The following is a 56,675-nucleotide window of genomic DNA, read 5'->3' on the forward strand; positions in this document are numbered from 1 at the left end:
CGTGGACGACCGGGTGGATGCGCTGCTGGACTCGATGGGCTGATACCCAGCTTCGCACGTTATTCTGGGGTAGGGCCGCCCTGCGGCCGCCGCTTTCTTTGCCACGGGAAACCGAACGGCACTGAGTCCACCCTGCCTCGACGAAAGTTTCCAATTGCGCCGACTACTAGCAATTCTTCTTCCCGGACTGCTGCTGCTGACCGCCTGCGGCGGCAACGAAGCGCCTCCGGCTCCGGAACCCACCAGCCAGTCCGCCGGTGAGACCGCCAAGCTGGACTCGGTCAAATTGACTGAGAACGGTGACAAGAAGGCCCCCGGTGTCGACTTCACCAAGCCGCTCGACGTCAAGGAACCCACTGTCAAGGTGGTCACCGAGGGCAGTGGCGACCGGGTCAAGGCCAACCAGATCGCCGACATTTCGATCGTGGCGTTCAACGGCAAGGACGGCTCCACCCTCGAGGACACGTTCCCTAACGATCCCGAGCCGCTGGAACTGAACGACGAGCTCAAGCGCAGCAGCCCCGTCATCTACAACGCGTTCGTGGGCGCCAAGATCGGCTCGCACCTCGCCCTGGCCGTTCCCGGCCAGGCCGCAGCCGAGGGTGCCGAGGCCAAGCCGACGCAGCTCCTGATCGTCAAGGTGCTCTCAGCCAAGGACGCACCGCCGGTCCTGGACAAGCCCGAAGGCGACGCCGTCACCCCGCCGGCCGGACTGCCGACCGTCAAGGAAAACGACAAGGGCGTTCCGGAGATCTCCGTCGCCGGCGTCAAGGCGCCGACCGCGCTGGTCTCCCAGGACCTCATCACCGGCAAGGGCCAGGCCCTCAAGGAGACCGACACAATCACCGTCAACTACGTCGGCGTCGCCCTCGCCACCGGCAAGGTCTTCGACTCCAGCTTCGAGAGTGGCAAGAAGGCCACCTTCCCGCTGACCGGCGTCATCAAGGGCTGGACCCAGGGCCTGACCGGCAAGACGGTCGGCTCCCGCGTCCTCCTGGTCGTCCCGAAGGACCTCGCCTACGGAGATCAGGGCCAGGGCGACGCGAAGGGCGACCTCGTCTTCGTCGTCGATATCCTCGGCGTCAAGTAATCCACCGCTACAACTGCCACCACTACACGTCACCTCAAAGGAGTAACCATGTCATTTGGACAGCGCAACCTCGACCGCGAGAAGCCGGAAATTGACTTCCCCGTAGGAGACGTCCCCACCGAACTGGTCATCACCGACCTGATCGAAGGGGACGGCGCCGAGGCCAAAGCCGGCGACACCGTATCCACCCACTACGTGGGCGTCGCCTGGTCCACCGGTGAAGAATTCGACGCCTCCTGGGGCCGCGGCGCGCCGCTGGACTTCAGGGTCGGCGTCGGCCAGGTCATCCAGGGCTGGGACCAGGGCCTGCTGGGCATGAAGGTCGGCGGCCGCCGCCGGCTCGAGATCCCGTCCGAGCTTGCCTACGGTTCCCGTGGCGCCGGCGGGGCGATCGGCCCCAACGAGGCCCTGATCTTCGTCGTGGACCTCGTCGCCGTCCGCTAGTCCCCACCCGCCCCCCGGGGAACGAAGCGCGGTAACAATCGGAAAAGTTCTTCCGGCTGTTGCCGCGCTTTCGTCATTTTCCGCGACCGGCTTTAGTACCCTTGCGGGGTGTCCGCCTCACGTACAGAACGCCTCCTGAACCTGCTCATCGCCCTGCTCAACACCAAGTACGGCCTGCGCCGCAGCGAGCTGCGCGAAAAGGTCTACCACGACACCACGAGCAGTGACGTCGCCTTCGGCCGCATGTTCGAACGCGACAAGGGCGAGCTGCGCCAGTTTGGCTTCGACGTCGAGGCCGTGACGGACACGGGCTGGGGCTCCGACGACCCGGCAACCACCCGCTACCGGATCGGCAAGGAATCGAACCGGCTGCCCGACGTCAGCCTCACCCCCGAAGAGTGCACGGTCCTGATTCTCGCGGCCCAGCTCTGGGAGCACGCCGCCCTCGGCTCCGCCGCCGTCGACGCGGTCCGAAAGCTGCAGGCCGCCGGCGGCCTGGTCGACGCCGAACTCCCCACCGGCGTCCAGCCGCGCATCCGCCCCGCCGGCCAGGCCTTCGAGGACCTGGTCGCCGCGACACACGCCCAGCACCCGGTCCGGTTCAGCTACCTCGCCGGCAGCACCGGCCAGGAGCAGGAACGCCTGGTGGAGCCCTGGGGCCTGGGCAGCCGCTTCGGCCAGTGGTACCTCGTGGGCCACGACCGGGGCCGAGGGGACAAACGGTTCTTCCGCCTGTCCCGCCTGACGTCCGCAGTGACCGTCCTGGAGAAGGAGAGCTTCACGCCGCCGGCCGGGTTCAACGTCCGCGCCGAGCTGGCCGGCCTGGCCGAGCTGCCGGTGCAGAGCGCCGTGGTCGACGTCGAACACGGGCGGCTCCTGGGCCTCCGCAAACGCGCCCAGCCGCTTCCGGACGCAGCGCCGGAAGCCACAGCGCCGGAAGCCCGAACGCTGGGGCATTCGGCCGGGACGGACCGCCTCGCGGTGCCCTTCCGCGATGCCGAGACCCTGGGCGAGGAGCTGGCCTCCTACGGTCCCCGCGTCACCGTGATTTCACCCCCCGAACTCGCCGGCGCCGTCCACCGCCGACTCACGGCAGCCGCCAAGTTCGCCGACAGGCCCCTGCCGGATGTGGCCTTCCCGGCGGCGGGCCGCGCCGGCCGTACCCGGAAACGAACCTCGGAGGACCAGCTCAAGCGGATGCTGCAACTCGTCCCGTTCCTTGTCCACAACCAGGGACTGCACATCAGCGAGGTCGCCGCCAGGTTTGGCATCACCCGCAAGGCACTCGAGGACGACCTGCGGATCCTGATCTGCTCGGGCCTGCCGGAGGGGTACCCCGACGATCTGCTGGACATCCAGTGGGACGATGACCACGTATTCATCACCCAGGCCCTGGACCTGACCCGCCCCGTACGGTTCACCGTGGACGAGGCCTGTGCGCTCCTGACCGGCCTGGAGACCCTCAACAGCCTGCCCGAACTCGCCGAAGGCGGCGCCCTGGAATCGGTGACGCTGAAACTCATGGCCGCGGCGGGGGAGGAAGGCGTCAAAGCGGCGGCGCTCTCCGGCCCCGAGGTGGCCCCCGGCAATTCCGCCGTCCTCGACACCGCCCGCGCCGCCCTCGAATCCGGCGCGCAGCTGCACCTGAAGTACTTCTCGGCGCAGCGCGACGCCGTGTCCGAACGCGACGTGGACCCCCTGCGGCTCTATTCGCTGGACAACACGTGGTACCTCGAGGCGTACTGCCACTCCGCCCAGGGCCTCCGCAACTTCCGGCTGGACAGGATCGAAGCCCTTGAGCCCAACGGACGGCGGGCGGCCGCGACGGCAAAGCCGGCGGACAGCTTTCCGGTGAAACTGTTCACCCCGAACGACGACGACACGGTGGTCGTGGTGGAACTCGCACCCCGCGGCACTGGCCTCGCTGACGACTATTACGCCGAGCGGACCGCGGCCCTGCCTGGCGGCGGAATGCTCGCCGAAATCCGGTTTGGCAGCACGGACTGGCTGCCGATGTTCGTGGCCCAGCACGGCGGGATGGTCCGGATCCTACAGCCAGAGGCCCTCGCGGCCGCGTCGCGGGAGTGGCTCGCCGCGGCCCTGACGCAATACGAAGCCTTCCCGGATCGCCCGATAGACTGATCAGCATGCCTTGGTGGTCCTGGATCGTTATTTGGATAGCGCTTGTCGCGTTGTCGCTGTTGTTCTTCGGCGTGCTCGGCTTCCGGCTGTTCCGGCAGGCCACGACGACGCTCACCGAATTGGGTGAAGCCGCGGACCGCTTTTCCACCCTGCCTTCACCAGCGGGCACCGGCACCGTTTCAGCGGCCGGTTCGACAGCGGCCGGCGTTGGTGACCCGGTCAGCGCGGACGAGTCCCTTCGGCCGGCGCCCGGCGACGCCATTTTTGCCTCGCCCGCGCGGATGCGACATGATTACCACGCATCCAAGCTCGCCCGGCAAAACGCCCGCCGGCTGCGCCGCATCCAACGCAAGAAGGACCGCGGGCAACCCCAGGCACTGCGCGACATCGAAACGCGTTAGACATAGGATGTATTCAAACGAAAGGACCTCTTGACATGAGGCTTGAAGGCTGGCATCTCATCATCATCATCGTTCTGGCACTGGTGCTGTTCGCTGCGCCGAAGCTGCCGGGCATGGCCCGCAGCCTGGGCCAGTCGATGCGCATTTTCAAGTCGGAAGTCCGGGAAATGAAGAAGGACGGCACCACCGATGCCAAGGATGGCTCCGAGCCGGTTGAAGGACGGGTCATCAACCACCCGCAGGCCGGCGCACCGGAAAGCCGCACGGGCGACGGAACCGACGTTCCGCCGTCGACCCGCGCCTAAGACCGCATGGCAGTAACCATGAGCCGTCGATCGAACCCCGAGGGGAGGATGGCGCTCCTCGACCACCTCAAAGAGCTGCGCAACCGGCTCTTCAAGGCGGCAATCGCCGTCGTCCTTGGGACGGTAGTGGGTTTCCTTGTCTACCAGCCAATGCTGGCGGCGCTGATCAAGCCGATCCGCGACCTGAATGAACACGAAGGCCGCCAGGCGACCCTGAATTTCGACGGCGTCGCGAGCTCGTTCGACCTCATGATTCAGGTCTCCGTGTTCCTGGGCCTGATTATCGCCAGCCCCGTCTGGCTCTACCAGCTCTGGGCCTTCATCGTGCCGGGGCTGCACAAGAAGGAACGCCGCCTGGCCCTGTCCTTCGTGGCGGCGGCCGTGCCGCTCTTCGTCGGCGGCGTCCTGCTGGCCTGGCTCGTGCTGCCCAACGCGGTCCGTGTCCTGACCGACTTCACGCCGTCGGGCGGCTCCAACTTCATCAGCGCCCAGGTGTACCTGTCCTTCGTGCTGCGGCTGCTGCTCGCCTTCGGCATCGCCTTCCTCCTCCCGGTGGTTCTGTTCGGGCTGAACCTGGCCGGGCTCATCAAGGGCCAGCAGCTGCTCAAGAGCTGGCGGATCACAGTCTTCCTGGTGTGCCTGTTCGCCGCGATGGCCGCTCCCGGCGCCGACGCCATGAGCATGTTCTACCTGGCCGGCCCCATGCTGGCGCTGTTCTTCGCCGCGATCGGGCTGTGCCTGCTCAACGACCGCCGGCGCGAGCGGCGCGCCGTCAAACGCGACGCCGAGACCGAAGCCACCGCCGACCACGCCACCCCCAGCTCCGAGCTGGAGAATCTCTAGCCTTTCGCGCACTAGGCTGGAAACATGTCCTCACACCCCGGGCCGGAATCACCGTCCGAACGTTACCGCGCCAGCGTCGAGCGGGCTGCTGAAGCCAAGACCTATCTGGGCGGGTTCATCCGCTCGCTCGAATTTGAACTCGATGACTTCCAGCGCGAAGCATGCCTGTCCCTGCAGGCCGGCCGGGGCGTGCTGGTGGCCGCCCCCACCGGCGCCGGGAAGACGATTGTGGGGGAGTTCGCCATCTATCTGGCCCTCCAGCGTGGGCTCAAGGCGTTTTACACCACCCCCATCAAAGCCCTGAGCAACCAGAAGTACTCCGAACTGGCCGCCAAGTACGGCGCCGCCCAGGTGGGCCTGCTCACCGGAGATACCAGCATCAACGGCGACGCCCCGGTGGTGGTGATGACCACCGAAGTGCTCCGCAACATGCTCTACGCGGATTCGGACACCCTGGATGATCTCGGCTTCGTGGTCATGGACGAAGTCCACTACCTCGCCGACCGCTTCCGCGGCGCTGTGTGGGAGGAAGTCATTATCCATCTGCCCAGCGAGGTCCAGGTGGCGTCACTGAGTGCCACGGTCTCCAACGCCGAGGAGTTCGGTGCGTGGCTCGACACCGTCCGCGGGCAGACCGATGTGATCGTCTCCGAGCACCGCCCGGTGCCGCTGTGGCAGCACGTCATGGTGGGCCGGAAGATCGTGGACCTGTTTGCCGGTGACACGAGCTTTGACGAGATCGCCCTGCCTGGTGGGGCAACTGCCAGTGGGACAAGTGCCAGGGGGGCAACTGCCAGTGAGACAACTGCCAGTGAGGCGTCCGCCGACGCCGTAGCCGAGGCTGTTGTCGGGGGCCCGGCGGCCGCCGTCACCTCGGAAGCGCCCGGGCGGGCCGGCTTCGAGGTCAACCCGGAACTGCTGTCCATGGCCCGGGCCGAGAGCCAGATGAATTTCCGTGGCCGCTTCGGCCACGGCGGCCGGAACCAGCGCCGGCAGCAACGCAGCCAGCGGGACGAACCGCAGGGCGCACAGCGCAGCCCGGTGCGGAAGGCCAGCCGGCCGCAGGTCATCGCCAGCCTGGACCGGCAGGACCTCCTGCCTGCCATCACCTTCATCTTCTCGCGCGCCGGCTGCGATGCCGCCGTGGCCCAGTGTGTCGCGGCCGGACTCTGGCTGACCAGCGAAGCCGAACAGCAGATCATCGCCCGGCGCGTCGACGAGGCGGCCCAGGACATCCCCTCGGATGACCTCGATGTGCTCGGCTTCTGGAGCTGGCGGGACGGCCTGCTCCGCGGGCTCGCCGCGCACCACGCCGGCATGCTGCCGACCTTCAAGGAGGTTGTGGAGAAGCTGTTCGTCGACGGGCTGGTCAAGGCCGTCTTCGCCACCGAAACACTGGCCCTGGGCGTGAATATGCCGGCCCGCTGCGTCGTGCTCGAAAAGCTGGACAAGTTCAATGGCGAGGCCCATGTCAACATCACGGCGGGGGAGTACACCCAGCTGACGGGCCGCGCCGGCCGCCGCGGCATCGACGTCGAGGGCCACGCCGTCGTGCTGTGGCAGCCCGGAACGGATCCGGCCGCCGTCGCCGGCCTGGCCTCACGGCGGACCTACCCGCTGAACTCCAGCTTCCGGCCCACGTACAACATGTCGATCAACCTTTTGGCGCAGTTCGGCCGGCCGCGCGCCCGGGAGATCCTCGAATCATCCTTTGCCCAGTTCCAGGCGGACCGTTCCGTGGTGGGACTGGCCCGGCAGGTCAGGAGCCGGGAAGAATCCATTGCCGGGTTCAGCAAGGCCATGACCTGCCACCTGGGCGACTTCACCGAATACGCGCGGTTGCGGCGGGCCCTGGGCGATGCCGAAACCATGGCTTCCCGGAGCACGTCCCGGGCCAGGAAGTCCTTGACCGAGGACTCCCTGAGCAGGCTGCTTCCGGGCGACGTGGTGGATGTTCCGGCCGGGAAATCGCCCGGGCTCGCGGTGGTGCTCAGCTCCGACCACGAATCCCGCGAGCCCCGCCCCGCCGTCATGACGCTGGACAACCAGCTCCGCCGGATTGGCCTGCACGACGTCGAGGGTCCGTTGTCGCCGATCACGCGGATCAGGATTCCCAAGACCTTCAACGCCAAGGTTCCCAAATCCCGCCGCGACTTGGCCTCCTCGGTGCGCAACGCCATCCGCGAGCACCGGCCGCCGGCGCCGCCGCGCCGCGACGACGACTTCGGCCGGGCCTCCGCTGCGCCCAACCAGGAGAAGCGGATCGCCGAGCTGCGCCGGGAACTGCGCGCCCACCCCTGCCACGGCTGCAGCGAACGCGAGGACCATGCCCGGTGGTCCGAACGCTGGTGGAAACTCCGCCAGGAAACGGACGGGCTCATCCGCCAGATCCAGGGCCGGACCAACACCATCGCCAAGACGTTCGACCGTGTGTGCGGCGTCCTGACGGGCTACGGCTACCTGGAAACCTCGGACACCGGCGCGCTGTCCATCAGCCCGGACGGGCAACGCCTGCGGCGGATCTACGGCGAAAAGGACCTGCTGATTTCGCAGTCGCTGCGGATGGGGGCCTTCAACGACCTCGACGCCGCCGAGATCGCCGCGCTAGCCAGTGTGCTCGTCTACCAGGCCAAGCGTGAGGACCGCGGCCTGCGGCCCAAGATGCCGAGCGTGTCCCTGGAATCCGCGGTAGACACCGTGGTCCGCGAATGGTCCGCGCTGGAGGACGTCGAGGAAGCCAACAAGCTGCCCCTCACTGGCGAGCCCGAGCTCGGCCTCGTCTGGCCGATCTTCAAATGGGCCAAGGGCCGGCACCTCCAGGACGTGCTGAGCGGCACCGACCTGGCCGCGGGCGACTTTGTCCGCTGGGTCAAACAGGTGATCGACCTCCTGGACCAGCTCGCCGACATCCCGAACCTCGACCCCCGGATTGCGCGGCTGTGCGCGGAGGCCATCAAACTCGTCAAACGCGGCGTCGTCGCCTATTCCTCCGTGGCCTAGGGCGCGGGCCGGACCGGCCCGCTCCCTGCACCACTCGCTGGGCCGCTGCCGCGGCCTCCCAGATTTTCGAACCCGTCGGCGCTCGGCCGGCCCCAGCAACAAGGAGTTCCCGCCCCATGACCGATTCGCCGGCCGCCCCAGCCCCCCGCAACGTCACGCTGTACCGCAACGGCTCGGTCTACACAGCTGCCGATCCCTTTGCGACTGCGATGCTGGTTGACGGCGACACCGTCGCCTGGGTCGGTTCCGAGCAGGCCGCCACGTCCATCGCCGATTCCTCCATGGAGGTGATCGATCTGCAGGGCGCGCTCCTGGCACCCGGCTTCGTCGACTCCCACATCCACCTGACGGAAACCGGAATCGCGCTGGAGGGCCTCCAGCTGGCCGGGGTGCGCTCCTCCGCTGAACTGCTCGACGCCGTCGCCGCCGCCTCCGCCTCCGCCTCCAGCGCGGACGGTCCCGTCCTCGGCCACGGCTGGGACGAGACCACCTGGGCCGATCCCGCCCTGCCCTCCCGGGACGAAATCGAACGCGCGGCCGGCGGCCGCCAGGTCTACCTGTCCCGCGTGGATGTCCACTCGGCCCTGGTATCGAACTCCCTGGCCGCATCGGCCGGACTGGACGGGCTCGACGGCGGCGGCGCCGGAAGCCAGGTCAAACGCGACGCCCACACAGCGGCCCGTCTGGCGGCCCGCCGGCTGCCGGCGGACGCCCTGCGCGCGTACCAGCAGCGCGCCCTCGCCGAGGCTGCGGCCAACGGCTACGTGGCCCTCGCCGAGATGGCCGCGCCGCATATCGGAAGCATCGAGGACCTGCGGCTCGCGGTGGCCTGGAACAGCACCTCCGGCGGAGGACCGACCGGGGTGGACGGCGTGGCAGCGCCGGAGATCCTGCCGTACTGGGGCGAGCTCGCCGGATCCGCCGAACATGCCCAGTCCATCCTGGACGAATTGGGCCTGCCTGTACTGGGCCTGGCCGGTGACCTGAACATCGACGGCTCGATCGGCTCACGGACCGCCGCACTGCGGGAGGATTACACCGACGCGCCCGGAGAGCGCGGCAACCTGTACCTCTCCGTGGCCGAGGCAGCCGCCCACCTCGCGGCGTGCTCCCTCCTGGGGATCCAGGCGGGTTTTCACGTGATCGGCGACGCCGGCCTGGACGCGGCCCTCGACGCCCTCGACCTCGCCGCGGCTGAGGTGGGGGAGCAGCGCGTCCGTGCCGCGGGACACCGGTTCGAGCACGTCGAACTCGCCGATGCCGCGGCCATCAGCCGGCTGGCCCGCTATTCGGTCAGCGTCAGCGCGCAGCCGGTCTTCGACGCCCTGTGGGGTGGCGGGGACCGCCTGTACCAGCAGCGCCTCGGCTCCCGCCGGCTTGGAATGAATGCCTTTGGCAGCCTCTACGCGGCCGGTGTGCCGATCTGCTTCGGCAGCGACAGCCCAGTGACGCCGCTCCGGCCGTGGTCCAGCGTGCGAGCGTGCCTGCAGCACACCAATCCCGCCGAACAGATCTCCGCCCGCGCCGCGTTCCTCGGCCACACGCGGGCCGGCTGGCGGGCAGCCCGCTACCCCAACCCCATGGCCGGGCAACTGGTGCCGGGCGCTCCGGCCAGCTTTGCGGTCTGGGAGGTCGAGGAGCTCATGGTCCAGGTGGCCGACGGGCGCGTGCAGTCGTGGAGCACCGACCCGCGCGCCCGCACCCCGCTGCTGCCGGCGCTGGACACCGGCAGCGATCCTGCCTGCCTCCTGACGGTACGGGACGGCCAGGAACTCTATGCCAGCGGCGCCCTTCACGCCTGACCACCTGGCGCCTGATCCGTCCCGTCATCCAGCGCACGGAGCGGAAACATTTCCACCCGCGACCCCGCCCTGACCTGCACCGACAGACGAAACGGCAGGTCACGGCTCGGTTGACAGATCGGCCCGCCCCCGTAGCATTGAGGGTCAACGGAGGGTTGCGTACCGCGCAGACTCCGGTAGTCCCCGGTCCTTCCCAGGTTGCCGCACCCGCGGGAGCTTTACTTGGTCATGACCACGGGCACCCCCAGGGGGCGGGTCTACTTCGCAGCAGAAAACGGTTCCGGCGCCGCAATTCGTGGCCTGCCGGAACTGGCCCGAAGCGGGTGGACCTGCCCGGGCGGCCGCACGGCCGCCTCGCGGGCGCCCCACGGGCGCGCAACTCCCTATAATGGGAAGTTGCGCCTGAATATCCGGAACCATTGACTTTCGGCGCACCGACCGCTCCCTTCAAGGAAAGGCCTCGCTGTGCGTGTCCTCACCATCATCCCGACCTATAACGAGCTGGAATCGTTGCCCAAGACCCTCGGTCGCCTGCGCACAGCCGTGCCCGCCTCCGACGTGCTGGTTGTCGACGACAACAGCCCTGACGGCACGGGGCAGCTGGCGGACCGCATGGCCGCAGAAGACGGACAGGTCCACGTCCTGCACCGCGCCGGAAAGGCCGGCCTGGGAGCGGCGTACATCGCGGGCTTCAAGTGGGGCCTGGACGCCGGCTACGACATCCTCGTGGAGATGGACGCTGACGGCTCGCACCAGCCCGAGCAGCTGCCGCAGCTGATTGAGGCCGTGGAGCAGGGCGCGGACCTCGCCATGGGCTCCCGCTGGGTTCCCGGCGGCCGTGTGGTCAACTGGCCGCTCTACCGCCAGGCCATCAGCCGCGTCGGCAGCACGTACGCGCGGATCATGCTCGGAGTGAAGATCAAGGACGTCACCGGCGGCTTCCGCGCCTTCCGGCGGACCACCCTGGAGAAGCTGAACCTGGATGCGGTCGACTCGGTAGGCTATGGCTTCCAGGTGGATCTGGCCTGGCGCGTGGCCAAGCTCGGCCTGACCATCGTGGAACGGCCCATTACCTTCGTGGAGCGCGAGCTCGGCGCTTCGAAGATGAGCGGCAACATCGTCGTCGAAGCCATGATCAACGTCACCAAATGGGGACTCACGGCCCGCTGGAACAAGCTCCGGGGCAAGCAGGACAGCAGGCAGAACGCCTGAGGCGTGTCTCCCGGTCCGGGCATCGCCTGGGTATAGGGTCGGGCGGTATGGCGCTGCGACTTGTTCAGGTGAATTTCAAGGCTCGGGATGACTCAACGCTCGGCCGGTTTTGGGCGGAGGCACTCGGCTGGGGCGTGTCCAGCGAGGGACCCGGTGTGACCAATGTTGAACCCCTGGGTTTCGTCTGGCCGGACCCCGCCGCCGTCTGCATCGATGTCGTCACCGTCCCGGACCCCGAGACGGTGAGGTACCGGACGCGCCTCGATCTCGCCACCACCTCTGCGGCCCACAAGGCGGAGCTCGTGGCGCACCTCTTGGGGCTCGGCGCGACGCCCGCCGACGTCGGCCAGGATGCTGTGCCGTCGACGGTTCTGGCCGACCCGGAGGGCAACCTGTTCCGCGTGCTGGAGCCCCGCCCGATCTACCAGGACACCGGGCCGATCGCCGCGGTGGTGGTCAGCTGTGCAGACCCGCGGGCCATGGCCGGGTTCTGGGGCGGGGCGGCGGACTGGACCCTGCACGAGGTGGGCGATGATTATGCGAGACTGCGTTCGGCCAAGGGTGTCGGGCCGTACCTTGAGTTCCTTCGCACGCCCGGCGTACAGGCCGTGTGGGGCCGTGTCCATCTCGACCTGATGCCGTACCCGGGTGATGATCAAGCGGCGGAGGTGGCCCGGCTGCGGGCTCTGGGCGCCACTGACGCCGACGTCGGCCAAGGCGATGTGCCCTGGGTCTGCCTCGCCGATTCGGAGGGCAACGAGTTCTGCGTCCTCACCCCCGGCTGACGCAGAATCCCGGCTCCTGTGCGCGTCCAGACGGTGCAGCCGCAGGAGGCGCAGGGGACGCGCAGAGCATGGAGGCGCAGGAACAGAAAAAGGGCCGGGCCCGCATCATTCGATGCGGGCCCGGCCCTTGCCGTAGCCGGTGCGCTGGGGGACTAGGCCGAGCGGCGTTCGCCGCGGCGTTCGCGCAGGATGGTGAGGCGATCTTCGAGGATCTGCTCAAGCTCGGGAAGCGAGCGGCGCTCCAGCAGCATGTCCCAGTGCGTGCGCACTGCCTTCTCGTTACTGTTGACGGGGCGTTCGCCGTCCACCAGCAACGCCTCCTTGCCCGTTTTCGAAACCCAAACCGGGGGGATCTCGGCTTCCGAGGAGAATGTCACGAACACCTGCTCGCCATCCTCGCAACGGTATTCAACCCGCTGGCGCGGAGCCGGTTCGACGCCGGATTCGGTCTCCATGCTCTGTGCGCCAAGGCGCATACCCCGCAGGCTGCGATCGCTCATCTTTTCTCCCTCTATTCGGTTCGCAGGGTCAAGCCCTGCGTTGTCCGGGGACCGTCAGGCGCCGGACTTCTGGTTGCACCGCGCTGTACCGTACCTGGCCCGGTGTGGCCGGGCCAGATGACAGTCACCAGTGGACAAAACTCTTTGGAACGTCATTGGAATCAACGCTGTGCGGAGCGTTTTTGTTCCGGACGGCTGAACTGACCGGACAAATATTCAAGTATACGGGAGTGGTGCGGGCGCGGTAAAGCGAGTAGCCCCGCGGCGTGAACTGCGTATCCTGTACCCGACCGGGCCGGCCTTAAGCTGGCTGGCCCCCGCAGCCGGGCCGAAACGGCCGGTCTGCGGGGGCCAGGACGGAACTATCCGATCCGAGAGACCCAGTGCGGGAGCAGGCTCAGGTCCGGTTCCCTTGGCCGTCGGCTGCGGCGGGCGGTGAGTACGGTGCCACGTCCGGCGTTGAGGCCGTCTGCTCCTGCACCGCGCCTGCACCCAGTACGCTGCCGATCCCTTTGAGCGCCTCGCCAACCTCGCTGGGAATGATCCACAGCTTGTTCGAGGATCCCTCGGCAATCTTCGGGAGGGTCTGGAGGTACTGGTAAGCCAGCAGTTTCTGGTCCGGGTTGCCCTTGTGGATCGCGTCGAAGACCTTCTGGATGGCCTGCGCCTCGCCGTCGGCCCGCAGGATGGCCGCCTTCGCGTCGCCTTCGGCCTTCAGGATGGAGGACTGGCGCTGGCCTTCCGCGGTGAGGATCGCGGACTGCTTGGTGCCCTCGGCCGTCAGGATGGCGGCGCGGCGGTCACGTTCGGCCCGCATCTGCTTTTCCATCGAGTCCTGGATCGAGTGGGGCGGATCGATCGCCTTGAGCTCGACCCGGGAGACCCGGATGCCCCAGCGACCGGTCGCCTCGTCCAGGACGCCGCGGAGCTGGCCGTTGATCTGGTCGCGCGAGGTCAGCGCTTCCTCCAGGTTGAGGCCGCCAACCACGTTGCGCAGAGTGGTGGTGGTCAGCTGTTCCACTGCCTGGATGTAGTTGGCGATTTCGTAGGTGGCGGCCCGGGCGTCCGTGACCTGGAAATAGACCACAGTGTCGATCGAGACCACCAGGTTGTCCTCGGTGATGACCGGCTGCGGCGGGAAGGACACCACCTGCTCCCGCAGGTCGAGCAATGGCAGCAGGCGGTCCACAAACGGGATCAGCAGGGTAAGTCCGGGATTCAGGGTGCGTTGGTATTTACCCAGCCGTTCAACGACGCCGGCACGGGCCTGTGGAATGATCCGGACCGACCGGACCAGCACAATAATTACAAACACAATTAGTACCAGCAGCACAATTGCGACTGCGATATTCATACATCACCTATTCCCCAGTTGTTTTGTTTTAGTCTCGCGCCGGCAGCGCCGCACCGGCCGGACAGCAGTGCCCGCCGGACAGCGCCCCTTATTGGACGGCGGATTCCGGTTGCGGAGCCACGATCGCGGTGGCCCCTTCGATGGCACTGACCACAGCCTGCTGTCCGGGCGCCAGCACTCCCGATTCGGACCGCGCACTCCAGACGTCCCCGCCAATCTTGACGAGCCCGCCGTTTTCGCTCACAGCCTCCATGACGACGGCGGATTCGCCGATGAGGCGTTCAATGTTGGTGCGCTGATCCGCCGGTCCCCGGTGGAGATGCTTGAGGGCCACCGGCCGGACGAAGCCGATCATGAGCAGGGACACGACGCAGAAGGCGATGATCTGCAGCCACGGATCGGCGCCGGCGAAGTCCGCCACAAGCCCGGCGAGGGCGCCGCCGCCGAGCATGATGAAGAACAGATCGAGTGTGATCATCTCGACCACGGCAAACAGGAGAAAGAGCGTGAGCCACAACGCCCACCAATTCTCGATCAGCCATTCAGACATCAATTCCCCCTAGAGTTCCGGGAGCTGCAGGCACAGGTCCCCAGTAACTGTGATTCCATCCTAAGCGGAAAGGCAATAGCTGGGACCGGCGGTAGGGAATTGATGGCCAAAGTGGCCAAGTCGTTATTTCGCGGGTCGATTCCCCGGCCTGGCTTTCCGCCCCCGTCCCCTCCTGGGGGTGGTTTCAGGGCGTACCTGACGGCGCCTGCGAAGCGGCGGGAGCGGGAATGGTCAGCGGATGGGTTGAAAGACGCTGATCCGGAAGCGGGCCGAGACGGAGGTCCGCTCCGGAAGCGCGGCCTCGAGGGCTACCAGTGCGGCGCGGTCCAGGTGGTGGCCGGCCGGTCCCATGTAGGCCAGGTTGGCGACGTCGCGCGGGCCAAGGTTCAATGCCAGGTCCAGATCAGATGCTGCGACGGGCGCGAAGTGCTGGCCCAGGGACGCGGCGAGCCGCTCGTCTTTGGCCGGCTCGATCCCCAGCATCCCGGCCGGCCCGGCAACCTCCGCCAGGTGGCCGGGCCGCGGTGTGACCACGACAAGGCGGCCGCCGGGGCGGAGGACCCGGGCGAACTCGGGCGCGTTGCGCGGCGCAAAGACCACGGTGACGACGTCGACGGCCTTCTCCGCGACCGGCAACGGCTGCCAGACGTCCCCGACGACGTTCAAAGCCTCGGGGTTCAGCCTGGCTGCGCGACGCAGGGCGAACTTGGAAATGTCCAGGCCGATTGCCGCGGCCGGACAACTGTCCGCGGCCCGGTCCAGCACGGCCCTGAGGTAGTGGCCGGTGCCCGTTCCGGCGTCGAGCACGAGGGGCCGGCCGGCGGGGGCCTCCCGGAGCGCCGGTGTGGCGAGCCCGGCCACGGCATCGGCCAGCGGCTGGTAATGCCCCGCGGAGAGGAAGTCGAAGCGGGCCGCCACCATTTCTGCGCTGTCGGCTTCAAAAACCGTCCCCTTGCCGACCAGGAAGTTGAAGTAGCCCTGTCTGGCCGCGTCAAAGCTGTGGCCGGCCCCGCACACCAGGGTGCGGGCGCCGCCAGTGAAACGGAGGCCCTGGCGGCACACCGGGCACAGGAGGGGGAGATCGGCGGCGGGCATAGCTTTCATCCTATGCGCGGACCCCGGCCCGCCGCGCGGACGGGACATTGGCTACAGGGGCGCCGGGCACCGGGCAGGCCGCGGCGTGCCTCGCCGCACCGGCGCAACGTGAGGTGTTTCACAGCGGGCACGCCACGGGCTAGGCTCGCAATCGTGAAATCTGAACATCTTCCGCTGCTCAATTCCGTGTCCGCCCCTGCCGTGCACCCCGACGGTTCCCGCGCCGTGGTCTCCGTGCTCCGCCCGGACTTCGATGCCGATGCCTACGTGGGCCAGCTGTGGACCGTGCCCCTGGGCCAGGACCCGACCCACCCGGACTTCAACGACCCGGACCAGAGGCCACGCCGGCTGACCCGGGGCTTCCGTGACACAGCACCGGACTTTTCACCTGACGGCCGTGCCCTTGGGTTCCTGCGTGCGGCAGCGGACGGAAAGCTGCAGCTGTTCGTGGTGGAAGCCGCCGGCGGCGAACCCCAGCTGTTGACGGCGGCCCCACTGGGGGTCAGCTCCTTCACGTGGTCGCCTGATTCCCGCAGCATTCTCTTCAGCGCCAGGACGCCTGACGAGGGCCGGTATGGCAGCGTCGACGGCGTGAGTGCGGGCAGCGAGGACGCCCGGCTGATCACGGATTTCCAGTACCGGATGAACGGTGTTGGCTACATCGCTGACAAGCCGCTTCAGCTGTTCATCCTCGAGGTGCCGCAGCTTGACGCCGAACCGAAGGTGGCGCCGGCCGGACGCGCCCTGAAGGCCCTCGGCACCGCGGCCGATCCCGCGGAGAATGCTGCCGGGCTGCTGCCGGCCGCCAAACAACTCACCACCGCACCAGCGGACCACAACGGCGCCGGCTTCAGCGCCGACGGCGGCACCATCTTCTTCACCGCCGCCCTGCACGATGGGCGGGACACTGACCTCGTCAGTGGAATCTACGCGCTGCCTGTTGCCGGAGGGCAGCCGCAGGCTGTGGTGCCGGCCAACGCCGGACGGCAGAGCATCAGCGCCGTGCGCCAATCCGCCGATGGGCTGTGGCTCTTCTTCCTGGCCCAGGATCTGGGCGCATCCGGGCTGGACTTCGTGGCCAGGAACACCGTCCTCTATGCGATGCCTGCCGACGGCGGACACGCCACGGCGCTCAGCGATGCCGAGGCGCTGGACCTGTCCGGCGGCAGCCGGCTGGAGCTGCGCGGCGGCGCGGGCGCCCTGGTGCTGAACAATGCGCGGGGAACCGTCGAGCTGCACGAATTCGTTGCGACGGGCGGCCACACCGTCCTCCTGGAAGGCAACCGGGTGGTGACCGGCGCCGCGGAGGGTGGCGGAACGCTCGTGGTGAGTTTCAGCCATTCGACGACGGCCGGTGATGTTGCCGTGCTCGAGCGCGGGCAGGTGCGCCGCCTGACGGACTTTTCCGCCCAGCTGCGGAGCGTGGCGGGGATCAGCGAGCCGCAGGAACTGACATTGGCCTCGGCCGACGGGTACCCGGTCCATGGCTGGCTCGTGAAGCCGGCGGGCCCGGGACCGCACCCGGTGCTGCTGAACATCCATGGCGGCCCGTTTGCCCAGTTCGGGGTGGCGTTGTTCGACGAAGCGCAGGTCTATGCAGGGGCCGGTTACGCCGTGCTGATGTGCAATCCGCGGGGTTCGGCCGGTTACGGCCAGGCACATGGCCGGTCCATCAAGGAGCGGATGGGAACCGTGGACATGCAGGACGTCCTGGCGTTCCTGGACGGGGCAGTGGGGAAGTTCGAGGATCTGGACGCCGCCAATGTCGGCATCATGGGCGGATCCTACGGCGGCTACCTGACGGCTTGGACCATCAGCCACGACCACCGTTTCCGGGCCGCCATAGTCGAGCGTGGTTTCCTGGACCCCGTGAGCTTCACCGGTTCTTCCGACATCGGCTGGTTCTTCGGTGGCGAATACACCGGCCCGGCGGCGGAGCAAATGGCGGCCCAGAGTCCCATGGCGCGCGTGCAGCACGTACGGACGCCGTCGCTGGTGATCCACAGCGAGGAGGACCTCCGGTGTCCCGTGGAGCAGGGCCAGCGGTACTTCACCGCCCTCAAGCAACAGGGCGTCGAGACCGGATTCCTGGTCTTCCCCGGCGAGAACCATGAGCTGTCCCGCTCCGGCACGCCGCACCACCGGAAGCAGCGGTTCGATGAAATCCTGAAGTGGTGGGCCCGCTACCTGCCGTCCGCATCGAATCCGGCGCCGCAGCCCTAGCCCTGGCCCGCAGGCTTAGTCCGCGGCCGGGTCCGGCAGGAACCCGAGTTCCTGCCGGGCGCGGCTGATGTCCGGCTGGGCCCAGCGGGCGGAGTATTCGGCATTGTTGCTGATGGAGCGCAGCTCGGCCCGGTCCAGGAAGAGGATCCCTTGGAGGTGGTCGGTTTCATGCTGGACAATCCGGGCCTGCCAGCCGGAGAAAGTCTGCTGGAGTTTCGTGCCGTCCGGCGCCGTGAAATCGAGCTGGACTGATTCCGGCCGCACGACCGCCGCCTGCAGGCCGCCAATGGAGAGGCAGCCTTCGTAGAACGCCGCGGACTTCGCACCCAGGGGACGATAGCCCGGGTTCAGCATGGCAAAGAACGGCAGCGCCTCCCGCCCGCGGACGGCAGCGACGTCGGGATCGACGTCGAACTGGTCCTCCAGGACAGCGATCTGCAGCGGAATCCCCAGCTGCGGGGCCGCCAGGCCCACGCCTGGGGCCTTGTGCATCACGCTGCGCATGAGGTCGATGAGGTGGCCGAGGTCGGCATCAGTCAACTGGCCATCGTACGGCGCCGCCACGTGCCGGAGCACCGGGTGTCCGGCCTGGACAATCGGCGGGAGGATGCCGGCGCTCAGGATCTCCTGGACGGTCTCGCTTATCCGGGCGGCGCTGTAGTCAGTGGGCCTGGCGTCATAGGGCATGCCCCCACACTACTGGCGCCCGCACGCCTTTGTAACAAAGTCGTAGATGCGGGCGCGAAGTTGGCTGCCGGCGTCGATCTTCACAATTCCCTCGCGGCCCGCCACCCTGACCTGCAGGGGCAGGAGTGTGCCCACCTTGTCTTCGGCCACTGCATGGGGATCGCAGCGGGAGGGCCTGATGCCGAGGCGCACTTGGGCCGGGGCACCGCCGGCGCGGACCGTCACCGACCGGGGCCACGGGGCTTGTGAGGCCTCCGCCAGCAGCGTGGTTTCCTCGATCCGGTCTATCACCAGTTCACCGGCGCCGGCGGCGGCGCGCGGTTGCAGCAGCAGACGCACGACGGCGGTCCGACCGTCCGCGCCCACCTCAAGCTCGGGATCCAGCGTGATCGTGGCGACGGCCGAGGCTTCCCGGGCAAGGCACAGCTCCGAATTGTTCCGCGCCAGGACGCCGAACGGGTCTGTTGCCGGGGCCATGGCCGGGACCGGCACGGCACCTTCCGGCGTGGCCAGCCGCAGGGATACACGGGCGTCGCCCGCAGCCCCGGAGGTGGCTCCCGGTCCGGCCGGGCCGCCGCAATCCGGGGCGGGCAACGGTGCCGGCAGGCTCTTGGGCTGTCCGGGCGGAAGCTCGATCCCGCCGGTGCGGGCGGACCAGATGATCGGGGCCGCGAAGAGAGGGCTGGTCAGTTCCGCGCCGAGGACCGTCAGGGCATGGCCGGTGGTGTTCGTGAGCTGGATTTCGATGATCTGCTTGCTGTAGTTGTCGCGGAACTGGCTGATTTCCGCGGTCACGGGGCCTGCGGGGATCGGGGTCGCCGACGCCGTCGCGCTTGCCGGGGAGGCGGTGCCGCCGGCCGTTCCGGAGCTGCATGACGCCGCCGCGCCGAGCAGCACCGTGGCGGCCGCTGCCCGCAACACCCAATACGATGCGGCGCCGCGCATCCCGGGAAGTCCGTCCATGCGGACAGTCTATTCCGGGGCAAACCCGTGCCAATGCGCTGCCTAGTGCATCGTGAAACGGCGGGCGATCAGGGAATTCACCGGCGGAACTGCGGCGACGCCTGAGATGCCACGGTTCCGCAGCGCCAGGAGACGGTCCGTGAGGGGCCGGCCCAGGGCCATGTTTATTTCCGCCTGGCGTGCGGCCCTCGCCGCCGCCCGCAACCGGGTCCGCTCAAAGGTCCGGAGGCGATCCGAGACATCCCGGCCGCGCACGGCCGCCGAGACGATCGGTGCCAGCTCCGCCGCATCCAGCCAGCCGAGGTTCATGCCCTGCCCGCCGATGGGGCTCACCTCGTGGGCCGCATCCCCGATCATCACCACCCGGCCGGCCACCATCCGGGGGACCAGGCGCGTGCGGACGCCGAAGCGGCTGAGCATGCTGTTGGTCCCGGCGTCGATGTCGAGTCCCGTCCGTTCGCGCACGCAGCTCATGAGCCATCGGGCGTCCGCGCCGGGTCCGCCGGCACCAGGTCCGCCGGCACCAGGTCCACCGGGCGGGGAGCCGCCGGCCGGGGAGTCGCCGGTGCCGAGCCGGACCACCCAGCGGCGGAGCTGGCCGGGCAAGGGGAACGACTCCACGATGCCGGCGCCGGAGAGGAACAGTGCCGCGTCCGGACCGAACCCCGTCCCGTCCGCGAAGTCACCCATCAGGTAACTGTCCGGGTACTCTTTCACGCGCACGTCGACGCCCTGCAGCGCCCGCACCGTGGAACGCACACCGTCGGCAGCAATGACCAGCGGCGCCGAATAGCGCAGGGCGCCACTCCCGGAGTCGGCTTCAACGCTGACCCGGCCGCCGTCGTCGGACAGCCCGGTGAGGCGGACGCCGCGGTGCAGGGCGCCGTCGCCGAGCTCGTTGACCCGCCGTTCCAGGTGCGCCTCAGTACGGGCCTGGGGCAGGGACAGGACGAACGGAAAGCGGTCCGAGACGCCGGCAAAAGACATCCGGGCGAGGCATTTTCCGCCGGCCAGTGCCATGCCTCGGCGGATCTGGACCCCCTCGGCAATCATGGCCTCGGCAACTCCGGTTCCCGCGAGCGCGGCCAGCGCCGGCGGATGGATGCCGATGGCGCGCGACTGCGGCTCCGGTGCGCCCCGCTGTTCCAGCACCTGCACATCCACGCCGTCCTGCAGCAGCAGCGCGGCCATGAACAGCCCCACCGGACCGGCACCGATGATCAGAACCTCAGCCACTGGCGCCGGGCCCTGACTGGTTGGCGCCGCCGGGAGTGCCGTGCAGCAGCAGGTTCCGGAAGGGGGCGTGGCGGGCGACGGTCCAGCCCGGGGGAGCGGCGGCGGCCAGCTCCGCGGCGGTGTAGCTTCGGCGGATCGAGGTCAGCCCGTCCTGCCGGATGTAGGAGCCGGTGAGCACCCAGGAGCCGGCAGAGAACAGCGCGTAGGCGGCGGGGCTGCGGCGGATGTCGTTGTGGACCACTGTGCCGCGGGACAACCGGGCCGACTCGGCGAGAAACGCTTCCAGCCCGTCAAGGTGGTGCAGGACATGGTTGGATACCACGAGGTCGTACCGGTGGCCCTCTTCGAGCAGCTCCGCGCTGGCCGCCTGGCGGAACGTCACGTCCGCCGTCGAGTGGCGGGCGCGGGCGAACAGGATCGCCCGCGGATCCGGGTCAATGGCGGTGACCTCGAGACGCAGTCCGTCCCGGGCCGCCCACCGGGCCAACAGCACGGAAACGTCGCCCCCGCCGCACCCGATATCCAGCAGGGACGTGACGGAAGCAGTGGACAGCCGGGGCCTGATCCGGGACCGGTAGATGCCGCGCCAGCCGGCGACGGCACGGTTGACAAGCGCAAACTGGGCATACGTGCGCTCCAGGCGGCCGGGGTCGCAGCCCGGCAGGTCCATTTCCTCGACGGCGTCGGATGCGCGGTCCCGCAGGAGGGCCGCCCGAAGGTGTTCCGTGCCCCGCTTCGCGCTGAACGGTTTCAGCGTGGCCGCTTTCAGACCCGCACCGCTACGGACTGTGCAGGTTCCGCCGGTTCGGCCGCCGGCTCCTGCCGCGGAGCTGCGGCGGGCCGCGCGGCCGCCACCCGGGTGAAGAGCGCCGTCTCGACCGTCAGGCCCGGACCGAAGGCCATGGAGCAGATCCGTTCCGCACCCGGGCCGGCCCCGGCGTCGTCTGCGGCATCGTCCGCTGCCGGCAGTTCGAGGATGTGCTTGAGGACGAACAGGACGGTGGCGCTGCTCATGTTGCCGAAGTTCCGGAGGGTTTCGCGGGCCGGGACCAGCTGCTCGTCGCTGAGCTCCAGCCTGGACTGGACCTTGTCCAGAATGCTCCGGCCGCCCGGGTGGATGCCCCAGTGCTCGATCTCCCGGTAGGGGAGCCCCTTCAGCGAGCCGTCGCGGGACAGGAGCGGTTCCAGCGCGCCAATGATGTGATCATCGATGATGTGCGGGACATAGTTGCCCAGCACCATCTCGAAGCCCTCGTCACCGATGTTCCAGGCCATCGAGTCCTCCCCGACGGGCGTCAGGACGGTTTCGAAGTGGTCCAGCCGCAGCAGGGGCGTTTCCCCGGGGATGTCCCGCGCTGTGATGATGGCCGCGGCAGCGCCGTCGGCGAACAACGCCGACCCCATGATGGTGTCCGGATCATTGGAGGTCCGGACGTGAAGGGAACAGAGTTCGGCGCAGACCACCAGCACCGTCGCCTCCGGATCCGCCTCGCAAAAGGACTTCGCCGCCCGCATCGCCGGGAAGGCTGCATAGCAGCCCATAAAGCCGAGGTGGTACCGCTGGACAGCCGGATTCAGGCCGAGGGCCCGGACAATCTTGTAGTCCGGGCCGGGATTGAAGAATCCGGTGCAGGAAACCGTGATCAGGTGGGTGATGTCCCGCTCCTCGACGCCCGGGCAGGCATCGAGGGCTTTTTGGGCTGCTTCAATGAAAAGCTTGGTCGCTTCCGTGGCGAAAATGCCGTTCCGGGTCTTGGTGCTGGGGCTGAGCACCAGGCCGGTGGCGGGGTCGAAGAACTGGGGGTTTTCCGCCTGGCTGTCCGCGGTGAGTTCCTCCACCGCCGTGTGCCGGGTGTCGATGGCTGCGGAGTCAAAGCACGTGTTGACGAGCCGGGATCCGAGCCGGGTGAGGCCCGGCTGGGCGGCGAACACGGCCCTGGCCTCGGGCTGGACCAGGATGGTTGGCGGGACTGCAGTTTCCAGAGACCTCAGGTAGACCGTCATGGTTCATTCTCAGCGAGCCTGCCGCCAAAGACAATGGAACGGCCGGAGATTCAGGAACACCTCCGGGCTGGACAACTCCGGCACGACGTAGCACGATCGCACTTGTGACCAGCAAACCCGACCGGGCGCAGCGCTTGCGCGACCTCGCGCTGTTACGCCGCGTCCGCGACCGAATGGACCGGGAATACGCACAGCCGCTGGATGTCGAGGCCCTCGCCCGCGGCGCCCACATGTCCGCGGGGCACCTCAGCCGCGAGTTCCGCCTGGCGTACGGCGAGTCGCCGTACAGCTATCTCATGACACGGCGCATTGAACGCGCGATGGCCCTGCTGCGCCGCGGCGACCTGAGCGTCACCGAGGTCTGTTTTACGGTCGGCTGCTCGTCGCTGGGCACCTTCAGCACCCGCTTCACCGAACTGGTTGGCGTGCCGCCCAGCGTCTACCGGCGCGAGGCTGCCAGGGCAACCGCAGGGATGCCCTCATGCGTCGCGAAACAGGTCACCAGACCGGTCAGGAATCGAGAAGTCCCGGCCCCCGAACCGCAACTAGCATGAAGTCCATGGACATTAACATTCACGCGAGTTTCCTCCCACACAACGATCCCGACGCCGCCCTGGCCTTCTACCGGGACACCCTCGGCTTCGAGGTCCGCAACGACGTCGGCTACGGCGGGATGCGCTGGATCACGGTCGGCCCGGCCGGCCAGCCGGACACATCCATCGTCCTGGAACCGCCGGCCGCCGATCCCGGCGTCACCGACGAAGAGCGCGGCACCATCGACGAGATGATGGCCAAGGGCACCTATGCGCGCATCCTCCTGGCCACCAAGGACGTCGACGCCACCTTCGAGCGGCTGCAGGCCAGCGGCGCCGAGGTGGTCCAGGAACCGACAGAGCAGGCCTATGGGGTGCGCGACTGCGCCTTCCGCGATCCCGCGGGCAACCTGATCCGCATCCAGCAGCCGATCTAAGGTGGCCGCCGGCCACCGCCGGGCCGGCCACCAGCTGGTTAGATAGAGCCAGTCGACGACGACGGGGACGCTTGGGGCTGCCCCGCCCAACAGATGGAGACACGATGAGCATTGCCACGAGCACGGACACGCAGCCGCCCGCGCTGCATGAAGCGGACAGCCACGACCTGATCCGCGTGCAGGGCGCACGGGAGAACAACCTCAAGGACATCAGCGTCGAGATCCCGAAGCGCCGCTTGACGGTGTTCACCGGCGTGTCCGGCTCGGGCAAGAGCTCGCTGGTTTTCGCCACCATCGCCGCCGAGTCGCAGCGGATGATCAACGAGACCTATAGCGCGTTTGTGCAGGGCTTCATGCCCAACCTGGCGCGGCCCGAGGTGGACCACCTCGAGGGGCTGACGACGGCGATCATCGTTGACCAGGAGCGGATGGGCGCCAACCCCCGATCCACCGTCGGCACCGCCACCGACGCGAACGCCATGCTCCGGATCCTCTTCAGCCGCCTGGGCATGCCCCGCATCGGGCCACCCACTGCCTTCTCCTTCAACGTCCCGACGCGCAAGGCGAGCGGGGTGATGAGTACCGAGAAAGCCGGCGGCCGGGTCGAGCGGAGCGTGGTGCGCGATGTGGTCTACCTGGGCGGCATGTGCGCACGCTGCGAGGGGATGGGCTCGGTTTCGGACTTCGACCTCACCGCGTTGTACGACGACAGCAAATCGCTCAGCGAGGGTGCCCTGACGATCCCCGGCTACAGCATGGACGGCTGGTACGGCCGGATCTTCAGCGGCGCCGGCTTCGACATGGACAAGCCGATCGCGAAGTTCACCAAGAAGGAAATGCACGACCTCCTCTACAAGGAGCCCACCAAGATCAAGGTCGAGGGCATCAATCTGACCTACGAGGGCGTGATCCCGAAGATCCAGAAGTCGATGCTCTCCAAGGACGTCGACGCCATGCAGCCGCACATCCGGGCCTTCGTGGAACGCGCCATCACGTTCCAGGCCTGCCCCGAGTGCGACGGCACCCGGCTGAGCCCGGAGGCCAGGTCCGCGAAGATCCAGGGCAAGAACATCGCGGACCTCTGCGAGATGCAGATCAGCGACCTCGCCGCATGGATCCGCGAGCTTGACGCCCCTTCCGTCGCACCCCTGCTGAAAGGCCTGCAGCACCTGCTCGACTCGTTCGCCGAAATCGGGCTGGGTTACCTCTCGCTGGACCGTCCGGCGGGCACCCTGTCCGGCGGCGAGGCCCAGCGCACCAAAATGATCCGGCACCTGGGCTCGTCCCTTACCGACATCACCTACGTCTTTGACGAGCCGACGATCGGCCTGCACCCGCATGACATCGAACGGATGAACCAGCTGCTGCTGCAGCTGCGGGACAAGGGCAACACCGTGCTCGTCGTCGAGCACAAGCCGGAGACCATCGCCATCGCCGACCACGTCATTGACCTTGGCCCCGGCGCGGGTACGGCGGGCGGCAGCGTGTGCTTCGAGGGAACCGTGGAGGGCCTGCGGGCGAGCGACACCATCACCGGGCGGCACCTCGACGACCGGGCCAGGTTGAAGGACTCCGTGCGTACCCCGTCCGGCACGCTCGAGGTGCGGGGCGCCTCGACGCACAACCTCAAGGACGTGGACGTCGACGTCCCGCTCGGCGTGCTCTGCGTCGTCACGGGTGTTGCAGGTTCGGGCAAGAGCTCGCTGATCGACGGCTCGGTGGACGGCCGGGACGGTGTGGTGGTGATCGACCAGGGCGCCATCAAGGGTTCGCGGCGCAGCAACCCTGCGACGTACACGGGCCTCCTCGAGCCGATCCGCAAGGCGTTCGCGAAGGCCAACGGCGTGAAGCCGGCGCTGTTCAGCTCCAATTCGGAGGGTGCCTGCCCCACCTGTAACGGCGCGGGTGTCATCTTCACCGAGCTCGGTGTCATGGCCACGGTCGAATCCACCTGTGAGGACTGCGAGGGCCGCCGGTTCCAGGCGGCAGTTCTGGAGTACACGTTGGGTGGCCGGAATATTGCCGAGGTGCTGGCCATGTCGATGACCGAAGCCGCGGTGTTCTTCAGCGAAGGGGAGGCCCGCACCCCGGCGGCCCACAAGATCCTCGACCGGCTCGTCGACGTCGGGCTGGGCTACCTCACCCTGGGCCAGCCGCTCACCACGCTGTCCGGTGGCGAGCGGCAGCGCGTCAAGCTCGCCACCCAGATGGCGGAGAAGGGTGATGTCTACGTCCTCGACGAGCCCACCACCGGCCTGCATCTCGCCGACGTCCAGAACCTGTTGGGACTCCTGGACCGGCTCGTCGACTCCGGCAAATCGGTCATCGTCATCGAGCACCACCAGGCGGTCATGGCGCACGCCGACTGGATCATCGACCTTGGTCCCGGCGCCGGGCACGACGGCGGCCGGATCGTTTTCGAGGGCACGCCCGGCAGCCTTGTGGCCGCCCGCTCCACCCTCACCGGCGAGCACCTCGCGGCTTACGTCGGTTCAGTGGCTGAAAACAGCATCAAGTGAACGAATGCGGTGAATCGGGGGACTAATCTGGGGGCGTGGCAAGCATTCGAGACGCTCAAAAGCAGATGACCCGCCGGCTTTTCCTCGACAAGGGGCTGGAGCTTTTCGAGGAGAAAGGGTTCGCCGCCACCACGGTGGATGACATCTCCGCTGCCGTGGGCACCACCAGGGCAACCTTCTATTCGCATTTTCCGTCCAAAGCCCAGCTCATGCGCTCGCTCGTCGAGCGGTCCAACGAGATGCTGACGGAGGCCGATGTCCCGCCGCTGCATTCGGTGGTGGAGTCCGGGGACCGCGAGCTGATCAGGGTCTGGCTGGCCCGGAAATTTGACCAGTGGGCCGACATCCGCCCCTATGTTGTGGCGGCTCACCAGGCCGCGGCCAGCGAACCGGACATCCAGGCGGCTTTGGACCAGTGGTTCGACACGGCGATCGACGACATGCAGGCGGGCCTCGACAGCGCCGGGCGTTTTGACCCGGCCAGCCGCCGGGTCCGCTGCGCGCTGGCCTTCGGCGAGCTGGAGTTCTTTTCCCGGCGCTGGATGCGGCTCGGCTGGACCGTGGACCGCGATACTTCACTGGATCTGATGGTCGAGAACTGGTGCTTCCTGCTGGCTGAGTGAGCAGGCAACACCAGGGCGCAGCCTGTTGGCTGCGCCCTGGTGTTGTCAGCTGCCGCACGGCATCAGCGCGCCTGGACGCCCGCCGGCTGGCCCTCCGCCGGTTGGCGGGAGGTGAACGGCAGGACCAGCCTGGACTGGTGGGCGGCGTCGCGGTAGATCTTGTGGGTGACGGGCCGGCCCACCGGCAGATGGAAGGCATCCGGCGGCAGCAGCGCGTTGTGCTCGTCGGCCAGCGGCTCGCCGTTCGAGAGCTCTGCGATGAGCTTGTGGCCCGGCTTGAAAGTGTTCGCGAACGGATAGAGGCGCAGGATGTACTCCTCGATCGTCCCCGGCTCCACCGGCACACTGCGGGTGTGCGGGTGGAGCGGGTTGCCCTCGGTGCTGCGGTCGTCAAGTTCGCGGTGCGAGGCCTTCAGGTATCCGCTGGTGATCAGCTGGCGCGCGCCGGTGGGCGCGTAATCCCACAGGCGGAGGATGAAGTTGGTGTCCGGCTGGTCGATCTCGGCGAAGATGTGCGCGGCACCGGTGCCGATCATCTCCGTGTCCTCCTCGAAGGCAGGCGTGGACCAGCTGATGATCTCCACCTTGTCGGTCACTGTCAGCGGCGCCTGGTAGAAGCCGTCCGGGGCGGCGTACTCCGCGCCCATCAGCTCGGGCTCGGTCGACAGTTTGTGCCGCGGGCGCAGATAGAGGGACTTGTACTCGACGTCCTTCGGCGGCCACGCCTCCGCAGTCACCAGCTCACGCGAGCCCTCCACGAAGACGCTCACGGCCGGCTCGTCCATGACGCCGTTGTCGATGCCCTTGATCCAGTAGTCGTACCACCGGAACATCTTGTCGTGCTCTTCGATGAAGGGACGCGACTGCATCGGCGGGTACGGGCCGATGTCCAGCTTCTTGGGGCCCTTCAGCTCCTTGAACAGCTCAATCGTGCCGTCCATCGTCCAGCCGCGGCCCTGGTCGATCTGCAGGTAGACCGGGATGTCGATGTTCGGGGCCAGCGTGATGGGGTTGCGCTCCTCGTACCAGTCCCCGTCGAGCTCGTTCATCACAATGTCGAACCAGGCCTCGTGGTTCTTCGGGTAGTTCAGGACATGGACCAGGTTCGGCCAGGCGGCCACGTCCGGGTCCGCAAGACGCGTGGCAACCAGCTTCGTCAATTCCCCGGGGGAGTACTTCTCGATCATGCGGGACTTGACGTTGTCCGTGAACGCCCAGCCGGAATCGCCGCCGCGGCCCTCGCGTGCAGCACGCGGCATGAACCACATGATGCCGCCATGGTAGGTGGTCTCGTAGAAGTCGTAGTGGCCGCCGGAGACAAAGATCGCCTTCAGGTGCGGCGGCCGCTCGGCCGCTGCCAGCACCTGCATGGAGCCGAAATAGGAGATGCCGACCATGCCGACGTTGCCGTCGCACCACGGCTGCGCGGCGACCCACTCGATGAAGTCGTAGGCGTCCTGGCCAAGCGACACGCCACCGGCGTTGTAATTGCCGATATGTTCGCCGCCGGAGTGACCCGAGCCGCGCAGGTCGCCAATGACGTGAACGTAGTCCTCCTTGACGATGCGGGCGATGTCGCCGGCCTCGATGCAGCCGTCCCACATCGGGCTGGGGCGCCGCTGTGGCGGGGTTGTGAGGGCCAGCGCCTGCAATTCTTTGCCGTAGGGGCTCAGGGCTACGAGGGCGGGGCGCGGTTTGTCCCCGATACCGTGATAGGCGTCCGCGGCGAGCTCGACGCCGTCCCGCATCGGGACCCGGAGGTCCTTGCGGACGGCGATTTTCTCCGCGCCGGCATCCAACATCTTCAGGTCATCCATGGGTGCGAAGCTCCTCATCTTTGGTCAGGCGGTCAAAGGCCGTGCGGTAGCCGTGGAGCGTCGTGAAGAACGGGGACGGCTCGAGGCTGGGGTCGCCCGCGTAGCCGAGTTCTGCAGCGACGCGGGCGAAGGGCGAGTATGGCGAGTCCGTCTCCTGGAGGCCGTCGCGAAGGTACCGGCGGGCGGCGTCGTCGATTCGGGTCTCGAGGTCCAGGCTTCCCTGCAGGGCATTCCGGGCCGCCTCACGGTCCAGTTCAACGCCGTACGGCACGCCGTCAGCGCCCCGGTACGGGTGGCCCAGGTACAGGTGTTGCGGGCGGACGTCGTCGCGCAGGTACCGCAGACTTGAGCGGTAGGCGGCCGGATCCTCGTAGCCGGGGAAGCCGTTGGCCGCTCCGTGGATCTGCACGGCATCGCCGACGAAGACCGACTGCTGCCCGTCCACGACGTAGGCGACGGACCCGGCCGTGTGGCCGGGGATGTGGTGGACCGAGACGGTGACGTCCCCGCCCAGGGCGAGGGTCTCGCCGCCCCTAACCAGCATGGTCGGCTCCATCTCGCCGGAGATGACGTGGTTCGCGGCTTTCGTCTGCTCCTCGATGGCATTCGGATTGTCGATGTACTGCTGGCGCACGTCCACGTACTGGTCGACGTGCGCGCGCCGGGAGCGCAGCAGAGGCGCGTCGGCCTCGTGGATCACGACCTCCGCGCGCCGTCCGGTGAGCTCCCATAGGGCGTGCGCACCGCCGAGGTGGTCGATGTGGCCGTGGGTCAGCAGGATCCAGCGCACGTCCTCGATCCGGCGGCCGATCGCCTCCAGTGCCGGGACCATGCCTTCGGCAGGCGAGGACGCGATCCCGGTGTCGACGATGGCGGGCTCGGTAGCGTCGATGAAGAAGCTGTAGAGTCCGAACCGGCCCCACGGCGAGACCAGGGGATGAACAGCGACTGGCCCTGTCATTGCCCGGCCCCCGCGTTCAGGAAGTCGCCTGCTTCCTCGAAGGCCCGGTAGAACTCCGGGATCCAGGAAAAGTTCTGGACGAAGCCGTGGTTGGCCCCCGGGTAGCGGCTGACGGCCGCCACGACGCCGGCCTCCGCCAGTCGCTGGCCGTAAAGTTCGCCCTCATCGCGCAGGGGGTCGTGCTCGGCGGTGATGATGAGCGCCGCCGGCAGGCCTGTGAGGTCATCGCGCTTGATGGGGGAGACGAGCGGGTCCGCCGGGTCCGCCGCGCTCTCCAGGTAAAAGGAGTTGAACGGCTTGAGGCCCGCCGTCTCCAGCCCGAATCCTTCGGCGTTCTCCCGCAGCGAGGCGTAGCGGTCGACGTCGAAGTCCAGGTCCAGGGACGGGTAGAAGAGGACCTGATGCGTGATCCGGTCGAACCCGTCGTCGTGGGCCATCGCTGCGACGGCAGCGACGAAGTTGCCGCCCGAACTGTCGCCGGCGATGGCAAGGTTCTTGCCGTCCCAGCCCAGGCTCGTACCCTGCTCGGCGGCCCAACGGACCACCCCGTAGCAGTCGTCGAGGCCGGCAGGGAAAGCAGCCTCGGGCGCCAGGCGGTAGCCGACAGAGATGACCTTATGACCTGTCTCCTTGGCCAGGGCCCGGGCAACGTGGTCGTGCGTGTCCAGGCTGCCGAGGAAGAACGCCCCGCCGTGGAGGTACACCAGAAGCCCATGAGCGCCGGCCCCGGCCGGCGTGTAGATCCGCACGGGCACCTCGCCCGATGGCGTCACTGCGGTGGCGTCCTCGACGCAGTGCAGCGGCAGACGGTCCTCCAATGCGGGAACCTGCGCGGCCTCGCCGGCGCGCATGGCCCCCGGGTTCAGCGGCGAGCCGTCGGGCGCCGGCAGGGTGCTGAGGATCTTGGCAATTTCGGGATGGATGGTCATGAGTCAGGCCTTCGACTCTGCTGGTGCGTTGACGGCGGCGGGCTTCTGGGACGTGGGCTTTTGCCCCGGGAAGACGTCATTGACCTCGTCCTCGGTCCACCCCTGACGCGAGATGCGCTGCAGCTCGTCCGTTACCGGCTTGCGGGTTGCCTGGAACAGGGCCAGTGCATCCTTGACAGAGCCGGCCTCCGCCAAGGCATCGGCGAGCGCACCGGCATCCTCGATGGCCGAGTTGGCGCCCTGGCCCTGGTGGTGCAGCATCGAGTGGGCCGCATCGCCCATGAGCACGACGGAGTCCGTGTGCCACGTGTCGACCGGGTCGATGTCGTAGACGGCGCGGATGTTGACGGTGTCCATGTCGAGGCCGCGGGCGATGTTGACGATCCGCTCGTCGAAGCCCTCCACCGTCGCCACGAGGTCATCCTTCGTGATGGTGGGGGCCCAGGTGCTGTCCGGGCACAGTGCGGTGATATCGAAGGACATCTGGTTGCGGTGGCGCAGCGGCAGCAGGTAGACCTTCGTGCCCCTGCCCATGTACATCCGCAGGTTGTCGTCCACCACCATGCCGTGGGCGTCGTCGGCGGAGATCACAGCGCGGTAGGCGTGTTCGCCGGAGAACACCGGGCCTTTGTCGCTGAAGAGCTGCTCGCGCACCACTGACTTGATGCCGTCGGCGCCGACCACCAGGTCCGCCTCGACCGTCGTGCCGTTGGTGAAGGTCAGGACGGGGCGGCCGCCCTTGTCCTCGATGGTCTCCAGCTTGTGGCCAAGGTGCACCATGCCCTGCGGCAGCACGCTCAGGAGGGCATCGATGAAGTCGCCGCGGTGGATGAGGTGGGTCTGGCTCTGCCCGCCGAACTCCGGCCAGGTGTCCTTCATGATCGGCTCACCCGTGGCGGTGAGGATTTCGAAGTAGTCGCTCGGGGAGCTTACGTTCGCGATCGTGTCGAAGATGCCCCACTGGCTGAACCGGTGCATGGTGGCAGGACGCAGCCCGATGCCGGCGCCGACCTCCCGCATCTGGGATGCCTGTTCGTACACGCTGACGTCGGCACCGAGCAGGCTCAGGGCCTTGGCCGCCGCGGCGCCGCCGTACCCCGCGCCGACGATGGCGATCTTGAGGTTCTTGATGTCTTCAGCCTTCATGGTTTCATCTCTTTCTTGACTCTTTCTGGGCCCGGGCCATGTCTGGCGGAACGGGCAAGTTGTGGTGGTCTGTCCGGAATCAGGCGTGAAGGGACAGGAAGTCGGCCGGGTTGTCCTCAAGCAGGAGTTTGAGGGTGGCGTCGTCGATACCGGCCGCGCGCATGTCGGGGATCATGTCCTCGAAGATGTAGTTGATGGTGTGGCCCTTCACGCCCGGCCAGCCCAGCGGGCTGCAGTTTGCGTCCGCCGAGACGAGGAGCTTGTCCGCATAGCCCTTGTTCACGAGGTTGACGAAGTGCTCCATGCGTTCGGCACGTTTGCGGCCCCAGAACGGCGGATCAGGCAGCTCGAGGTCGTAGCCGAAAGTGTCGAAGCCGATGCGGCCGCCCTGCTCGTAGATCCAATCGTGCGGGGTGACCGGAGCGTTCAGGCCGTCGTCGGCGTGGCCGAAGAGCACGCGGTCCAGCGGGAGGCCTTCTTCGTTGAAGATGTTCACTGCCGGTTCCGGGTCGATGGCCAGGTGGGTCAGGACCGGAGCGCCGGTGACGACGGCGGCGCGGGCCGCGGCCCGGTAAATGCGCTTGTCCAGATCCGTCATGCGTCCGCCGCGGCTCACGCCGACCTTGATGACGCCGGCCTTGGCGCCCGTGTTGCCGATGCCGACGGTGATCTCGTGGATGAAGACCTTCGTGAGGTAGTCCACGCTTGCGCGGGAGAAGTGCGGCAGGGCGGTGTCTCCGCCGACGAAGCCGGTGCAGGCAACGATGTGCACGCCCGTCTTCCGGGACAGGGACTTGTAGTAGTCGACGTCGCGGCCGTTGCAGATGCCCGTGGCGTCCACGAAGGTACCGCCGCCGTATTCGCGGAACTTCCGCAGCTTCGGCACGGTTTCCTCGTACGCCTGCTCCGGCGACTTCCACCACCTGGTATCCAGTTCGGACCCGGGCATGCCGTAGCCGATGTGCTCGTGGACCGCCACGATTTCCAGTTCTTCGGCCGGGATGGTTCCCAGCACGGTGTTGACCTTGGTCATTCGTTCACCTCAGGGTTTCGAAAGCTTGTTGTGTGTGGACCGAGCGGTGCTTAGCGCACGGTCAGCAGGTTGCGCGGGTTATCCACGAGGATGCGCCGGGCGTCTTCGTCGCTCAGGCCGTGGGCCTTGAGGTACGGCACGAACGTCGTCAGGACGTGGCTGTAGGGCAGGTTGTACTCCGGCAGCCCTTTGGCAACGCCGATCGAGTTGCCCGACAGGATGATCCGGTCGGCATGGCCTGCCTTGACGAGCCCGAGCACCAGTTCGGCGCGGTCATGGTCGGTGAGGTAGTCCGCGTGGTCGTTCAGGCCCACATGGTCGATGCCGACGAAGGCTCCCCGGCCGGCCACCTCGCTGGCGGAGCCGGCAGCGTCCTTGCGGTCGAGGTCGCCGACGAGCACCCGGTCGGCCCCGAGCTGCTCGTCCAGGACGATGTCCAGATCGTGCAGGACATCGGCGCCAAAGCGGATAGAGACCGGGACGCCGGTGTTCCTGGCGGCGCGGGCGGAGCCGCGGAACAGGCTTTCCTCGGTCGGTGTCATGCCGGCGCGGTCGGCAATGGTCGCGACGATGCCGGCGGCGGCGCGGCGCTCGACCCGGGGAACCACCATCCCCTCAGTGACCTCCTTGCCGAAGAGATCGGCGAACTTTTCGGCCGGCCACGGGGTGGGCGGGTTGGTCTGCGGCGTCAGGAAGTATCCGCCGAGTTCTTCCTCCGGGCCCAGGCCCGTGGAGGCGACGATGTGGACGCCGGTGGTGCGGGACAACGCCTCGTAGAGCTTGAGGTCGCGGCCGTGGAACATGCCCGTGCTGTCGACGATCGTCTGCCCGCCGTGCTCGCGGAAGTCCGCGAGCTTGGCCGCCAGGGCCTCGAAGATCTGTGCCCTGTCCATGGAGATCTCTGGTGCGTACTGGGCGCCCGGGACCACTGACAATAGGGCCTCATGGAGCGCGACTACGCCCAGTTCCGAGGCAGGGACGGGACCCAATACCGTATTGACGGTTTGCCCGGTGGGGGCGTGGAACGTGTCCCCGCTATCGACGGGTGTGGTGTGACTCACTTGGCTTCTCCCTTGAAGATCGGGTGCTGAATACAGGGGCGCCGCGGTGCCTGACCGTGCCGTAGCCCCGTTGCGGTGTAGCCAGCATCACATCTTTCTTTACATTGTGTCAAGAAAACAGACGAGCCGTACACATCCCCTGGATGCCGGTGCGTTCATGAAGCAAACGTTGAGTATGTTTTCTTGACATCTCGTAAAGATTGATATCAGACTGTGGTGAGCGCCACATCCACCTCCGCCTGCCGGCTCTTGCTCCGGCAGGGCACCAGTCATGGCGCGTCACCGGAGGATCGACCCGGAACAAAGGAGTTTCATCGATGAGTCAGACCATTTCGGTACCGAGCCGCAGCTCGGTGCGAGCCACTTTCATAGCCGCCTACAGCGCGGTCACACTGGCCCAGATCACCAACGCGCTGCCGGGCGCCCTCAGCGGCACGTTCGCCGCGGAATTCCATACTTCAGGCGCGGGCCTGACCTGGATCGCGGGCATGTTCTTGATGGGTATTGTCGTGTTCGAGCTCAGCTGGGGCCTCCTGGGCGACCTGTTCGGACGCAAGAAGCTTCTGTACATCGGAGCCGGGGTCAGCATCGTCGGCTCCGTCATGGCTGCGCTGGCGCCGACAACCGAGATGATGATCGCCGCCCAGGCCGTCGGCGGCATTGGGGCGGGCATCCTGTTCCCCATCTCGCTGTCCATGATCGCCGCGATCACCCCGGATCACCGCGCACGGGCGAAGGTCATCGCCACGTGGGCCGGGTTCCTGTCCCTCGGCGCGGTGATCTCCCCAGTGCTCGCTGGCTTCACCGCGCAGTTCTTCACCGTGCCGGGTGCTGCGCCGGGTGCGCCGAACGAGTTCAGCGGCTGGCGGGCGGCCTACCTGGTTGCGGCCGCAATTGCCGTGCTCGTACTCCTCGTCGCGCTCCGGGCGAAGGACTCCGCAGCAGCCGAGGGGCGCAAGTTGGACATCCCCGGCCAGATTACGCTCGCGCTCGGACTTATCGCCGTCCTCTACGCCACGGTGACAGCGGTTGATGCCGGCTTCGGCAGCGCCCAGGTGATTGCAAGCTACGTCGCGGGCGGAATCCTCCTGGTCTCCTTCGTCGTCATCGAATCACGCACCGCGCAGCCCCTGATTCACCTGTCGCTGTTCAAGAACAGCGCCTACTCGATCACCGGCATTGTGGCGGTCACCGGCATGTTCGCCTTCCTCGCGATCTGCTTCAGCACCAGCGTCGCCGTCAGTGGACTCGCGCTGGCCGAGACCTGGAAGGTCGGTGTGCTGTTCGTCTTCATCCAGGGCCCGGCATTCGCCTTCATCCCGGTGGTGGGGTGGCTCATCCACCACGTAGCACCGCGCTGGGTGCTCACCGCGGGCTTCGTCCTCATGGCAGTCTCCGGTTTCTGGCTCTCGACATTCGCCCTCGGCACTCCGGAGGCCTTCGGCGGCACCCCCTGGACGGCCTTCATTCCGCCGCTCCTGCTGTTGGGTATCGGATTCGCGCTCACCGTCGGTTCCGTCACCGCTGTTGCCATCAACACCGTCCCGCCCCAGCAGATCGGCATGGCTTCGGCGACGACGAACCTCCTGCGCGACCTCGGCTTCGCCCTCGGCCCCGTTGTCGGCTCAGCTATCGCCTTCGGCATCGGAGCCACGGCCTTCGCGGGTCCCCTTGCCGGGATCCTCGGCGGGGCGGGACTGCCCGCAGAGGCCGTCAGCGGGCTGGCGAACGTGCCGCCGCTGGGCTTCCTCGCCGGCTGGGACGGGGTCATCGCCCAGTTCTCCGGCCAGGCGCTGGCAGGCGGCGCGCCCACCCCGGCGGTCGACGGTATGGTCCAGGCCCTCAACGCCGCACAGCCGCAAATCCAGGGCGTGGCAGGGACCTCACTGGGCCAGGGGTTCCAGGCCGTATACCTCACCGCGGGCATCGCGGCGATCCTCTCCGCCACTCTCACCCTCTTCATCTCTGCACGGTCCTCGGCGCCCGCGCCCGAGGCCATCGCCGAGACCACCGAAGTAAACGCCGAGGCCGCCGTCTAAGCCTGACGGCCTCCGGCACTGACCTGACCACCTAAAATCCACAAGGAGAACACCGTGACTGCACCCACCGAATCCGGCATCGACATCTGGGACGACGACGTCCTGGTCGACCCGTACCCCACCTACGCCGCGCTCCGCGAGCAGGCCGCAGTGGTCCACCTCCCCAAGAACGACCTCTACGTCCTGACGCGCTACGACGTCATCCGCGACGCGCTCGGCGATCCGGAGACCTTCTCGTCCACCAGCATCGGCTTCAACCCCATGGTGAACGAGGCCCTTCAGGGCACCTCCCTCGCCTCCGACCCGCCCGTCCACACCCAGCTCCGCGCCACGCTGTCCCAAAACCTCACCCCCCGGGCGCTCCGCGGCCTGAAAGTCGTCATCGACGAAAAGGCTGACAAGCTCGTCGCCGAACTCGCCGCCAGCGGCAGCTTCGAGGCCATCGATTCCCTGGCCCGCGCCTTCCCGATCGAAATCGTTGCCGACCTCATTGGCTTCCAGGGACACGTCAAGGACAACATGCTGCGCTGGGGCCAGGCCGCGATGCAGGTCCTCGGCCCGCTGAACCAGCGCACCCAGGAGAGCTTCCCGATCGCCGGCGAGCTCTACGGCTGGTGCTCGTCGGTCACCGCAGAAGACCTGGCGCCTGGCTCGATCGGCCGAGGTATTTTCGATGCCGAGACACGCGGCGACATACCCCAGGGTTCTGCGGGGCACATCATCCACCAGTACCTGGGAGCGGGCGTTGACACGACAATCGCGTCAATCGGGAACATCATTGCGCTGTTCGGCCGCCACCCCGAGCAGTTCGACCTGGTCCGGAAGAACCCGGACCTGGTCCCCGCAGCGTTCGCCGAAGTGCTGCGCTACTGGGCCCCGGTCCACATCTGGGGCCGCAAGGCAATGCGCGACGTGGAGATCGAGGGCGTCACGATTCCAGCAGGTGCGCAGGTGGGCATCCTCTTTGGGGCCGGCAACCGCGACCCGCGGCACTACGGGGATCCCGACACCTTCAACGTGATGCGGAACCCGGTGGACCACCTGTCCTTCGGCTACGGACCGCACGGCTGCGCCGGCCAGGGCCTGGCGAAACTGGAAGCGCATGCGATCATTGAGGCGCTTGCCCGCAGGGTGAAAACGCTGACGGTTACCGACGAGGTCCGGGAGCCGAGCAACATCACGCGGAGCCTCGAGTCGCTCCAGGTCGCCAAGGTGGTGGCAGCATGAGGATCGAACTTGACCGGCCGCGCTGCGAGGGTCACGGCCTCTGTGAAGAAGCCGCGCCCCGGCTGATGCACCTCGACGATGACGGCGAGCTGGTACTCGACGTCCCGGACGTCGAAGGCGCTGACCTGGACGCCGCGAAGGCGGCGGTAAGGGTCTGCCCGGTTGCCGCACTGCGATTGGCCGCGGCATGACGATGCGAAAGATCGTGGTGGTCGGCAACGGCATCGCCGGGCTCACGGCCTGCGACTCGCTGCGCTCGGCCGGCTTCGACGGCGAGCTCACCGTTGTGGGCGCGGAGCGCCACCAGCCCTACAGCCGGCCGGCCCTCTCCAAGGCGCTGCTGCACGCTGTCGACGGGCAAAGCGACGGCGGACTCCAACCCCATGTGCTCCCCGAGCCGACCCACGAAGCAACGGAGCTGCTCGGAGTCAGCGCCACGGGCCTGGACGTCGGGGCCCGGCTGGTGCGCCTGGACGGGGGAGGGGAGCTGCCGTATGACGGCCTCGTCATCGCTTCGGGTTCCCGGGCAAAGCGACTCGGGGCGGGTGCGCAAGAGACGCAGAAGAAGGGAACAGCCGGACCGCAACGGGACGGTTCCCACCGGGAACTCACCCTGCGCACCATCGAGGATGCGATCCTCCTCAAGGAACGCGTCGCATCGCGCCCGTCGGTTATCGTGATCGGCGGCGGAGCGCTGGGCATGGAGGTCGCGTCCGGTTGCGTGCACGTGGGCTGCGAGGTCACCCTCGTCTCCGACGGCAAGCCCCTGGCGCGTCAGCTCGGCGACCATCTGGCGGACATCTTCACCGCCGCCGCCATCCGGCGCGGACTGCGCGTGGTTGGCGGCGGGAAGGCCCGGCTTGTCGATCACGGTGCCGGGGCAAAGGTCGTCCTGGCCGACGGCACCGTGCTGGAGGCTGACCTGGTGGTCACCGCCATCGGCGATGAGCCGAACATCGGCTGGCTCGCCGGCTCGAACCTTCTCGTCGACGGAGAGCTGCGGGTCGATTCGCGCGGCAGGCTCCGGCCGGACATCGTCGCCGCCGGCGATGTGGCGTCCTTCCCGACCCGCCGCGGGGTGGAACGGGTGCCCCTCTGGACCAGCGCCATCGACCAGGCCAGGGTCGCCGGCGTCGGCCTCCTGAAGGGTGACGCGGCGCCCGAGTTCGACTTCCAGCCCTACTTTTGGACGGAGGGCTTCGGCCTCTCGCTCAAGTCGGCGGGCTTCGCGCCGGCTGTCGGGCCTCCCGACTACTGCGAGCCCGGCGGGGGCGCGGACTCGATGCTGCTTCGCTGGGACAACACGGACGGTTCCGGCACCGCCGCCGCGCTTAACTACCGAATCCCCGTCCCCAAGCTGCGCCGGTTCGCCGACGCCGGTCCGGCCGCGCTGCGTGCGGCGCGCCCGCTCGAACCTGACGCCGCACAACACCGTTAGGATTGATCCATGTCGTCGTTGCGAGAAGCCCAGAAGCAGCTGACCCGCGACGTGATCGTCGAACGGGCGCTGGAGCTCTTCACCGAGAAGGGCTACGCCGCGACGACGATCGATGAGATCGCCGCTGCGGCCGGTACCACCCGGGTGACTTTTTACGCCTATTACCCCACGCGCAGCGACCTGATGCGGGACTTCATGGCCCGCGTCAACGCCGTACTGGACCGCGCGGCCGGCCCCGAACGGGGATCGACCGCGGCCGAGCTCGTCGACGTCGTGCGTGCGGGCGAACTGGCGGGCATCCTGGCCTGGCTGGAGTCGCGGGCGGCGCTCTGGCCGGTCTTCCGCCCGTACCTCGACGTGCTCGAGGAGGCCGCCGCCATCGATCGCGAAGTGCGCGCCTTGGTCGAGGGATGGCATGAGGAGGTCATCTCGGACCTCGTGCGCGGAATGGAGCTGGCAGGGCGCTTCCCGGAGGAGACGCACCACATTCGCGGCACCCTGGCCTTCACCTCGCTCGACTACGTGGCCACGCTCTGGACCCGACGGAAGTTTGAACCAAACCGGGAGCACGCCCTCGAGGTGCTCGCCGATAACTGGTATCACCTGCTCTGCGACGAGGGCTAAGCCTGCCCTCGCAGACGGACGCCTATGCTTATGGAATGGAAAGTATTGGCGCAGGCGAAGTGCTGGACGAGGCAGTCGACCACCGGGCCCTGGCCGTCGCCGTGATCGACATCTCCGCCGACGTCCGGCGGAAGTCGCACAATGACACCGGCGTCCGGCCGCTGTCCAACGGCGTCCTGGAAATCCTCCGCGTCATCGAAAGCCACCCCGGCATCACCGTCGCGGAAGTCGCTTCCCGTCTGGGGCGGCAGTTCAGCAACGTCAGCGTCCAGCTGCGTGAGCTGGTCGCCGCCGGCCTCGTCACCCGGATCCGCGACGCCGCGGACAAGCGCTACGTCGCCCTCCACCCCACGGCCGAATCCCAGCGGATCAAGGCGCTCCTGGAGGGTGCCTGGGCGGAGGCGCTGGAGTCGGCAAGTTCCCGGCTGCTGCCTGAAGAGCGCGAGCAAATTGCCGCCAGCCTCCCGGCCCTGCAGCGCCTCGCCTCGATACTCTCCGAACCCGAGTAACCCACATCACCCCCTGCAACGGTCATGACCCGTCGCCCGCGATAGTTATACTTTTATAAGTATTACTACTTTGGAGGATGGGACATGGGTATGGCAACGCAGTTGGAAGAGGCAGTCGTCCGGCGGGGGAGCAGGCCAGGGAAACGCTGGTGGGCGCTGGTGTTCCTCGCCCTCGCGCAGTTCACGGTGGTGCTGGACGGCACGATCGTGAATCTGGCGCTTCCGCGCCTCCAGCTCGAGATGGGGATCAGCGACTCGACCCGCTCCTGTGTGGTCACGGCCTACGCGCTGGCCTTCGGTGCCTTCCTGCTGCTCGGCGGACGCATCGCAGACTTCTGGGGCCGCAAGCGGACGTTCCTTGTGGCCGCCGTCGGCTTCGCCGCCGCGTCCCTGGTCGGCGGCATCGCGCAGCAGCCCTGGGAGCTGATCGGCGCCCGCGCGCTGCAGGGCGTGTTCGCTGCGCTGCTGGCCCCTGCTGCCTTGGCGCTCCTGACCGTCGCCTTCCCTGGCGGAAGGGACCGCGGCACGGCGTTCGCGATTTTCGGTTCCATTACCGGCGTCGGCGCGGCCGCCGGTGTCCTGCTGGGCGGGTTTTTGACCGAACACGTGAACTGGCGCTGGTGCTTCTTCGTGAATGTGCCGATTGCCGCTATCGCCCTCTTCGGCGTGTGGTCCCTGGTCAGTGAAAGCAAGGCCCAGGGGTCCACCAAGTACGACTGGCCCGGGGTCATTCTGGCAGCCCTCGGCTTGGGATCCCTTGTCTACGGCTTCACCAACGCCGAGCACGGCTGGGATGCCCCCGAAGCCTGGGTCTTCATTGCCGCCGGCGCAGTTCTCCTGGCACTCTTCGTCCTGGTCGAGACGAAAGTCAGGCATCCGCTCCTGCCGCTGCGCGTGGCCACCGAACGAAACCGCGCGGCCGCCTTCCTGGCGTCGTTCCTTTCCGGCGCTGTCCTCATTGGCGGCATCCTGTTCATCAACTTGTACATCCAGATCGTGCTGGGCTTCGCGCCGTTCCTCGCCGGGCTGGCTTCGCTGCCGATGACCGTTGCGGTAATCATCACGGCAGCGCTCGTCGCGAAGAACCTGCCGAAACTGGGGGCCAAAATCCCGACGGCCGCTGGGCCGGTCTTCATGGCGGCTGCGATGCTGTGGCTCACACAGGTCAGCGCCCAGGGCAGCTACTTCGTCAACATGCTTCCCGCCCTGCTTCTGCTTGGCATCGGGCTGGGCATGGTGTTCGTGCCCATGCAGAACCTCGCCCTGTTCGGCGTGGACAAGGATGACTCCGGTGTGGCCAGTGCGTTGGTCAACGCCTCGCAGCAGATCGGCGGCTCCCTCGGCATCGCCCTGTTCGGCACCATCGCCGCAGCAGCCACGGCCGGTGGCGCGACGCTATCGGCCCTCTCTGCAGGCTATGCCATGGTGTTCCTCTGGGCCGCAGGCGTCGCGATCCTGATTGCCCCGGTAGCGCTCCTGCTAATCAACATCGATCGCGAGACGTTCACCGGATCAGCTGGCGACACTCCAGTCGTGCACCTGGGCTGAGCCAACCAGGCACGAAAAGCGGAAGGCCCCCTCGGCGAGGGGGCCTTCCGCTTTCACGACCGTTTTACTGCCGTTAGCCAGTGCTCAAATCCACTTCGGGGCGGCTGGAACCGTCCCGTCGTTCGCTTCAGTGCCGGGCCCGGTGGCGGTGACGCCGCCATTGCCGCGTCCGGCGGCCCATTCGACGACGGCGGCCAGCGGTCCGGAGACCACGGTGGGGGTCGCCGTCGCCGTGTCCCCGAACGTCAGGTCGCGGTCGGTGACCGTGACGACGAGGCCTTTGTCGGTGCCGCGGGTATGCCAGGCGCCGGTAATGTCCGTCAGGAGCCGTTCCAGCACCGGTGCCGGGATGTCGGCGAAGCTCGCGCCGTTGGCGAGGTCGACGGCGTGCATCCAGACTTCGCGGCTGCGCATCCACACCGTTTCCGTGGCGGGCACTTCCCGGCCCTGGATGGTGCGGACTTTGTGGTGCCAGGCTTCCCCGGGCAGATCGCGCCATTCGACGTTCAGGTGCACGGCGGAGTGGTCGAAGAGGTGCCGGAGCGCGATCGGGCTCAGCGTGGCGCCGAAGTCGATCTCGTGGTCCCGGACCTCCGTGGACGGGTACATCGGGGTCTCCACCCCGGTGGCCGCCCACTCGATGAGCCGGGCGATCGCCCGGGCGTTGTAGCCGATGTGCGCCGTGATGTGGCGGCGGGTCCAGCCCGGCAGCAGCGAGTCGCCGTCGAGTTCCGCGTCGGAGAGCTCGTTGAGCTTGCGGGCGAAGAACGCCGTGCCGCCCCGTGCCTGCAGCAGCGCCGCGAGCAGTTCCGGGTTCGTCGTCTGGTCCTGGCGGGCAACCATCAGGCTTCCTTGATGACGCGGTTCTTCAGCTGCCCCAGTCCCTCGATGGCGGTGACCAGGATCTGGCCCTCCTGCAGGTAGCGCTTCGGGTCCTGGGCGTGGCCCACGCCGCCCGGGGTGCCGGTCGCGATCACGTCGCCCGGGTTCAGCGTGATGATCGTGGAAATGTAGGACACCAGGAACTCCGGGGTGAACACGAGGTCACCGGTCGGGGTGCTCTGCTGGACTTCGCCGTCGACCGCGGAGGTCATCAGCGGCCCGGCGGTGAACTCATCCTTGGTGACCAGGGCCGGCCCGAACGGGGTGGACTTTTCCCAGGTCTTGCCCTGCAGCCACTGGATGGTGCGGAACTGGTAGTCGCGCATGGACACGTCGTTCAGGACGGCGTAGCCGGCGATGTGGTCCGCGGCGTCAGCTTCGCTGATCCGGCGGCCCTTCTTGCCGATCACGACGGCGAGTTCGGCTTCCCAGTCGACGGCGTCGGATTCCTGCGGCAGCGCCAGGTCATCGTTGGGGCCGATCAGGGATTCCTGGTACTTGGCGAACAGGGTGGGGAACTCGGGGACTTCCCGGCCCATTTCCTTGATGTGGTTGCGGTAGTTGTGGCCCACGCAGATGATCTTGCCGGGGGAGGGCACGACGGCGTCCAGGTCGGCGCCCTCGAGAGGGTGCGTGGCGCCGGCCGCCGCCTTAGCGGTTGCTTCCCAGTCCTGGGTGCGGAGCAGTTCTCCGACGTCGGCAAAGCCGTCGATCTCGGTCAGGGTGTCGCCGTCCTGGCGGACAGCCTTATTAACTGTTTTGTCTCCAACAGAGGTGCGGAGGGTGAGAAGTCTCATTACTTGTTGCGTCCTTCGATGTAGGTGCGGTTGAAGTTCAGCCGTTCAAAAATGGGGGCGTCACTGAAGCGGAACAGATCAAACTGGGTTCCGGCCTGCAGCGCCCATTCCTGCCAGGACGGGACCACGAAGAGGTCGCCCTTGGCCAGGGTCCGGGTTTCGCCGTTGAGGACCACCGAGCCGGAGCCTTCAAAGACCTGCCAGACGCTGGAGCCCACCTCGCGGACCGCTTCGGTGCTGGCCCCGGCCCGGAGCCGGTGGAATTCGGCGCGGATGGTCGGCATCACGTCCCCACCGGTGGTGGGGTTGGTGTAGCGGACGGCGGCGTGGCCCTGGGACACAGTGGCCGGATGGCCCTCGTCCTCGAGCAGCAGCTGCTCGGACAGGGCACGGTCCGTGTGTTCCCAACGGTAGGCCGCGATGGGGGAGCTCGTGGTGTCATCCAGGCCCGACAGCGGGCGCAAGCCCGGGTGCGCCCAGAGCCGCTCGGAGCGGGAGATGTCCGGGGTGGCCTCGTCGGTGACGCGCTCGGTGCCGAATTCGAAGAAGCCGGCGTCAGCGTAGTGCACGAACGGGATGTCCAGGCCGTCGATCCAGGCCATCGGCTCATCGGTGTCGTTGTGGTGCCCGTGGAAGTTCCAGCCCGGCGTCAGCAGGAAGTCGCCGCGGGACATCCGCACCGGGTCCCCGTTCACCACAGTCCAGACCCCTTCGCCCTCGACGACGAAGCGGAAGGCGTTCTGCGAGTGACGGTGTTCGGGCGCCGTTTCGCGGGCGCCGAGGTACTGGATGGCTGCCCACAGCGTGGGTGTGGCGTACGGCGTCCCGGCCAGGCCGGGATTGGCCAGGGCGATGGCCCGGCGTTCCCCGCCCCGGCCCACCGGGACCAGATCGCCGGCACGGGCAGCCAGCGGGTACAGGTCGCTCCACCGCCAGACGTGGGGGACCGCCTTGGGGGTCGGGACCATCGGCATGAGGTCTGCGATCTCGGTCCACAGCGGGATCAGGTTTTCGCGGTCAAAATCCCGGTACAGCTCTTTGAGCTGGGCCGCTTCTTCGGGCGTCGGCTCCGGAGCAGTGTGCCCCGCGGCCACTGATTCGTGAGTCGTGTTCTCGGCGCTGATGGACACGTGGGCCTCCTCGGTAGGTCAGAACAGTTCGTTGGCGTAGTTCGACTCTACGGATGCCGGTGTGTGACCCCCAACATATTCTGCTGGTCAGAATTCCCGGAACCGGGCTCCCGCGGCGCTCAGTCCGGCTCGGCCGGGTTGGCCGCGATGTCGATCTCCAGCTGCCGGCAGGTTTCCCGCAGGGCGGGAACCAGTCCGGCGTCAAACACGCGGCGGAAGCGGGTCGCGGGGGTGGCGACGCTGAGTGCGCCGACCACGTGCCCGTGCCGGTTGTGCAGGGCCATCCCGAGCGCGCTCACGCCCTCTTCCGTGCCTTCGAAATTGGCCGCGAATCCGTTACTGCGGACGGATTCAAGCTCGCGCAGGAACGCCGGGTACTCCGCGGCCGCAATGGTGTCCCCGCCAATCTCGGCATTGTTGCTGCGAAAGAGCTGGTCGATCATCGGCGGTTCCAGTTCGGCGAGCATGGCCTTGCCTCCGGACGTTTTGTTGGCGGCCATCACCGTCCCCTGCCGGTCACCAACCCGCAGCACATTGTTCCCTTCCACCGTCGCCAGGAAGCGCACTTTCGTCCCCACCCGCACCATCAGGTTCACCGTCTCGTTGAGCCGTGCAGAGAGAAGCTCCATGTGCGGCTGGGCCAGGGATCGGAGCAGCCGGGTCCAGCTCAGGCCGGCCGGCCCGACGCCCATTGCCGGGCCGGGGACATAGCGGCGGGTTTCATCCTGCACGGCGAATCCCCGGTAGACCAACATCGCCAGCAGGCGGTGGGCGGTGGACGGCGCCACGCCCAGCTCCTCGGCGGCGTCCTTGAGCCGGAGTGCTCCGCCGTCGCGGAGCAGCTGGAGGAGCTGCAGCGCGTTGTCCACCGCCTCGATGGAATAGGTGGGCCGTTTCTGGACGGGCTTGCGGGCCGCTCTGGTGGATGGGTTGTTCTGCACATCAGAATTGTATTGTGGTTCACCTGCGGCGGCTAGGACAGTGAGTGGCATGAATCACACACAATCTGTTGCAGTGCCGCAACGGTCTTCGCCGGGGGCAGCTGCCCCCTCAACCGTTGGTGGGCCTGCATCACGGTTCTCCAAAGGCTCGGCAGCCGCCGTCCTGGTCTGCTGGCTGTTGGTGGTCTTCGATGGCTACGACCTGATCGTCTACGGCACGGTCCAGTCCTCCCTGATCTCCGAGACCGGATGGGGGCTGACCAAGGCCACCGCCGGGACCATTGGTTCCATGGCTTTCGTCGGCATGATGATCGGGGCGATCTTCGCCGGCCGAATGGCCGACTCGTGGGGCCGCCGCCGCACCATCCTGGGTTGCGCCATCGTCTTTTCGATTTTCACCATCCTCTGCGCCTTCGCCCCCAATGCGGCCGCCTTCGGGGGGCTGCGGCTCTTGGCGGGCATCGGGCTCGGTGGCCTGGTGCCCTCGGCGAACGCCCTCGTTGCCGAACTGGTCCCCACTAAGTGGCGGTCCACCATCGCCACCCTGATGATGTCCGGCGTCCCGATCGGCGGGTCCATCGCCGCCCTCGTCGGCATCCAGCTGATCCCTGCCTTCGGCTGGGAGTCGATGTTCCTCGTGGCCGTGCTCGCACTGATGATCGTGGTGCCTCTCGGACTGAAATACCTGCCCGAGACGCTGGCCCCGGTCAGTGCCGCGGACAGGGGAACTCGCAACCTCAAAGAGCCGATCGGCTTCAAGTCCCTGCTCCGCGCCCCTTACCTGGGGGTGAGCCTGCTGTTCGCCCTCGCGACGATCGCTACCCTGTTCGCCTGGTACGGGCTGGGAACCTGGCTGCCCAACCTCATGCAGCTGGCCGGCTACAACCTGGGCTCCGCCCTGACTTTCGCCCTGGCCCTCAACCTGGGTGCGGTGGCCGGCTCGGTGATCACGGCCTGGGCCGGGACCCGCTTCGGTCCGATTCCGACGGCGATCGCCGCGGCCGCCGTCGCCGCCGGCGCTCTCGTGGTCCTGGTTGCGGGACCGCCGGTCACCGTCGTGTACCTCATGCTGGTCCTCGCCGGCGTCGGCACCCACGGCACGCAGTGCCTCATCATCGCCGCCGTCGCGAGCCACTATCCCGGCCACCTGCGCGGGACCGCGCTGGGCTGGGCACTCGGGACCGGCCGCATCGGCGCCGTCGCCGCACCCCAGATCGGTGGCCTCCTGCTGGCTGCCGGACTGGGCGTCAATTCCAATTTCCTGGCCTTCGCCGGTGCAGCCGCGATAGCAGCGGTCCTGCTGGCCGCCGTCGGGCTCAAACTCAAATCAAAACTCTCAACCTCCCCTTCACTAACAGGAGCAAGCAATGTCTAAGCACGTCCCGTCCACCAGTTTCCTGTCCACCGACGGCCGGTCCACCGACGTCCTCGTCATCGGAGGGGGAATGGCCGGATTGGCCGGAGCCCTCGCGCTGCGGGAAAGCGGCGCCGACGTCACCCTCGTGGAGCGGGCGCCCGAATTCGGCGAGGTCGGCGCTGGGCTGCAGGTGGCGCCCAACGCCTCCCGCGTCCTGAAACGCTGGGGCCTGCTGGAAAAGGCCTTGGAGATTGGCGTCCAGCCCAAGCACCTGGTCTTCCGCGACGCCGTCACCGGCGAGGAGCTCACGCGCCAGAGCCTCGGCGGGGAATTCGAGGAACGCTACGGTGCGCCCTACGTGGTGATCCACCGCAGCGACCTGCACCGGGTCCTGCTCGAGGGCTGCGAAGCGGCGGGCGTGAAACTGGTCAACGATGTCATGGTCGAGAGCGTGGAGACCGTGAACGGCAGGGGAGTGGCCCACACGGCCGCCGGTGTGGACTACGAGGCCGACGTCGTCATCGGCGCCGACGGGCTCAAGTCCACCCTGCGCCCGCTCGTTGCCGGCGACGAGCCGGTCCCCTCGGCCTACGTCGCCTACCGCGGCACCGTGCCGATTACCGAACACACACCCAAGGCGGACCTCGAGGACGTCATTGTCTACCTCGGACCGGACTGCCACCTCGTGCAGTACCCGCTGCGCAAGGGCGAGCTGCTGAACACCGTGGCCGTTTTCAAGTCCGCCTCCTTTGAGCGCGGCGAGGAGCAGTACGGGGGAGTCGACGAGCTCGAGGCCGCGTACAAGGACTGCGTCCCCGCCGTCCAGGCTGCGCTGAAAAACCTGGGCACCAGCATGCGCTGGCCCATGTACGACCGCGATCCGATCGAAAACTGGGTGGCCGGACGGATGGTGCTGATGGGCGACGCCGCGCACCCGATGCTGCAGTACCTGGCCCAGGGCGCCTGCCAGGCGCTCGAGGACGCGGCAGTGCTGCAGGACGTCACCACCGGCACCGTGTTCACCGCCGACGGCGTCCACCCCGAAGCCTGGGACGGCGCGATCAAGGAATTCAACAACCTCCGCGCCGGCCGCACCGCCAGGGTCCAGCGCACCGCCCGCGTCTGGGGCGAATCCTGGCACGTCTCCGGGCTGGCCCGGACGCTGCGCAACCTGCTCTTCAAGAGCCGGATGGACAACGATTTCCGGTACAACGACTGGCTGTACGGCCAGGACGGCGCCGGCGTTCCGGCGGCCCGCGCGGCACACTCCGGCATGGCGGACAAGATTTCCGCCTGATCCGGGCTCCGGGCGAGGCTCCGTCCTTGGGTGACCCGTTACGAGCTCCGGGCGAGGCGCCGTCCTTGGGTGACCCGTTACGAGCTCCGGGCCGGCTTCTTCAAGGAGCCGGCCCGGAGCTTCTTCAGTCATGATCCAGTGCAGACTTTCCGCCGATTCCTGGATGTTGTCGACGCACGGTGTTCGTCAACGGCAAGAATTCCCGGTCCCCTAAGCTGGGCTACGTCCGCGGCCCCGCCGGAATCATCATCGGGCTGGTCGAGGAGCTCCGCTGACGTTATGTCACTGCTTCAGGCCGACGCTGTTTCGCGGAGGTATTGGCGGAGTCCGGGGATTGCGAAGTCCACCCTGCCGTAGCCGGCTGACTCGATCAGTCCCGCGGCGATGAGTCTCTTTCGGTACTTGGACACCACGTTGGGCTTGGCCGTCATGATGTTTCCGATCAGGCCCGCTGCCGATGGTCCATCCTGAAGGGCCATGGCGTCGAGGAACTCGCGGTCCTTGTCCGAGATATCCGATAGTGCTGACTCGACGACTACTAATGTGTTTCGTCTTTGAGCGGCGGTGAGGGCGCTGTGCACGCTGCTCTCATCCAGTTTCCAGTTGGCCTTTCCCGCCTCCAGCCAGAGGTAGTAGCCCACAAGCTGAATAAGGAAGGGGTAGCCCTCGGTAGCCTCCGCGGCCTCACTGACGAGGCCGGGGGAGACGCCTATTCCTCCCTCACTGAAGAGCTCGCTGTAGGATGCGGTGACTTCGGCGATGGCTGCCTCGTGGAGATTGATCCTGTCGGCGCGTCGCAGGAAGGTCGCCACTCCTTCATTTAGGAGGTCGGAGACGGCGGATGGCAGGCCGGCGAAGATGAGGCCGATGGGCAGTCCGTCGCGGATGAAATGCTGCACTTCAGCGGCCAGTTGGGATATTTCTGTGCGGTCGACCGCATGTATCTCGTCGATGGTGATAACGAGTCCTGTACCTTTTGCGTCCAACAGCCGCAGAAGGTCGTTCCCGGTCCGTCGCCAGTCGGCACTCCGTTCCTGGGGGAGTTGCGTTGTTAGTCCGAACCCTGCCGCCGAGAATGCTGTGATTTTCCGTGTTGGGGGCCCGTCTCCGAGCTCCTCGACAAGCCGGAGCATGTCGTCGCCGATTCCGGCGAGGAAACCGGGGTTTGCTGTTCGGGAGATAACCGCCCAGCCGTGAGTCCCTGCGATCCGTTCCGCGGCGCTCAGCATGACTGTCTTGCCGATGCCTCTGGATCCGGTGATGATGGTCAAAAGCCCGGGTGCTCCCGAGCCTTGCTGCAGGCCGTACTCGAATTCATCCAAGAGCCCGGCCCGCCCAATCAAGTCCGGCGGTGTGGCTCCTGCGGTGGGCTTGAACGGGTTCCGCACCGGGACCTCCAGGGTGAAAGTAGGTGAAAGTGGTGAAAGTGGTGAAACTGATATCACACTATCAGGCGCCACATCCCGCAAAGTCTCAGGAGCTCCTGCAGGGCGAATATGCAGCGTCGGGCCATCCCTGTACGAAAAACAAGTCGACCATGCGTCCTATGCAGTCTCGGTTCTGACCACCTGAGACTGCAGCAGTCAGGCTGCGGCCAGGCAAGCTGACAGATACGGCCCTGATTCGCATGGTTGGATAGCGGCATGCCAATTCTTCCAAGGACAGAAAATTCACTCTTGGTCCGCACGAGCTTCGCCGATGACAAAGCTTGGTTGACTTGGACGAATTGTCACATGAACCGTTCCGGTGCGTCGCCAGTGAACTTTGGGGAATCGATAACAACCTGAATACTGCCAACATGGACTGGGAAGAGTTCGCAGAGAACACAGACGACGACGGCGTATTTAGGGTTTTTCTTGACCGTTCTTGCTGCGGCAATGTCCACTGCTACTCCCGTACTTTAAGTGCCGATAATCAACATTATGTCAAGTTGAATGAATCCAAGTGCAGAATCTGCAGATTAGGACCCGGTGATACGCACTCCCCGGTTTCGACTGACTGGACGCCGAAGTCCTCGCCGTTACAGGGATCCGGGCCCGTCCGGCGCCGCGCCGGGCAACAGCCCGGGCGTGTAAAGGTCAACTGGTTCGAGGTACCGTGCAGCTAGAACTGGACCGTCGATGATGCCGACGGGTTCTTCGCCCATGAGCGCTCGATCCTGAATCTGGCGTTTGCCACCATCTGCGTCTACCAGACCCATCTGAAGGTGTTCTGCGACCTCCTGACCGATCCGGTCTATGAATGGGACCGGGTCCGCCACCAGGGGTTCGGCCGCTCCCCCGTCCAGACCATCACCGAATTCAACCGGGCCCGGCACGCCCAGAGCAACGAAACCCGGGGAAGAGTTCGACGAATATGATTCTCCTCCGTGGGGCGGCTTATCTGCCCCTGCCTATTTGGTCTTCGGGGTCTTCTGGGTCCAGGGGAAGACCCGCCGCGATACGCCGCCGGTCCTCCGCGGCCGATGTCCGGACGCGCTTCAACCGGAGCCCTCCCCTAACCAGGAAAAAGCCGGCCACAAGCATAACGAAGGCCACCATAGCTGCTGCCCAATAGGTGCTCGGATCATTAGCTTTGGGTTGGAACACGACGGCCAAGATGATGGCTACCAGCATCGTGAGATTGGCGATTTTCAAGGGCCCGAGCATGGAGTAGACGGACTGCCACGTCGCCTTGCTGGGCCTAGCCCTGCCGGTTCCCTCAACGTCCATGCGGAATTTTCCCCCAGTGTTTCTCACCGTGAGCGTACCTGTCGCTGCTAGGCAGGGGAAGGCATGAAACAGCTCCCGCATGGGATTCCCATTAGACGCCTTGCTGCTAGCATCCGGCTTCCCTGGCCGCCCAACGTTGACGAATAGGACTCAGAACAGTAGGTCACTTTCCCGCTTGTAGTCTGCATCTCCTCAGATGCATCAAGCAGCCCCTCTCCACCGACCATTCGGGCCACGCAGCCAAAGCGTCTTCGTACATCGCCTTTAGGTCAGGGATATTCCGCTAATCGGTGTTCCGGGGGGAAGAGTTCGGACCTGATTGTGAATCTGGCCAGCAATGTTCAGGGTCACGACAAAATCGCCTAACTCGACGTTGCTAAGTTCGGTTGGACCTCCGAGAACTGGTGGTATGCAAAAACCGTAGATTTCGGCCTCGCCCGGTTGGAGGCCCGCGTTCTCTGCCTGGTCGGCCAAACCGACCATGAGGTACTCGGCTTGCCCCTCGCGAGAATTCAGTACCGCGATCAGGTCACCCTCGCTCGACCACAGCCGAGAAAGTTCACCGGCAATGACGTCGAGGAACCAGAATCCGCTCTCCGTCTGCAAGAACACGTCTCCGAATGGCGAAGTGAAAAGCGGACGCTTGTCGGCAAGATCGAGGAACGTCCAGGACTCGAGAGCATCGGCATAGAGAGCCGGCGGGAATCGACGAAGAGGTTGCATAACGTGACATTAGCGGAGACACTCGCTGCCCACGTGCGAAATTCCCAGAAGTTGGGAGCTATTCGATATAAAATACGCTCGAACTTGATCGCAGAGATGCCGGTAGGCGGCATGTAAGGACGAACTAGGGTTCATGGCAAGAACTTGGCCTCCCCGTCGGCCTCCGTTTCGGGCGTCCGGGCCGCCTCGGGAAACGCCATGTCAATTTCTCGTCCCTTGACTGGGGTATGGGCGTGAATCGTGGCCGCCAAATTCATCAGCAGAGGCCAAAGACAACCTAGGTCTGGAAGCCTAGGCTCGGTTCAGCGTTCATTCACTAGGGGGAACAATGGATCGCAGCTGGCGCCTTCGAATAGGAATTTCAGTTCTGGCGGCGGCATGGCTCATGACATCATGCGCAGCCGCCCCATCAGTTGTACCGGGATCAGCAGCCTCCACGCCCACCACTTCCGGAATCGCAGCAACATCACCGAGTGCCCCGACCAGCTCCGTGAGTAACAGCCCCGTCCCGGCCACCTCCGGCCCGCCGCGGGAAACGTGCGCGGCTTTCCTGCCCACCGCGCCTTGCTCCACCTACAGCAGCGTCGCCGCAACATCAAACGGTATGGCTCTACCCTGGGCGGCCGCCGGGACCATCAAGGTGCGACTGAGCTCCGTCGAAGGTACCCTGCAGCTGGCCATGAAAACAGACTGCTCCCCCATCAGCGGGCCAGCCACAATTGCTGGAAACATCATGACCCTCGGAAAAATCGCCACTGGCGCCAGCGGCTGCATCGGTACCGCCGGCGACCATCAAGCATGGATTCATGAATTCCTGAAACGTCCCATTGCAATGACCTATAAACAAGACACTTTGACCTGGACGAACGGGACAGACACGCTCAGCTTCAAAGCCGAGTAACCACGGTTTGAGTCCGCTTCCCTGCCCGGCCCCGACGGCGACAAATGAGCTGCCGGATAGGCGCCGAATCCACGGGAGGCCCCCTGCACGGCTGCCATTGGGCTGCCGCATTCACCACCGGGCGGACTCCCCTAGTTCGCTCCAGGTCCTGTCAGCCCAGCTCCCCCACCGCCCGTTCTCAGGTCTCCGTATTGATTGATCAAGTGTCCTTCGCATAGAAATCGCGGAGAATAGCCGCGACGATCGGCCGCAGCTGCTTCGGATTGACAGAGCCTTCGGCGGTTCGAAGGATTGCGGTGTCTACCTCAGCCAAGAAGGCCTCGGATGATCCATACCCTTCCGGGACACGGATCATCCAGACATAGCCCCTCGGCCGCGGCGGCAGGCCGGCATCCCGGAGGTACCGGTCGATGTCATCGTCGATTCCCTGCCGGTCGGCAGCTGTGAACGGTTCCTCGAAGGGTTGTTGCTTGCCCCCGCGCTCGATGTAACCGGTGATTGTCCTGCCGGCGTCCGAGGACGGGCGGCGGCGTAAGTTGCCCAGGCCGGCTGCCCAGCCGATGAGCGCCCCCCAGCCATTCTCGGGCAGGTCCAGCCAGGAAGCCGAGGGCTCGGATTCCTGCACGTCACTCCAGATGGGCTGCTCCTTGCCTCTGCGAAGGGGTCACCTCTCCGCACGGCTGCGGCGGGGCAGAACATCCGGTTCCGGGACCCGCGTCAGGGCGGCTTCCCGTGGAAGCTTGAGCCCGTCGTTGCAATCCTTACCTGACCTTCGTGTGCGTATCAAGGCGTGCGGTGGGCCGGGGCGAACTGCGCCGCGCGGTTGGTTTCTTCGGCGCGGATGAGGTGCACGAGCGCGTTGATGAGGGCCAAATGGGTGAATGCCTGTGGGAAGTTGCCGAGGTGACGGCCGCTCACCGGATCCAGCTCCTCAGCGTAGAGGCCCAAGGGACTGGCAAGGGACAGCAGACGTTCGCACAGTGCCTTGGCGCGTACCACCTCTCCGATCTCGACCAGGGCCGAGACGAGCCAGAACGAGCAGGTCGTGAAGGTCCCTTCGTCGCCGGTGAGACCGTCGTCGGTCTGCTCGGGACGGTAGCGCAGGACCAGTCCGTCCCGGGTGAGTTCATCGGCGATGGTCAAGACCGTGGCGCGCACGCGAGGATCGTTGATGGGCAGGAATCGGACGAGCGGAACAAGGAGAAGCGAGGCATCGAGGTTCCTTGTGCCGTAGGACTGGACGAACACGCCTCGGTCGTCGACACCATTGCGGCAGATGTCCTCATGAATCTCCGTGGCGACGGCGTCCCACTTTCGGGCGTAATCAGCCTGACCGTGCAGGCGCGCCAGCCGGGCACCACGATCCAGGGCGACCCAGCACATGAGCTTTGAGGATGTGAAGTGCTTCGGTTCGCCACGGACCTCCCAGATGCCGTGGTCGGCGTCCCGCCAGTGGGCGGCGGCTTGCTCGACCTGGCGGAGCAGGACGGGCCAGAGCGGCTCGGGAAGCTGGTCACGGGATTTGGCGTGGAGGTAGACGGAGTCCAGCATCATGCCCCAGACGTCGAGCTGGCGCTGGTGGGCGGCAGCGTTGCCGATCCGGACGGGGCGGGCGCCGTCGTAGCCGCCGAGTCCCTCGACAGTAACCTCGGGAAGGTCCCTTTCGCCGTCGATGCCGTACATGATCTGCAGGTCGTCCTCGGCGGCGACGTCGCGGATGAAAGCGAAGAAGTCGTCGGCTTCCCGGTCCAGGCCGAGGGTGTAGAGGGCCCAGAGCGCGAACGTGGAATCGCGCACCCATGTGTACCGGTAGTCCCAGTTCCGCTCTCCCCCGGGCGTCTCGGGCAGCGAGGTGGTAGGCGCCGCGACCAGAGCTCCAGTCGGCGCGTAGGTGAGGCCCTTCAACGTCAGCGCGCTGCGCTGCAGCTGCTCCCTCCACGGGTGGTCGGGGAACTCGCCCCCGGTGATCCATTGCCTCCAGAACTCAGTGGTCTGCCACTGCTTGCGCGTGGCTTCTTCCCAGGTCCGCGGCGGGGGCAGCGACCCCCAGGAGAGCGCGACAAAGGCCTGCTCGCCCTCGGTCATCCGGCTGCGGATGACCGCGATGGAGTCCTCAATGCCCAGCCGGCGGTCGGTAGTCAGATGCAGCACCGGATCCCCCTCATTGCCGCTGACGGTCACGGCCTCTCCGTATCCGGGGCTGGAGAACTCCCACCGTGCCCGGCGCTGGCCGTAGCCGAAGACCGGCTCGCACAGCACGGACAGCTCAACCGCACCGTTGACGCACCGGACGGTGCGCAGCAGGCAATGCTCGGCCTCGTAGTTCGTCGGCGGGCGGCGGTACCGGCCGGCCCTCTCGTCGGTGTGGTGCCACGGACCCATCACCAGAGCATCCCTCACGATCAGCCAGCCCGTCCTGGTCTGCCACGTGGTCTCCAGGATCAAGCTGCCGGGGAGATAGCGGCGCGCAGTGGGCTCACGGACGCCGTACGGCGCCACCTTGAAGCCACCCGCGGCGCGGTCGAGGATAGTGGAGAACACACTCGGTGAGTCGTGACGCGGCACGCACATCCACTCGACCTGCCCGCTCGATGCAATCAAGCAGTTGGCCTCACAGTCAGACAAAAACCCATAGTCGGCGATCGGCGGATACGGGCTCGTGCCGGCCCCGGGCCGCCGCCTCCCCTCCGCCCCTGACCGGGCGTCGATGCTCACCACCCCAGTATGTTCCCCTCAGGGTGGAAACGGGACCCCGGCTACCTGGACGGCTTCCTCCCCAACGGTCAGTGCTTCATCAACGGTCAGTGCTTCATCGCAGAGGACGACGGCGATGCGGCGGCGAAAATATCGTACGGCCGCCGGCCAAAGAGGCGCTGGACCTGAATTCCCTACATGGTCGATGGCCTCCTCGACCCGGGACAACGTTGACCCGCTCTGCCAACCCTTGGGATTGTTCAATCGGGGCGCTGAAGGATTTCGACGATGATTGTGCTAAGAATCCCCGTCGGCTCAGCAATTCCGATGGATCGACAAGATGAACAACGGAGGATTGATCTCATGTCACAGGTACGGCGTTTCGATCATGTTGGTATCACCGTTGCCGATCTCAAAGAGGTGACGGCGTTCTTCGTCGGGCTGGGCCTCGAGGTCGAGGGCGCGCCGATGTTCGTCGAGGGCGAGTTCCTCGACACGGTGATCGGCATCCCCGACTCACGTACGGAGATTGTCATGCTGCGGCCGCCCGACGGAGGTACCCGGCTGGAGCTTTCGAGCTTTGTCCGGCCCGACCACCAGCCTGGATCGCCCGCGGCGATGGCCAATGAGTTGGGGCTGCGCAACGTGGCCTTCGAGGTCGACGACCTCCAGGCGGTCGTCGACCGTCTGGCCGCGGACGGCTTCGGGCTGGTCGGCGACATCGGCCAGTACGAGCACCTCTGGCGCATGGCCTATGTGCGCGGCCCGGAGGGGATTATCGTGTCCCTGGCCGAGCGGATCGGCTGATTCGCCGTCCCTATCGGCCGGGCTCCGACACGCCAGCGGCACATGGCCTTGATGGCTCGTGGTGGCCCACAACGGCTGATCCATAGCTACGCCTTTGGTATAGCCAGTGTCGCTGCCCAGCGCTGTCCCACAGACGATTCGATGCCTAGCGAATAGGTCTTGAGATGGCAGACCTCTAATTGGTTTTCCGAAGGAACAATATCGCTTGTTCCTTTCACGTGGGCTGGGCGGCATCTGTTCCGGTGCCCCTTCTCCCCCACCATGCCGTTGCTGCCAGTAGAGGCAAGCGGATAGGCCGGCCTATTGTGGCCGATCCGGCGGAACTCGGCTATGCCGCTTACTTTCGCGACCAGGACCTGTCCGTCTCCGGCACGTTCATTTATGCGCTCTAGCCTCTGCCGTCACCTGTCACCGCGCCCCCGGACGCGCGCTGACCACGGACAACCAGCAGGGCGACTAAGAGAACGGATCCCAGCGCCCGCGGCCTTGGTACACAGAAGTTCGACGAGCACCCAGTGACGGTCTAGCTCAGTCCCAGGCACCGTTCGGCGGTCTGCTCAGGGGTCGGATTTGCGAGTAGATTGTTCACATCCGCTGAGGGCCCGCATATCGGCGAAACGACGTGGACAAGGATCCGGATGGGCCGGCCGTACCGCATTGACACTCACCAGCACATCGTTCCGCCCGGGTATGCGCGCTGGATGCTTGAAAAGGGCATCCGCCCCGGCGGCATTGGCCTGCCGTCGTGGTCCGAGCGCTCAGCGTTGAAGTTCATGGACAGGCACGACGTGCAGACCGGCATCCTGTCCCTGTCCACTCCCGGCGTGTACTTCGGGGACGCTGCGGAGGCACGTCGGCGGGCGCGGGAGATCAACGAATACTGTGCGGAGGTGGTCGCGGCCCGGCCTGAGCGGTWCGGGTTCTTCGCGACGCTCACGCTGCCGGACGTGCAAGGCGCCCTGGCGGAGGCCCAGTACGCCCTGGACACCCTGCTCGCGGACGGGATCGTATTGCTGGCCAACAACGCCGGCCGCTATCTGGGCGATCCTGGCTTTGAGCCTCTKCTGGAGTTCCTGCACCACCGSCGGGCCGTAGTGTTCRTCCACCCCGCTGAACTGCCCGGTCCGGCGGTGCCGGGCATACCCGCCTTTGCCGCAGATTTCTTGCTCGACACGACCCGCACCGCGATCAGCCTGATCCTGTCCGGTGCGATGGAAAAGTTCTCGGGAATCAGGTTCATCCTGGCCCACGCGGGCGGCTTCGTGCCTTACATCGCCTACAGGATCCTGCTGACGATGCTCAACGATAAGGGCCTGGCCCTCAGCGCACTGGCGGCGCTGGGAGATAAGAAGCAG

General features: G+C 66.9%; 54 protein-coding genes and 1 pseudogene (2 of these 55 running past the window's edge). 30 read left to right on the forward strand and 25 right to left on the reverse strand.

From position 1 onward, the window contains the following. The 11 genes from pafA to AC1DDH_RS07160 all read left to right on the forward strand — a co-directional run. Nucleotides 1-43: the end of a Pup--protein ligase gene (pafA, locus tag AC1DDH_RS07110; RefSeq protein WP_026538699.1), read on the forward strand. Its footprint begins 1,322 nt before the window's first position; the window shows 43 of its 1,365 coding nt (coding positions 1,323-1,365); its start codon lies off the left edge, out of view; it ends in the stop codon at nt 41-43. A 111-nt stretch (nt 44-154) separates the two neighbouring features. Further along, nucleotides 155-1,090: an FKBP-type peptidyl-prolyl cis-trans isomerase gene (locus tag AC1DDH_RS07115; RefSeq protein ID WP_476955134.1), complete on the forward strand. Its 936-nt coding sequence runs from the start codon at nt 155-157 to the stop codon at nt 1,088-1,090. Nucleotides 1,091-1,138: 48 nt separating this feature from the next. Continuing rightward, entirely contained in the window at nt 1,139-1,534 is a 396-nt protein-coding gene (locus AC1DDH_RS07120; protein ID WP_028275583.1) for an FKBP-type peptidyl-prolyl cis-trans isomerase, read from the forward strand. Between the two features lie 108 nt (nt 1,535-1,642). Beyond that, nucleotides 1,643-3,676 carry a helix-turn-helix transcriptional regulator gene (locus AC1DDH_RS07125; RefSeq protein ID WP_476955135.1) on the forward strand — a complete coding sequence of 678 codons (2,034 nt, stop codon included), beginning with the start codon at nt 1,643-1,645 and terminating at the stop codon, nt 3,674-3,676. A 5-nt stretch (nt 3,677-3,681) separates the two neighbouring features. Next, nucleotides 3,682-4,077 carry a hypothetical protein gene (locus AC1DDH_RS07130; protein WP_476858558.1) on the forward strand — a complete coding sequence of 132 codons (396 nt, stop codon included), beginning with the start codon at nt 3,682-3,684 and terminating at the stop codon, nt 4,075-4,077. A 35-nt stretch (nt 4,078-4,112) separates the two neighbouring features. Continuing rightward, the gene (gene tatA / locus AC1DDH_RS07135) at nt 4,113-4,382 is read left to right on the forward strand and encodes a Sec-independent protein translocase subunit TatA (protein ID WP_018772900.1); all 270 of its coding nucleotides are present in this window, start codon (nt 4,113-4,115) and stop codon (nt 4,380-4,382) included. A gap of 48 nt (nt 4,383-4,430) precedes the next feature. Beyond that, nucleotides 4,431-5,225: a twin-arginine translocase subunit TatC gene (tatC, locus tag AC1DDH_RS07140; protein WP_028275586.1), complete on the forward strand. Its 795-nt coding sequence runs from the start codon at nt 4,431-4,433 to the stop codon at nt 5,223-5,225. Nucleotides 5,226-5,249: 24 nt separating this feature from the next. Then, complete coding sequence (locus AC1DDH_RS07145; protein WP_476870798.1) at nt 5,250-8,225, forward strand: DEAD/DEAH box helicase; 2,976 nt, start codon at nt 5,250-5,252, stop codon at nt 8,223-8,225. 116 nt (nt 8,226-8,341) lie between these two features. Beyond that, on the forward strand, nt 8,342-10,027 hold the full coding sequence (locus AC1DDH_RS07150) for an amidohydrolase (RefSeq protein WP_476955136.1): 1,686 nt from the start codon (nt 8,342-8,344) through the stop codon (nt 10,025-10,027). A 465-nt stretch (nt 10,028-10,492) separates the two neighbouring features. Further along, nucleotides 10,493-11,239: a polyprenol monophosphomannose synthase gene (locus AC1DDH_RS07155; protein ID WP_223916354.1), complete on the forward strand. Its 747-nt coding sequence runs from the start codon at nt 10,493-10,495 to the stop codon at nt 11,237-11,239. Between the two features lie 47 nt (nt 11,240-11,286). Beyond that, nucleotides 11,287-12,024, forward strand: coding sequence for a VOC family protein (locus tag AC1DDH_RS07160; RefSeq protein ID WP_476955137.1), 738 nt, complete (start codon nt 11,287-11,289; stop codon nt 12,022-12,024). Nucleotides 12,025-12,176: 152 nt separating this feature from the next. Here AC1DDH_RS07160 and AC1DDH_RS07165 read toward each other — a convergent pair whose 3' ends face one another. From AC1DDH_RS07165 to AC1DDH_RS07180, 4 genes are all read right to left on the reverse strand, one after another. Then, nucleotides 12,177-12,524, reverse strand: coding sequence for an RNA polymerase-binding protein RbpA (locus AC1DDH_RS07165; protein WP_026266329.1), 348 nt, complete (start codon nt 12,522-12,524; stop codon nt 12,177-12,179). A 397-nt stretch (nt 12,525-12,921) separates the two neighbouring features. Continuing rightward, entirely contained in the window at nt 12,922-13,878 is a 957-nt protein-coding gene (locus AC1DDH_RS07170; protein WP_476850909.1) for an SPFH domain-containing protein, read from the reverse strand. A gap of 88 nt (nt 13,879-13,966) precedes the next feature. Beyond that, nucleotides 13,967-14,428, reverse strand: a complete 462-nt coding sequence (locus AC1DDH_RS07175; RefSeq protein ID WP_028276336.1) for an NfeD family protein — start codon at nt 14,426-14,428, stop codon at nt 13,967-13,969. Nucleotides 14,429-14,659: 231 nt separating this feature from the next. Then, nucleotides 14,660-15,523, reverse strand: a complete 864-nt coding sequence (locus AC1DDH_RS07180; RefSeq protein ID WP_476955138.1) for a methyltransferase domain-containing protein — start codon at nt 15,521-15,523, stop codon at nt 14,660-14,662. 153 nt (nt 15,524-15,676) lie between these two features. On the opposite strand from AC1DDH_RS07180, the gene AC1DDH_RS07185 reads away from it, so the two are divergent. Next, the gene (locus AC1DDH_RS07185) at nt 15,677-17,746 is read left to right on the forward strand and encodes a S9 family peptidase (protein ID WP_476955139.1); all 2,070 of its coding nucleotides are present in this window, start codon (nt 15,677-15,679) and stop codon (nt 17,744-17,746) included. Between the two features lie 15 nt (nt 17,747-17,761). On the opposite strand, the gene AC1DDH_RS07190 is transcribed toward AC1DDH_RS07185, so the two are convergent. The 5 genes from AC1DDH_RS07190 to AC1DDH_RS07210 all read right to left on the reverse strand — a co-directional run bounded on the left by AC1DDH_RS07190 (nt 17,762) and on the right by AC1DDH_RS07210 (nt 22,636). Next, nucleotides 17,762-18,433: a peptide deformylase gene (locus AC1DDH_RS07190; RefSeq protein ID WP_476850906.1), complete on the reverse strand. Its 672-nt coding sequence runs from the start codon at nt 18,431-18,433 to the stop codon at nt 17,762-17,764. A 9-nt stretch (nt 18,434-18,442) separates the two neighbouring features. After that, nucleotides 18,443-19,396 (reverse strand): hypothetical protein, encoded by a 954-nt coding sequence (locus AC1DDH_RS07195; protein ID WP_476955140.1) that lies wholly within the window; start codon nt 19,394-19,396, stop codon nt 18,443-18,445. Nucleotides 19,397-19,438: 42 nt separating this feature from the next. Beyond that, on the reverse strand, nt 19,439-20,632 hold the full coding sequence (locus tag AC1DDH_RS07200) for an FAD-dependent oxidoreductase (RefSeq protein WP_476955141.1): 1,194 nt from the start codon (nt 20,630-20,632) through the stop codon (nt 19,439-19,441). After that, the gene (locus tag AC1DDH_RS07205) at nt 20,625-21,335 is read right to left on the reverse strand and encodes a class I SAM-dependent methyltransferase (protein ID WP_476955164.1); all 711 of its coding nucleotides are present in this window, start codon (nt 21,333-21,335) and stop codon (nt 20,625-20,627) included. The genes AC1DDH_RS07200 and AC1DDH_RS07205 overlap by 8 nt, the downstream gene beginning before the upstream one ends. A 62-nt stretch (nt 21,336-21,397) precedes the next feature. Continuing rightward, nucleotides 21,398-22,636, reverse strand: coding sequence for a type III polyketide synthase (locus AC1DDH_RS07210; RefSeq protein ID WP_476955142.1), 1,239 nt, complete (start codon nt 22,634-22,636; stop codon nt 21,398-21,400). 104 nt (nt 22,637-22,740) lie between these two features. Between AC1DDH_RS07210 and AC1DDH_RS07215 the strand changes: the two genes are divergently transcribed. From AC1DDH_RS07215 to AC1DDH_RS07230, 4 genes are all read left to right on the forward strand, one after another. Beyond that, a complete protein-coding gene (locus tag AC1DDH_RS07215; RefSeq protein ID WP_223916339.1) occupies nt 22,741-23,190 on the forward strand; it encodes a helix-turn-helix transcriptional regulator in 450 nt (149 codons plus the stop codon). Next, the gene (locus AC1DDH_RS07220; RefSeq protein ID WP_223916337.1) at nt 23,187-23,606 is read left to right on the forward strand and encodes a VOC family protein; all 420 of its coding nucleotides are present in this window, start codon (nt 23,187-23,189) and stop codon (nt 23,604-23,606) included. Before AC1DDH_RS07215 ends, AC1DDH_RS07220 begins: the two co-directional genes overlap by 4 nt. Nucleotides 23,607-23,710: 104 nt before the next feature. Further along, a complete protein-coding gene (locus AC1DDH_RS07225; protein ID WP_476855864.1) occupies nt 23,711-26,125 on the forward strand; it encodes an ATP-binding cassette domain-containing protein in 2,415 nt (804 codons plus the stop codon). Between the two features lie 35 nt (nt 26,126-26,160). Beyond that, nucleotides 26,161-26,748, forward strand: coding sequence for a TetR/AcrR family transcriptional regulator (locus tag AC1DDH_RS07230; protein WP_028276328.1), 588 nt, complete (start codon nt 26,161-26,163; stop codon nt 26,746-26,748). 62 nt (nt 26,749-26,810) lie between these two features. On the opposite strand, the gene AC1DDH_RS07235 is transcribed toward AC1DDH_RS07230, so the two are convergent. The 6 genes from AC1DDH_RS07235 to AC1DDH_RS07260 form a co-directional block, all read right to left on the reverse strand. Beyond that, a complete protein-coding gene (locus tag AC1DDH_RS07235; RefSeq protein ID WP_476955143.1) occupies nt 26,811-28,565 on the reverse strand; it encodes a CocE/NonD family hydrolase in 1,755 nt (584 codons plus the stop codon). Further along, entirely contained in the window at nt 28,558-29,526 is a 969-nt protein-coding gene (locus AC1DDH_RS07240) for an MBL fold metallo-hydrolase (RefSeq protein WP_476850898.1), read from the reverse strand. Before AC1DDH_RS07240 ends, AC1DDH_RS07235 begins: the two co-directional genes overlap by 8 nt. Next, a complete protein-coding gene (locus tag AC1DDH_RS07245; RefSeq protein WP_476955144.1) occupies nt 29,523-30,455 on the reverse strand; it encodes an alpha/beta hydrolase in 933 nt (310 codons plus the stop codon). The genes AC1DDH_RS07240 and AC1DDH_RS07245 overlap by 4 nt, the downstream gene beginning before the upstream one ends. 3 nt (nt 30,456-30,458) lie before the next feature. Further along, nucleotides 30,459-31,601: an FAD-dependent monooxygenase gene (locus AC1DDH_RS07250; protein WP_476855859.1), complete on the reverse strand. Its 1,143-nt coding sequence runs from the start codon at nt 31,599-31,601 to the stop codon at nt 30,459-30,461. Nucleotides 31,602-31,680: 79 nt separating this feature from the next. Continuing rightward, nucleotides 31,681-32,634, reverse strand: a complete 954-nt coding sequence (locus tag AC1DDH_RS07255) for a phosphotriesterase family protein (protein WP_476850895.1) — start codon at nt 32,632-32,634, stop codon at nt 31,681-31,683. 50 nt (nt 32,635-32,684) lie between these two features. After that, the gene (locus AC1DDH_RS07260; protein ID WP_476850894.1) at nt 32,685-33,695 is read right to left on the reverse strand and encodes a phosphotriesterase family protein; all 1,011 of its coding nucleotides are present in this window, start codon (nt 33,693-33,695) and stop codon (nt 32,685-32,687) included. Between the two features lie 317 nt (nt 33,696-34,012). Between AC1DDH_RS07260 and AC1DDH_RS07265 the strand changes: the two genes are divergently transcribed. The 7 genes from AC1DDH_RS07265 (at nt 34,013) to AC1DDH_RS07295 (ending at nt 41,080) form a co-directional block, all read left to right on the forward strand. After that, nucleotides 34,013-35,734 (forward strand): MFS transporter, encoded by a 1,722-nt coding sequence (locus AC1DDH_RS07265; RefSeq protein WP_476850893.1) that lies wholly within the window; start codon nt 34,013-34,015, stop codon nt 35,732-35,734. 54 nt (nt 35,735-35,788) lie between these two features. Next, nucleotides 35,789-36,961 (forward strand): cytochrome P450, encoded by a 1,173-nt coding sequence (locus tag AC1DDH_RS07270; RefSeq protein WP_476955145.1) that lies wholly within the window; start codon nt 35,789-35,791, stop codon nt 36,959-36,961. Further along, on the forward strand, nt 36,958-37,152 hold the full coding sequence (locus AC1DDH_RS07275; protein WP_028276320.1) for a ferredoxin: 195 nt from the start codon (nt 36,958-36,960) through the stop codon (nt 37,150-37,152). The genes AC1DDH_RS07270 and AC1DDH_RS07275 overlap by 4 nt, the downstream gene beginning before the upstream one ends. Then, complete coding sequence (locus AC1DDH_RS07280) at nt 37,149-38,399, forward strand: NAD(P)/FAD-dependent oxidoreductase (RefSeq protein ID WP_476955146.1); 1,251 nt, start codon at nt 37,149-37,151, stop codon at nt 38,397-38,399. Before AC1DDH_RS07275 ends, AC1DDH_RS07280 begins: the two co-directional genes overlap by 4 nt. Before the next feature lie 9 nt (nt 38,400-38,408). After that, nucleotides 38,409-39,023: a TetR/AcrR family transcriptional regulator gene (locus AC1DDH_RS07285; protein ID WP_223916318.1), complete on the forward strand. Its 615-nt coding sequence runs from the start codon at nt 38,409-38,411 to the stop codon at nt 39,021-39,023. A gap of 35 nt (nt 39,024-39,058) precedes the next feature. Continuing rightward, a complete protein-coding gene (locus tag AC1DDH_RS07290; RefSeq protein ID WP_476850889.1) occupies nt 39,059-39,532 on the forward strand; it encodes a MarR family winged helix-turn-helix transcriptional regulator in 474 nt (157 codons plus the stop codon). A 90-nt stretch (nt 39,533-39,622) separates the two neighbouring features. After that, nucleotides 39,623-41,080: an MFS transporter gene (locus AC1DDH_RS07295; protein ID WP_476955147.1), complete on the forward strand. Its 1,458-nt coding sequence runs from the start codon at nt 39,623-39,625 to the stop codon at nt 41,078-41,080. An 84-nt stretch (nt 41,081-41,164) separates the two neighbouring features. Here AC1DDH_RS07295 and AC1DDH_RS07300 read toward each other — a convergent pair whose 3' ends face one another. From AC1DDH_RS07300 to AC1DDH_RS07315, 4 genes are all read right to left on the reverse strand, one after another. Further along, on the reverse strand, nt 41,165-41,923 hold the full coding sequence (locus tag AC1DDH_RS07300) for a maleylpyruvate isomerase family mycothiol-dependent enzyme (RefSeq protein WP_476955148.1): 759 nt from the start codon (nt 41,921-41,923) through the stop codon (nt 41,165-41,167). After that, a complete protein-coding gene (locus AC1DDH_RS07305; RefSeq protein WP_476955149.1) occupies nt 41,923-42,759 on the reverse strand; it encodes a fumarylacetoacetate hydrolase family protein in 837 nt (278 codons plus the stop codon). Before AC1DDH_RS07305 ends, AC1DDH_RS07300 begins: the two co-directional genes overlap by 1 nt. Then, nucleotides 42,759-43,889 carry a cupin domain-containing protein gene (locus AC1DDH_RS07310; RefSeq protein WP_476955150.1) on the reverse strand — a complete coding sequence of 377 codons (1,131 nt, stop codon included), beginning with the start codon at nt 43,887-43,889 and terminating at the stop codon, nt 42,759-42,761. Before AC1DDH_RS07310 ends, AC1DDH_RS07305 begins: the two co-directional genes overlap by 1 nt. Before the next feature lie 119 nt (nt 43,890-44,008). Continuing rightward, complete coding sequence (locus tag AC1DDH_RS07315) at nt 44,009-44,830, reverse strand: IclR family transcriptional regulator (RefSeq protein WP_476955151.1); 822 nt, start codon at nt 44,828-44,830, stop codon at nt 44,009-44,011. A gap of 49 nt (nt 44,831-44,879) precedes the next feature. Between AC1DDH_RS07315 and AC1DDH_RS07320 the strand changes: the two genes are divergently transcribed. Both AC1DDH_RS07320 and AC1DDH_RS07325 read left to right on the forward strand, forming a co-directional pair. Further along, nucleotides 44,880-46,205 carry an MFS transporter gene (locus AC1DDH_RS07320; protein WP_476955152.1) on the forward strand — a complete coding sequence of 442 codons (1,326 nt, stop codon included), beginning with the start codon at nt 44,880-44,882 and terminating at the stop codon, nt 46,203-46,205. Then, complete coding sequence (locus AC1DDH_RS07325) at nt 46,198-47,484, forward strand: FAD-dependent oxidoreductase (RefSeq protein WP_476955153.1); 1,287 nt, start codon at nt 46,198-46,200, stop codon at nt 47,482-47,484. The genes AC1DDH_RS07320 and AC1DDH_RS07325 overlap by 8 nt, the downstream gene beginning before the upstream one ends. Nucleotides 47,485-47,774: 290 nt before the next feature. Here AC1DDH_RS07325 and AC1DDH_RS07330 read toward each other — a convergent pair whose 3' ends face one another. Next, on the reverse strand, nt 47,775-48,929 hold the full coding sequence (locus tag AC1DDH_RS07330) for an ATP-binding protein (protein ID WP_476955165.1): 1,155 nt from the start codon (nt 48,927-48,929) through the stop codon (nt 47,775-47,777). A 272-nt stretch (nt 48,930-49,201) separates the two neighbouring features. Between AC1DDH_RS07330 and AC1DDH_RS07335 the strand changes: the two are divergent. Further along, nucleotides 49,202-49,327 (forward strand): annotated as a pseudogene (locus tag AC1DDH_RS07335) (DUF6924 domain-containing protein); the annotation flags it as partial. Between the two features lie 177 nt (nt 49,328-49,504). On the opposite strand, the gene AC1DDH_RS07340 reads toward AC1DDH_RS07335, so the two are convergent. Next, nucleotides 49,505-49,630, reverse strand: coding sequence for a hypothetical protein (locus tag AC1DDH_RS07340; RefSeq protein WP_476858532.1), 126 nt, complete (start codon nt 49,628-49,630; stop codon nt 49,505-49,507). A 60-nt stretch (nt 49,631-49,690) separates the two neighbouring features. Between AC1DDH_RS07340 and AC1DDH_RS07345 the strand changes: the two genes are divergently transcribed. Further along, nucleotides 49,691-49,843: a hypothetical protein gene (locus AC1DDH_RS07345; protein WP_476955154.1), complete on the forward strand. Its 153-nt coding sequence runs from the start codon at nt 49,691-49,693 to the stop codon at nt 49,841-49,843. A gap of 19 nt (nt 49,844-49,862) precedes the next feature. Here the strand turns inward: AC1DDH_RS07345 and AC1DDH_RS07350 are convergent, their stop codons facing one another. Both AC1DDH_RS07350 and AC1DDH_RS07355 read right to left on the reverse strand, forming a co-directional pair. After that, nucleotides 49,863-50,195, reverse strand: coding sequence for a hypothetical protein (locus tag AC1DDH_RS07350; RefSeq protein WP_476858531.1), 333 nt, complete (start codon nt 50,193-50,195; stop codon nt 49,863-49,865). Nucleotides 50,196-50,459: 264 nt separating this feature from the next. Then, nucleotides 50,460-50,918 carry a T6SS immunity protein Tdi1 domain-containing protein gene (locus tag AC1DDH_RS07355; RefSeq protein WP_476955155.1) on the reverse strand — a complete coding sequence of 153 codons (459 nt, stop codon included), beginning with the start codon at nt 50,916-50,918 and terminating at the stop codon, nt 50,460-50,462. Between the two features lie 490 nt (nt 50,919-51,408). Here AC1DDH_RS07355 and AC1DDH_RS07360 point away from each other — a divergent pair, with 490 nt between their 5' ends. Next, on the forward strand, nt 51,409-51,819 hold the full coding sequence (locus AC1DDH_RS07360) for a hypothetical protein (protein ID WP_476955156.1): 411 nt from the start codon (nt 51,409-51,411) through the stop codon (nt 51,817-51,819). 199 nt (nt 51,820-52,018) lie between these two features. Here the strand turns inward: AC1DDH_RS07360 and AC1DDH_RS07365 are convergent, their stop codons facing one another. Together AC1DDH_RS07365 and AC1DDH_RS07370 are read right to left on the reverse strand one after the other, a co-directional pair. Then, the gene (locus tag AC1DDH_RS07365; protein WP_476955157.1) at nt 52,019-52,444 is read right to left on the reverse strand and encodes a DUF5956 family protein; all 426 of its coding nucleotides are present in this window, start codon (nt 52,442-52,444) and stop codon (nt 52,019-52,021) included. A 158-nt stretch (nt 52,445-52,602) separates the two neighbouring features. Further along, nucleotides 52,603-54,537: a glycoside hydrolase family 15 protein gene (locus tag AC1DDH_RS07370; protein WP_476955158.1), complete on the reverse strand. Its 1,935-nt coding sequence runs from the start codon at nt 54,535-54,537 to the stop codon at nt 52,603-52,605. Nucleotides 54,538-54,876: 339 nt separating this feature from the next. Here AC1DDH_RS07370 and AC1DDH_RS07375 point away from each other — a divergent pair, with 339 nt between their 5' ends. Continuing rightward, nucleotides 54,877-55,320, forward strand: coding sequence for a VOC family protein (locus AC1DDH_RS07375; RefSeq protein ID WP_476858528.1), 444 nt, complete (start codon nt 54,877-54,879; stop codon nt 55,318-55,320). 638 nt (nt 55,321-55,958) lie between these two features. Next, nucleotides 55,959-56,675: part of an amidohydrolase family protein coding region (locus tag AC1DDH_RS07380; RefSeq protein ID WP_476955159.1), annotated on the forward strand (this coding region is incomplete at its 3' end). Its footprint extends 207 nt past the window's final position; the window shows 717 of its 924 annotated nt.

Source organism: Arthrobacter sp. 10T425 (genome assembly GCF_056393985.1).

Bases quoted from the DNA above. Each gene is read 5' to 3' on its own strand.
- AC1DDH_RS07120 (WP_028275583.1), top strand. From the start codon at position 1,139: ATGTCATTTGGACAGCGCAACCTCGACCGCGAGAAGCCGGAAATTGAC.
- AC1DDH_RS07130 (WP_476858558.1), top strand. From the start codon at position 3,682: ATGCCTTGGTGGTCCTGGATCGTTATTTGGATAGCGCTTGTCGCGTTG.
- tatA (WP_018772900.1), top strand. From the start codon at position 4,113: ATGAGGCTTGAAGGCTGGCATCTCATCATCATCATCGTTCTGGCACTG.
- tatC (WP_028275586.1), top strand. From the start codon at position 4,431: ATGGCGCTCCTCGACCACCTCAAAGAGCTGCGCAACCGGCTCTTCAAG.
- AC1DDH_RS07145 (WP_476870798.1), top strand. From the start codon at position 5,250: ATGTCCTCACACCCCGGGCCGGAATCACCGTCCGAACGTTACCGCGCC.
- AC1DDH_RS07150 (WP_476955136.1), top strand. From the start codon at position 8,342: ATGACCGATTCGCCGGCCGCCCCAGCCCCCCGCAACGTCACGCTGTAC.
- AC1DDH_RS07160 (WP_476955137.1), top strand. From the start codon at position 11,287: ATGGCGCTGCGACTTGTTCAGGTGAATTTCAAGGCTCGGGATGACTCA.
- AC1DDH_RS07165 (WP_026266329.1), bottom strand. From the start codon at position 12,524: ATGAGCGATCGCAGCCTGCGGGGTATGCGCCTTGGCGCACAGAGCATG.
- AC1DDH_RS07170 (WP_476850909.1), bottom strand. From the start codon at position 13,878: ATGAATATCGCAGTCGCAATTGTGCTGCTGGTACTAATTGTGTTTGTA.
- AC1DDH_RS07175 (WP_028276336.1), bottom strand. From the start codon at position 14,428: ATGTCTGAATGGCTGATCGAGAATTGGTGGGCGTTGTGGCTCACGCTC.
- AC1DDH_RS07180 (WP_476955138.1), bottom strand. From the start codon at position 15,523: ATGCCCGCCGCCGATCTCCCCCTCCTGTGCCCGGTGTGCCGCCAGGGC.
- AC1DDH_RS07190 (WP_476850906.1), bottom strand. From the start codon at position 18,433: ATGCCCTATGACGCCAGGCCCACTGACTACAGCGCCGCCCGGATAAGC.
- AC1DDH_RS07195 (WP_476955140.1), bottom strand. From the start codon at position 19,396: ATGGACGGACTTCCCGGGATGCGCGGCGCCGCATCGTATTGGGTGTTG.
- AC1DDH_RS07210 (WP_476955142.1), bottom strand. From the start codon at position 22,636: ATGACGGTCTACCTGAGGTCTCTGGAAACTGCAGTCCCGCCAACCATC.
- AC1DDH_RS07220 (WP_223916337.1), top strand. From the start codon at position 23,187: ATGAAGTCCATGGACATTAACATTCACGCGAGTTTCCTCCCACACAAC.
- AC1DDH_RS07225 (WP_476855864.1), top strand. From the start codon at position 23,711: ATGAGCATTGCCACGAGCACGGACACGCAGCCGCCCGCGCTGCATGAA.
- AC1DDH_RS07235 (WP_476955143.1), bottom strand. From the start codon at position 28,565: ATGGATGACCTGAAGATGTTGGATGCCGGCGCGGAGAAAATCGCCGTC.
- AC1DDH_RS07240 (WP_476850898.1), bottom strand. From the start codon at position 29,526: ATGACAGGGCCAGTCGCTGTTCATCCCCTGGTCTCGCCGTGGGGCCGG.
- AC1DDH_RS07245 (WP_476955144.1), bottom strand. From the start codon at position 30,455: ATGACCATCCATCCCGAAATTGCCAAGATCCTCAGCACCCTGCCGGCG.
- AC1DDH_RS07250 (WP_476855859.1), bottom strand. From the start codon at position 31,601: ATGAAGGCTGAAGACATCAAGAACCTCAAGATCGCCATCGTCGGCGCG.
- AC1DDH_RS07255 (WP_476850895.1), bottom strand. From the start codon at position 32,634: ATGACCAAGGTCAACACCGTGCTGGGAACCATCCCGGCCGAAGAACTG.
- AC1DDH_RS07265 (WP_476850893.1), top strand. From the start codon at position 34,013: ATGAGTCAGACCATTTCGGTACCGAGCCGCAGCTCGGTGCGAGCCACT.
- AC1DDH_RS07275 (WP_028276320.1), top strand. From the start codon at position 36,958: ATGAGGATCGAACTTGACCGGCCGCGCTGCGAGGGTCACGGCCTCTGT.
- AC1DDH_RS07280 (WP_476955146.1), top strand. From the start codon at position 37,149: ATGACGATGCGAAAGATCGTGGTGGTCGGCAACGGCATCGCCGGGCTC.
- AC1DDH_RS07285 (WP_223916318.1), top strand. From the start codon at position 38,409: ATGTCGTCGTTGCGAGAAGCCCAGAAGCAGCTGACCCGCGACGTGATC.
- AC1DDH_RS07290 (WP_476850889.1), top strand. From the start codon at position 39,059: ATGGAAAGTATTGGCGCAGGCGAAGTGCTGGACGAGGCAGTCGACCAC.
- AC1DDH_RS07295 (WP_476955147.1), top strand. From the start codon at position 39,623: ATGGCAACGCAGTTGGAAGAGGCAGTCGTCCGGCGGGGGAGCAGGCCA.
- AC1DDH_RS07300 (WP_476955148.1), bottom strand. From the start codon at position 41,923: ATGGTTGCCCGCCAGGACCAGACGACGAACCCGGAACTGCTCGCGGCG.
- AC1DDH_RS07305 (WP_476955149.1), bottom strand. From the start codon at position 42,759: ATGAGACTTCTCACCCTCCGCACCTCTGTTGGAGACAAAACAGTTAAT.
- AC1DDH_RS07320 (WP_476955152.1), top strand. From the start codon at position 44,880: ATGAATCACACACAATCTGTTGCAGTGCCGCAACGGTCTTCGCCGGGG.
- AC1DDH_RS07325 (WP_476955153.1), top strand. From the start codon at position 46,198: ATGTCTAAGCACGTCCCGTCCACCAGTTTCCTGTCCACCGACGGCCGG.
- AC1DDH_RS07340 (WP_476858532.1), bottom strand. From the start codon at position 49,630: ATGGGCGAAGAACCCGTCGGCATCATCGACGGTCCAGTTCTAGCTGCA.
- AC1DDH_RS07350 (WP_476858531.1), bottom strand. From the start codon at position 50,195: ATGGACGTTGAGGGAACCGGCAGGGCTAGGCCCAGCAAGGCGACGTGG.
- AC1DDH_RS07355 (WP_476955155.1), bottom strand. From the start codon at position 50,918: ATGCAACCTCTTCGTCGATTCCCGCCGGCTCTCTATGCCGATGCTCTC.
- AC1DDH_RS07375 (WP_476858528.1), top strand. From the start codon at position 54,877: ATGTCACAGGTACGGCGTTTCGATCATGTTGGTATCACCGTTGCCGAT.